The sequence below is a fragment of the Dyadobacter sp. CY345 genome (assembly GCF_021502725.1).
Lineage (GTDB): Bacteria > Bacteroidota > Bacteroidia > Cytophagales > Spirosomataceae > Dyadobacter.
In genome coordinates this window covers 1-57,671 of sequence record NZ_JAKFFS010000003.1, presented here as the reverse complement: position 1 = coordinate 57,671, position 57,671 = coordinate 1, and the positions used below count along the sequence as shown (strand labels likewise).

General features: G+C 41.2%; 46 protein-coding genes and 1 rRNA gene. 31 read left to right on the top strand and 16 right to left on the bottom strand.

What is annotated here, in order from left to right; translation table 11 throughout:
* Window positions 1-93: 93 nt before the first annotated feature.
* Together L0657_RS14050 and L0657_RS14045 are read right to left on the bottom strand one after the other, a co-directional pair.
* Window positions 94-1,311 (bottom strand): NADH-quinone oxidoreductase subunit D, encoded by a 1,218-nt coding sequence (locus tag L0657_RS14050; protein ID WP_235151448.1) that lies wholly within the window; start codon window positions 1,309-1,311, stop codon window positions 94-96.
* A 120-nt stretch (window positions 1,312-1,431) separates the two neighbouring features.
* Window positions 1,432-3,012: a glycoside hydrolase family 10 protein gene (locus tag L0657_RS14045; RefSeq protein ID WP_235151447.1), complete on the bottom strand. Its 1,581-nt coding sequence runs from the start codon at window positions 3,010-3,012 to the stop codon at window positions 1,432-1,434.
* A 215-nt stretch (window positions 3,013-3,227) separates the two neighbouring features.
* Between L0657_RS14045 and L0657_RS14040 the strand changes: the two genes are divergently transcribed.
* From L0657_RS14040 to L0657_RS14020, 5 genes are all read left to right on the top strand, one after another.
* Window positions 3,228-5,042: a glycosyltransferase gene (locus L0657_RS14040; RefSeq protein ID WP_235151446.1), complete on the top strand. Its 1,815-nt coding sequence runs from the start codon at window positions 3,228-3,230 to the stop codon at window positions 5,040-5,042.
* 144 nt (window positions 5,043-5,186) lie between these two features.
* Window positions 5,187-6,023, top strand: a complete 837-nt coding sequence (gene prmA / locus L0657_RS14035; protein WP_235151445.1) for a 50S ribosomal protein L11 methyltransferase — start codon at window positions 5,187-5,189, stop codon at window positions 6,021-6,023.
* A gap of 87 nt (window positions 6,024-6,110) precedes the next feature.
* Complete coding sequence (locus L0657_RS14030) at window positions 6,111-10,775, top strand: hypothetical protein (RefSeq protein ID WP_235151444.1); 4,665 nt, start codon at window positions 6,111-6,113, stop codon at window positions 10,773-10,775.
* Between the two features lie 153 nt (window positions 10,776-10,928).
* The gene (gene plsY / locus L0657_RS14025; RefSeq protein WP_235151443.1) at window positions 10,929-11,585 is read left to right on the top strand and encodes a glycerol-3-phosphate 1-O-acyltransferase PlsY; all 657 of its coding nucleotides are present in this window, start codon (window positions 10,929-10,931) and stop codon (window positions 11,583-11,585) included.
* Window positions 11,586-11,729: 144 nt separating this feature from the next.
* Complete coding sequence (locus L0657_RS14020) at window positions 11,730-13,097, top strand: dipeptidase (protein ID WP_235151442.1); 1,368 nt, start codon at window positions 11,730-11,732, stop codon at window positions 13,095-13,097.
* 187 nt (window positions 13,098-13,284) lie between these two features.
* Here the strand turns inward: L0657_RS14020 and L0657_RS14015 are convergent, their stop codons facing one another.
* Window positions 13,285-14,517 carry a tetratricopeptide repeat protein gene (locus tag L0657_RS14015; RefSeq protein ID WP_235151441.1) on the bottom strand — a complete coding sequence of 411 codons (1,233 nt, stop codon included), beginning with the start codon at window positions 14,515-14,517 and terminating at the stop codon, window positions 13,285-13,287.
* Between the two features lie 108 nt (window positions 14,518-14,625).
* Between L0657_RS14015 and hpt the strand changes: the two genes are divergently transcribed.
* Both hpt and L0657_RS14005 read left to right on the top strand, forming a co-directional pair.
* Window positions 14,626-15,156 carry a hypoxanthine phosphoribosyltransferase gene (gene hpt / locus L0657_RS14010; protein WP_235151440.1) on the top strand — a complete coding sequence of 177 codons (531 nt, stop codon included), beginning with the start codon at window positions 14,626-14,628 and terminating at the stop codon, window positions 15,154-15,156.
* 119 nt (window positions 15,157-15,275) lie between these two features.
* On the top strand, window positions 15,276-16,676 hold the full coding sequence (locus tag L0657_RS14005) for an MBL fold metallo-hydrolase RNA specificity domain-containing protein (protein ID WP_235151439.1): 1,401 nt from the start codon (window positions 15,276-15,278) through the stop codon (window positions 16,674-16,676).
* Window positions 16,677-17,055: 379 nt separating this feature from the next.
* Here L0657_RS14005 and L0657_RS14000 read toward each other — a convergent pair whose 3' ends face one another.
* A complete protein-coding gene (locus L0657_RS14000) occupies window positions 17,056-17,592 on the bottom strand; it encodes a CopD family protein (protein WP_235151438.1) in 537 nt (178 codons plus the stop codon).
* Between the two features lie 240 nt (window positions 17,593-17,832).
* Here L0657_RS14000 and msrA point away from each other — a divergent pair, with 240 nt between their 5' ends.
* A complete protein-coding gene (gene msrA / locus L0657_RS13995; protein ID WP_409015060.1) occupies window positions 17,833-18,507 on the top strand; it encodes a peptide-methionine (S)-S-oxide reductase MsrA in 675 nt (224 codons plus the stop codon).
* Between the two features lie 140 nt (window positions 18,508-18,647).
* Window positions 18,648-19,166, top strand: coding sequence for a hypothetical protein (locus L0657_RS13990; RefSeq protein ID WP_235151437.1), 519 nt, complete (start codon window positions 18,648-18,650; stop codon window positions 19,164-19,166).
* Between the two features lie 66 nt (window positions 19,167-19,232).
* Here the strand turns inward: L0657_RS13990 and L0657_RS13985 are convergent, their stop codons facing one another.
* The 5 genes from L0657_RS13985 to L0657_RS13965 all read right to left on the bottom strand — a co-directional run bounded on the left by L0657_RS13985 (window position 19,233) and on the right by L0657_RS13965 (window position 24,937).
* A complete protein-coding gene (locus L0657_RS13985; RefSeq protein WP_235151436.1) occupies window positions 19,233-20,000 on the bottom strand; it encodes a hypothetical protein in 768 nt (255 codons plus the stop codon).
* Window positions 20,001-20,072: 72 nt separating this feature from the next.
* A complete protein-coding gene (locus L0657_RS13980) occupies window positions 20,073-20,795 on the bottom strand; it encodes an RluA family pseudouridine synthase (protein WP_235151435.1) in 723 nt (240 codons plus the stop codon).
* A 177-nt stretch (window positions 20,796-20,972) separates the two neighbouring features.
* The gene (locus L0657_RS13975) at window positions 20,973-21,683 is read right to left on the bottom strand and encodes an ABC transporter ATP-binding protein (protein WP_235151434.1); all 711 of its coding nucleotides are present in this window, start codon (window positions 21,681-21,683) and stop codon (window positions 20,973-20,975) included.
* A 34-nt stretch (window positions 21,684-21,717) separates the two neighbouring features.
* The gene (locus tag L0657_RS13970; RefSeq protein ID WP_235151433.1) at window positions 21,718-22,182 is read right to left on the bottom strand and encodes a hypothetical protein; all 465 of its coding nucleotides are present in this window, start codon (window positions 22,180-22,182) and stop codon (window positions 21,718-21,720) included.
* A gap of 91 nt (window positions 22,183-22,273) precedes the next feature.
* Entirely contained in the window at window positions 22,274-24,937 is a 2,664-nt protein-coding gene (locus tag L0657_RS13965) for a hypothetical protein (RefSeq protein WP_235151432.1), read from the bottom strand.
* A 528-nt stretch (window positions 24,938-25,465) separates the two neighbouring features.
* Here L0657_RS13965 and atpD point away from each other — a divergent pair.
* The 13 genes from atpD (at window position 25,466) to L0657_RS13900 (ending at window position 39,839) form a co-directional block, all read left to right on the top strand.
* On the top strand, window positions 25,466-26,986 hold the full coding sequence (atpD, locus tag L0657_RS13960) for a F0F1 ATP synthase subunit beta (RefSeq protein WP_235151431.1): 1,521 nt from the start codon (window positions 25,466-25,468) through the stop codon (window positions 26,984-26,986).
* 84 nt (window positions 26,987-27,070) lie between these two features.
* Window positions 27,071-27,313, top strand: coding sequence for an ATP synthase F1 subunit epsilon (gene atpC / locus L0657_RS13955; protein WP_090340768.1), 243 nt, complete (start codon window positions 27,071-27,073; stop codon window positions 27,311-27,313).
* Window positions 27,314-27,475: 162 nt separating this feature from the next.
* Window positions 27,476-28,816 carry an APC family permease gene (locus tag L0657_RS13950; protein ID WP_235151430.1) on the top strand — a complete coding sequence of 447 codons (1,341 nt, stop codon included), beginning with the start codon at window positions 27,476-27,478 and terminating at the stop codon, window positions 28,814-28,816.
* A 38-nt stretch (window positions 28,817-28,854) separates the two neighbouring features.
* Entirely contained in the window at window positions 28,855-29,316 is a 462-nt protein-coding gene (gene tnpA, locus L0657_RS13945; protein WP_235151429.1) for an IS200/IS605 family transposase, read from the top strand.
* A gap of 1,243 nt (window positions 29,317-30,559) precedes the next feature.
* Window positions 30,560-32,989, top strand: coding sequence for a TonB-dependent receptor (locus tag L0657_RS13940; RefSeq protein ID WP_235151428.1), 2,430 nt, complete (start codon window positions 30,560-30,562; stop codon window positions 32,987-32,989).
* Window positions 32,990-33,141: 152 nt separating this feature from the next.
* A complete protein-coding gene (locus L0657_RS13935) occupies window positions 33,142-34,881 on the top strand; it encodes a tetratricopeptide repeat protein (RefSeq protein ID WP_235151427.1) in 1,740 nt (579 codons plus the stop codon).
* Window positions 34,871-35,707, top strand: a complete 837-nt coding sequence (locus L0657_RS13930) for a DUF4292 domain-containing protein (protein WP_235151426.1) — start codon at window positions 34,871-34,873, stop codon at window positions 35,705-35,707. Before L0657_RS13935 ends, L0657_RS13930 begins: the two co-directional genes overlap by 11 nt.
* 91 nt (window positions 35,708-35,798) lie before the next feature.
* A complete protein-coding gene (locus tag L0657_RS13925) occupies window positions 35,799-37,139 on the top strand; it encodes a murein hydrolase activator EnvC (protein ID WP_235151425.1) in 1,341 nt (446 codons plus the stop codon).
* Between the two features lie 89 nt (window positions 37,140-37,228).
* Complete coding sequence (gene panB, locus L0657_RS13920) at window positions 37,229-38,047, top strand: 3-methyl-2-oxobutanoate hydroxymethyltransferase (RefSeq protein WP_235151424.1); 819 nt, start codon at window positions 37,229-37,231, stop codon at window positions 38,045-38,047.
* 48 nt (window positions 38,048-38,095) lie between these two features.
* Complete coding sequence (locus L0657_RS13915; protein ID WP_235151423.1) at window positions 38,096-38,827, top strand: RluA family pseudouridine synthase; 732 nt, start codon at window positions 38,096-38,098, stop codon at window positions 38,825-38,827.
* Window positions 38,828-38,832: 5 nt separating this feature from the next.
* Window positions 38,833-39,141, top strand: coding sequence for a DUF6787 family protein (locus L0657_RS13910; protein WP_235151422.1), 309 nt, complete (start codon window positions 38,833-38,835; stop codon window positions 39,139-39,141).
* Between the two features lie 108 nt (window positions 39,142-39,249).
* The gene (locus L0657_RS13905; RefSeq protein WP_235151421.1) at window positions 39,250-39,531 is read left to right on the top strand and encodes a type II toxin-antitoxin system RelE/ParE family toxin; all 282 of its coding nucleotides are present in this window, start codon (window positions 39,250-39,252) and stop codon (window positions 39,529-39,531) included.
* A 23-nt stretch (window positions 39,532-39,554) separates the two neighbouring features.
* On the top strand, window positions 39,555-39,839 hold the full coding sequence (locus L0657_RS13900) for a HigA family addiction module antitoxin (protein WP_235151420.1): 285 nt from the start codon (window positions 39,555-39,557) through the stop codon (window positions 39,837-39,839).
* A 266-nt stretch (window positions 39,840-40,105) separates the two neighbouring features.
* Here the strand turns inward: L0657_RS13900 and L0657_RS13895 are convergent, their stop codons facing one another.
* Together L0657_RS13895 and L0657_RS13890 are read right to left on the bottom strand one after the other, a co-directional pair.
* Window positions 40,106-41,530, bottom strand: a complete 1,425-nt coding sequence (locus L0657_RS13895; RefSeq protein WP_235151419.1) for a DUF5723 family protein — start codon at window positions 41,528-41,530, stop codon at window positions 40,106-40,108.
* On the bottom strand, window positions 41,527-43,452 hold the full coding sequence (locus tag L0657_RS13890) for an ATP-dependent DNA helicase RecQ (RefSeq protein ID WP_235151981.1): 1,926 nt from the start codon (window positions 43,450-43,452) through the stop codon (window positions 41,527-41,529). The genes L0657_RS13895 and L0657_RS13890 overlap by 4 nt, the downstream gene beginning before the upstream one ends.
* A 149-nt stretch (window positions 43,453-43,601) precedes the next feature.
* Here L0657_RS13890 and L0657_RS13885 point away from each other — a divergent pair, with 149 nt between their 5' ends.
* From L0657_RS13885 to uraH, 4 genes are all read left to right on the top strand, one after another.
* Window positions 43,602-44,876, top strand: coding sequence for a D-alanyl-D-alanine carboxypeptidase/D-alanyl-D-alanine-endopeptidase (locus L0657_RS13885; protein WP_235151418.1), 1,275 nt, complete (start codon window positions 43,602-43,604; stop codon window positions 44,874-44,876).
* A 96-nt stretch (window positions 44,877-44,972) separates the two neighbouring features.
* The gene (locus tag L0657_RS13880; RefSeq protein WP_235151417.1) at window positions 44,973-45,578 is read left to right on the top strand and encodes a Crp/Fnr family transcriptional regulator; all 606 of its coding nucleotides are present in this window, start codon (window positions 44,973-44,975) and stop codon (window positions 45,576-45,578) included.
* Between the two features lie 65 nt (window positions 45,579-45,643).
* Complete coding sequence (locus tag L0657_RS13875; RefSeq protein ID WP_235151416.1) at window positions 45,644-46,177, top strand: heme-binding protein; 534 nt, start codon at window positions 45,644-45,646, stop codon at window positions 46,175-46,177.
* A gap of 12 nt (window positions 46,178-46,189) precedes the next feature.
* Window positions 46,190-46,597 (top strand): hydroxyisourate hydrolase, encoded by a 408-nt coding sequence (gene uraH, locus L0657_RS13870; protein WP_235151415.1) that lies wholly within the window; start codon window positions 46,190-46,192, stop codon window positions 46,595-46,597.
* Window positions 46,598-46,633: 36 nt separating this feature from the next.
* On the opposite strand, the gene L0657_RS13865 is transcribed toward uraH, so the two are convergent.
* Together L0657_RS13865 and L0657_RS13860 are read right to left on the bottom strand one after the other, a co-directional pair.
* Window positions 46,634-48,331, bottom strand: a complete 1,698-nt coding sequence (locus L0657_RS13865) for a hypothetical protein (protein WP_235151414.1) — start codon at window positions 48,329-48,331, stop codon at window positions 46,634-46,636.
* Between the two features lie 73 nt (window positions 48,332-48,404).
* Window positions 48,405-49,427 (bottom strand): toxin-antitoxin system YwqK family antitoxin, encoded by a 1,023-nt coding sequence (locus tag L0657_RS13860; RefSeq protein WP_235151413.1) that lies wholly within the window; start codon window positions 49,425-49,427, stop codon window positions 48,405-48,407.
* A 96-nt stretch (window positions 49,428-49,523) separates the two neighbouring features.
* Between L0657_RS13860 and L0657_RS13855 the strand changes: the two genes are divergently transcribed.
* Together L0657_RS13855 and L0657_RS13850 are read left to right on the top strand one after the other, a co-directional pair.
* The gene (locus tag L0657_RS13855; RefSeq protein WP_255717857.1) at window positions 49,524-50,465 is read left to right on the top strand and encodes a GDP-L-fucose synthase; all 942 of its coding nucleotides are present in this window, start codon (window positions 49,524-49,526) and stop codon (window positions 50,463-50,465) included.
* Window positions 50,466-50,650: 185 nt separating this feature from the next.
* A complete protein-coding gene (locus L0657_RS13850; RefSeq protein ID WP_090340796.1) occupies window positions 50,651-51,124 on the top strand; it encodes an Lrp/AsnC family transcriptional regulator in 474 nt (157 codons plus the stop codon).
* Between the two features lie 103 nt (window positions 51,125-51,227).
* Here L0657_RS13850 and L0657_RS13845 read toward each other — a convergent pair whose 3' ends face one another.
* Entirely contained in the window at window positions 51,228-52,724 is a 1,497-nt protein-coding gene (locus L0657_RS13845) for a DUF4301 family protein (RefSeq protein WP_235151412.1), read from the bottom strand.
* Window positions 52,725-52,854: 130 nt separating this feature from the next.
* Window positions 52,855-55,170, bottom strand: a complete 2,316-nt coding sequence (locus L0657_RS13840) for an ATP-dependent helicase (RefSeq protein ID WP_235151411.1) — start codon at window positions 55,168-55,170, stop codon at window positions 52,855-52,857.
* Between the two features lie 291 nt (window positions 55,171-55,461).
* Between L0657_RS13840 and L0657_RS13835 the strand changes: the two genes are divergently transcribed.
* Window positions 55,462-55,815 (top strand): hypothetical protein, encoded by a 354-nt coding sequence (locus tag L0657_RS13835; protein ID WP_235151410.1) that lies wholly within the window; start codon window positions 55,462-55,464, stop codon window positions 55,813-55,815.
* 126 nt (window positions 55,816-55,941) lie between these two features.
* A complete protein-coding gene (locus L0657_RS13830; protein WP_235151409.1) occupies window positions 55,942-57,249 on the top strand; it encodes a hypothetical protein in 1,308 nt (435 codons plus the stop codon).
* Between the two features lie 102 nt (window positions 57,250-57,351).
* On the opposite strand, the gene L0657_RS13825 is transcribed toward L0657_RS13830, so the two are convergent.
* A complete protein-coding gene (locus tag L0657_RS13825; protein WP_235151408.1) occupies window positions 57,352-57,489 on the bottom strand; it encodes a hypothetical protein in 138 nt (45 codons plus the stop codon).
* Between the two features lie 75 nt (window positions 57,490-57,564).
* Here L0657_RS13825 and L0657_RS13820 point away from each other — a divergent pair.
* Window positions 57,565-57,671, top strand: a 16S ribosomal RNA gene (locus L0657_RS13820); the annotation flags it as partial.

The following is a 57,671-nucleotide window of genomic DNA, read 5'->3' as shown; positions in this document are numbered from 1 at the left end:
CAAGCCTTACCGCATTTTTCTATAAACAGGTAGCTCCCAAGGAGCCATTTCTAAATAACCAAAGTCCGAATTTTGGCAATTACATATATCTTATTAACGATCAACCTCACCCATAACTACATCAATTGTACCAATAATCGCCACCAGATCTGCCAACAAGGCTCCTTTAGCCATTTCTCCGATTACAGACAAATTATGGAAACAACATGATCGGGCTCTGCATCGTACCGGAATATCTGAACGACCGTCGGTACGGAAGAAAAATCCTAATTCCCCTTTCGGACTTTCTCCACGCGTATAAAAATCCATTGCTTTCGGACGGATCTTTTTCGGAACCATTGCCTGTGGATCAAATGAAGGTGTCCGCTTATGATCTCCTTGCAACTGTTCAAGGCTTTGCTCAATAATTTTTACTGATTCCCAGCACTCAACAACACGAACCCAGGTACGATCCCAACAGTCACCGACAGTTCCCATTTTACCCTCTCCGATTGGTATATCAAAATCAAGTTCTGGATATACTGAGTATCCATCAACACGACGAAGATCGTAGCGCAAACCGGAGCCACGCATCATTGGGCCTGTGCAGCCATAGTTTATCGCAACTGGCAACGGAAGTACGCCAACATTTGCAGTCCTTTGAATAAAAATTTTATTATCGACAACGAGCTGCTGGAGCTCAATTAGTTTAGGTTTCAGGTATTTTACAAACTCCGCACACCGTTCTTCAAAGCCAACCGGAAGATCATAAAACAAACCGCCGATCCAGATATAATTATAAAGCATTCTAGCTCCGCTCACCCATTCTAACAGGCGCAAGATCTGTTCACGATCACGCATCATCCAGAGAAAAGGAGTGTAAGCGCCAATATCCATGGCATAGGTCCCTAATGCAACAAAGTGAGAAGCAAGCCTGTTTAGTTCTGCTACAACAACCCGGATATATTCAATTCTTTTAGGAATGTCATTTTCAATACCCAGCATTCTTTCAACACCCATGACATAAGCATGTTCAGAATTCATGGAAGCTACATAATCCAGACGATCTACATATGGAATAATCTGGTTGAAAGGCAAAGCTTCTGCATGTTTTTCAAAACAGCGGTGCAGATAACCGAGATGCGGAACTACATCAACTATTACTTCACCGTCCGTAACCACTTCCAACCGCAATACACCATGCGTAGAGGGATGTTGAGGCCCCATATTCAACACCATTTCCTCAGTCCGAAGCGTTTCGGAGTTGTATTTATTTGGTGCTGAGATAGAAAGATATTCCGGACGATATTTGTACTGTATTTCGTTACTCATGCGGTCTGTATGTAATTTTTTTTAGAAAGCTGTATCATTTGAAATAACAAAAACCTTTCTAAATTGATTGCCTCGGAATCTTCAAATTGGAAAATTGTAACTCAGCTAAATTTTGAAAATCTAAAACCGCTGTAATTTCTGGTCAAGCACTTCAACTTTTAATGGTCCAATAGGGCGGCCTTCATTGTGCAGCCTATCAACAGCTGTAATGTAATAAACATATCTTTCCCCAACCTGAATAGTCATATCGACAAATTTTTCACCTTCAAATGCCATACCTATTATCTTTCTCGGATCATGGGCAGTAGGCTTTTCGTCAGGCTCGAAACGATAAATCACATAGTACGTAGCCGTCTCACCATCCGTTGCGGGATCCGGTTTTTCCCAAAATAATTCAAGTCCGTTGTTCAGCAAGGTTGCTTTCAGGCTTTTGGGCGTTAGCGGCGGGATAGCATCTTTCCAGGACATTGTAGGCACCAGCGCAGGATAACGGAACAGATTATTTCTTAATGTATCAACAAAACCAAGATTATTATTTTTCAGAGAACGAGAGCTGAAAAAAATCGTCCCTTCGGCTTCATTTTCCCGGGAATATCTTATCTGATTAGGCAGTTCATTAGGATTAGCCCATTGCGTATCTTTCTCTTTTCCACCCACCCGGTATGCGCCAAGTCCAACATAAAAGTGACGCCCATAACAGTTTTCGGTCCACCAATCAACCAGATTTTTGTACGGTACCTTTCCAAATTTCGAAGAGAAATATACTTGTGGCGCGATATAGTCGACCCAGCCTTCACGAACCCATTTCCTGCTGTCAGCATAAAGGTCGTCATACGAAGCAAGTGCACCATACGTTTTGGAGCCTTCGGAATCTGTTCCTTTATTTCTCCAGACGCCGCAAGGACTGATCCCAAACTTAATTTTCGGGTTAACCTCCATCAAGGCATCATGGATCTGTTTAACGAGCAAATCCACATTATTCCGGCGCCAATCATTTTTATTAGTAAATCCGCGTCCATATTGTCTGAAAGTCGCATCATCGTAGATCACCTGGCCAGCAACGGCATAGGGGTAGAAATAATCGTCAAAATGAATTCCGTCAACATCGTAGTTTTTAGCAACATTTACGGCAATTTCAGTAATGAACTGGCGAACTTCCGGAATACCAAAATTAAATAATTTATATCCGTCATAACTTAAAATCCAATCAGGATGCAGTCGGCTTATGTTTTCAGAAGAAACACTTTTAGAAGACTTGTGAACCAGGCGGTTTAAATTTAACCAGGCATGAAATTCCAATCCGCGTCGATGCGATTCCTTGATCATAAATTCCATAGGATCCCACATCGGCTCTGGTTTCCGGCCTTGTTGCCCGGTTAACCACTCCGACCATGGCTCCGAACTTTTCGCATAAAAGGCATCTCCTGCCGCCCTGACCTGCACAAAAACTGCGTTCATCCCGGTCCGCTTATGAAAATCAAGCAGTGCAGAAAACTCATTACGTTGCTCATCGGGCACAAGATTTTTACTGCTAGGCCAGTCGATGTTATCGACCGTGGCGATCCAGACAGCTCTAAATTCCCGTTTTGGCGGATAAATTGCCTCAAAATCTGTGCTTTGTGCCTTACATCCCTGAAGCAAAATAATGGTCAGCAATACAGAAAACGCAATAAATGGAATTTTTTTCACTATTAAACGCATGCAAAATGTTAATCCGATCAAAGTAACGTATTTTAGACCAAAGTTAGCCGAGAACTTGCTTAATTTGTCGTAGCGGCAAATAAACATGTCCATTATATTGTTATTGTGAATTATTTTTCTGGATATTTATTGTGTAATTACAAGGATTTTTTGTGACAAATCCTCAGTAAATTACCTTTATTAGTCAGCTATAACGTTTTAACCCATATCCCATATTGGAACCATTTGTAAAAACAACTAAAAAAAACGTCCTTTTTGAAATAGCCTGGGAGGTTTGCAATCAGGTCGGTGGGATTTACACTGTTATCAGAACCAAAGTACCAGCAATGGTCGAAAAGTGGGAAGATAATTACTACCTGTTGGGCCCATATTTTGAGAAAAAAGCTTCTGCTGAATTTGAAGAAATCACTGATCTGGATGACTGCAATGTTGGAAGAACAGTCCGCAGAATGCGTGAAATGGGCTACACTGTTCATTATGGCTTTTGGCTGGTGACCGGAAAACCCCGTGTCGTTCTTTTTGATCTGGAAAGTATTGCGCATGAACTGGATGTAGTAAAATATAATCTCTGGGAAAAAAACCGTATTTCTACAATCAATGCTGAGCCGTTGGTTAACCAAACCTTGTGTTTTGGTGAAATGGTACGGATTTATCTTAAAGAGTATGCAGAAGAAAATGCGCGAAGGGAGGATATTTCTGCACAGTTCCATGAGTGGATGGCCAGCAGCGGACTTCCGGACCTGAAAAGAGAAAATGTAAAAGTCGCGACGACATTTACGACGCATGCGACGATGCTTGGACGTTATCTTGCGCAGAATGTTGAAGGATTTTACAGCAAACTTCCATTTTTTGACTGGGAGCAGGAAGCTAAAAATTACGGGATCTTAACCCAGGCTTCCATCGAAAGACAAGCCGCGCTAGGTGCACACGTATTGACGACAGTAAGTGACGTTACTGCCCGCGAGTGTGAAGTTTTCCTGGGCAGAATGCCTGATCTGGTAACGCCTAATGGACTTAATGTTGTTCGTTTCCAGGCTGTTCATGAATTCCAGAATTTGCATTTAAAATACAAAGAGCGTATTCACGAGTTTGTGCTTGGTCATTTTTTCCCGAGTTATTCTTTTGATCTGGACAAAACGTTATATTTCTTCACTTCCGGGCGTTATGAGTACAGCAACAAAGGTTATGATTTAACGCTTGAAGCACTGGCAAGACTGAACTGGAAAATGGTCCAGGCCAATATGGATATGACTGTGGTGATGTTTATCGTTACCAAACAGCCATACTATTCAGTGAATCCGGATGTGCTTCAATCTCGGGCCGTTTTGAATGAGTTGCAGGAAACGTGTACAGCCATTGAGAAAGAAGTTGGAGAAAAACTATTTCTTGCAGCAGCTTCCGGCGCAGATCATAAAATGCCGGATTTGAATAACTTCGTTGATGAATACTGGCGCCTTCGCTTACGCCGTACTATTCAGACGTGGAAAACGGATAAATTACCTGCCTTTGTTACACACGATTTGAAGGCAGAGGACGGCATTACCGATTTCTGTAGAAAAGCAAATCTTGTCAATAACGAGCGCGACCGCGTTAAAATCGTTTATCACCCCGATTTTATCTCATCAACTAATCCATTGTTTGGTTTGGATTATGGTCAGTTTGTTCGTGGATGTCACCTTGGCGTTTTCCCAAGTTATTATGAACCATGGGGTTATACTCCATTGGAATGTGTAGTACGCGGAGTTCCAACGGTTACGAGTGACTTGTCCGGGTTCGGCGACTATATTATGCAGATTATGCGCGATTATGAAAATCGTGGTATTTACGTGATCAACCGCAAGTCGCAGACTTACGCTCAGGCAGCAGACCAAATGGCTGATATTCTTTTCAAATTTGTTAAAATGCAGCGCCGCGACCGTATCATGCAGCGAAACCGTGTAGAAAATATTTCGGATGTTTTCGACTGGATGAATTTAAGATCGTATTATGATACTGCGCACGATCTGGCAACAAAGCGGAGAAAACCTTGATCTAAATAATCGAAGCTAATTTAAAATATTGATTTGGCCCACAATGCAAATTCATGCATATGTGGGCCTTTTTAATGTTCTCTCTCTCCTTGAATTTCTAAAAAAATTCAAGACCTTCACCATAGCATATCCATAACAAATCGCATGAATTACGTAGAAGTACAACTCGAACTCGATTCTGACTTTACAGAAATATTAATGGCCGAACTGGCCGAGGCTGGATTTGAATCATTCGTCGAAACCGACGAAGGGTTATCCGCTTATATCCCGGAGGAAGATTTTAATGAAACAGTCTTACAAGAGCTAATCGCCAAATACAGTGAGACTACCGCAATAGCAAGTTCATGGAAATCGTTAGAAAGGAAGAATTGGAATGAGGAGTGGGAAAGAAGTTATGAGCCTATTGAAGTAGGAAAAGAAATACGTGTTCGCGCTACATTTCACGAGCCGGATCCAAGTTTCACTTTCGATCTGCTGATCCAGCCAAAAATGTCTTTTGGAACCGGTCATCATGAAACAACATGGCTTGTGATGAATGAGCAACTTAATCTCCCTCACAAGGGTCTTTCGATTATGGATGTTGGTTGTGGGACAGGCATTTTAGCCATTCTGGCTTCAAAACTGGGTGCAGAAAGTTTACTGGGTTTTGATATTGACGAATGGGCTGTCGAAAATACAGCAGAAAATTTTGCAATGAACGGATTGGGAGAGGAGGCGGAAGTCTTTAAAGGGACGATTAACGAAGTGCCTGCCGATAAGCAATTCGGTGGAATTCTGGCAAATATTAACCGAAACATTCTGCTCGACGAGATCCCAAAATATGTTTCTCATTTATTGCCAGGCGGATGGCTTGTTACCAGCGGATTTTATGAAATGGATCAGGCTGATATCGAAAATTGCGGAGCAGAAAATGGACTTGCCAAATTAAGATCCAATACACGCAACCAATGGGCGACGGTCATTTTTGAAAAGAATAAATAGATAAATGTTTAAGATACTGAATTTCTAATTGCTGATTTTCAGTATCTTAAATTCAAAACACTAAGATCAAACTCTGCTAAATACTACATGAAGATCTTTCGTTACTTCCTGTTATCTTGTATTATTTTACTCGGAGGAAAAAATCTCTCCGCTCAAAACCTCAAAGCCTCCGACGATCCTGGTCAGTTTATGGTGCAACTCAGGAAACTGATAGACGGCAGCAAAAACCCGGTTTACATCCGGTCGACAGCCCAGCTGGACAGTCTCTGGATGAGCTCCGTAAGTTCGCCGCAGCAAAGTAAATTTATCGGGGTTGTAAAAACGCAATTTTCAAAAGGACAGAAAGCAGGTCCGATCCTTCATTTGCTGATTAAAAATACAACCACATTGTTAAAAGGACAGGGAGACGTTGACGGGTTTCTCGACCTGGCCGCTAAATCTGGCGAAAAATATGATGCAAAGACCATGCAGCGGATCCTTGAAACAGTCAAAAATACAATAGAAACCAACAAGCTATACACATCAAATTTTAACTCACTTTATCTGCTTAGCGGTACTTATAAGTTCCGTTTTGATACCACCAGCGCCGCAGTTGTTGAAGCGCAAAAAATTCAGGCGGCTGATAATTGGGATACTCCCGTTGATTCCAACTTGGTAATTGCTCCAAAATCAAAACCTTTGCCGCCGGTTTCAGGAGCTGTAATTGATCTTCAAAATGCTGTTCTGGGCATGGTTGCTACTGGCGATTCTGTTGCCTTTGGACCAACTACGGGAAGTGTGTCCCTGAAAGACGGAATTTTTGCGGGAAAGGGTGGAAAATTCAACTGGCAGACGGCAGGCGACTCATCAATCTATGCTGATTTTGATACCTATTCTTTTAATATAACCCAGCCAAAAATAGTCGCTGAAAATGTGACATTGCACAATGAAAGCCAGCTAGCCAATCCAATCAAAGGCACTCTGGAATATCGAAGTGTTAAAAGATCCAGAAGCCAGCCGGCGCAATACCCGCGTTTTGTTTCCAATAAAAATGATGCGCAGTTAAAAGCATCCAGGAAAAACATCGCTTATAAAGGAGGTTTTGCATTAATCGGAACAACCATGTTCAGTACGTCGCTCAGTGATGAACCATCTAAAATAACCGTCTCTTTTCAGGATAAACCTGCATTTTCTGCAACCAGTAAAAAATTCTCACTTAAAGATTCTGTAATTTCTGCCCCGCTGGCTTCCTTTACAATGCCGATGGGAAATGATTCATTATATCATCCGGGCGTCACTTTTATTTACAATGACCTGGAAGGACAAGTGAAACTTGGGCGTGCCGAAAAAACTGATTTTGGACCGTTGCCCTATCAGGATTCTTACCACAAAATGAATATCTGGGCCCAGTTGATGCGCTGGACTTTTCCAAACGAAAAAGTTGAATTTACCCGGATTGACGGTAAGCAGGTTGTACCGGTAAAACTCGAATCTTTTGATTTTTTCAAGAAAGAACGCTTCCGTGGTATCGCTCAGGAATTCGGTTTTCAGCCTCTTCTGATGGCAGCAAATTATACACAGACTGAAAAAAAACCTTCATTTCTGGCCGAAGATCTTGCCAAAAAATTCAAACAGGATCCGGTAATCATTCGTCGGGCTTTACAGAGATTGGCACTGGAAGGTTATTTCAAATATGACAAAACAACGGACGAATATTCCGTATCAAAAAAAGGGATTTTATATGTTCTGGGAAGCCTTGATAAAACGGATTATGACAATTTCCAGGTAAGCTCTCAATTTGCTTCGAATGATGAAACTGCTAATGCGACAATTTCGCTGAAAGATACTTTGCTGACAGTGCTCGGCGTAGGTCGTTTCATCGTGAGTGATTCATTGAAAATATTTGCCATCCCATCTGACAAAAAACTGGTCATTGGCCGTAACAGGGATTTTTCTCTAAACGGACAGTTGGTTGCAAACAATTACCAGTTTCGGGGACAAAATCTTAAATTCAACTACGGACAGTTTTTTGTAAATGTTAGTCCAAACGACTCAATCACATTTACACCAAAGGAAAAATTTGCGAAAGGACAAGGCGGAGAAGTTGGTGGCCACGTGAAATATGAAAAAGGCGGGACTTTCTTTTTAAGTGACCCTGCAAACAAATCAGGTGTTCAAAAGGGCAAAAAGTCGCCGCGGCTTGTTGTGCCTGATGGTATGATCGTATACTTCGATCAACCGGAAAGAGGAACAATCCTATATCCCCGGGAAGTCTTCTTTAAAATTCCTAAAATTGATATGGACGGACTGGATCAGCGCGATGTAATCTTCGACGGTACTTTCAATTCAAACGGAATACTTCCTCCGATTCAGACTATTCTGAAAAGTATGCCCGACAACTCTCTGGGTTTTGAGTATAAGCCGCCAGTGACCGAGTTGAAGTTATATGGAGGAAAAGCGATGGCACGTTTTACAGATACGCTGACTATGGATAACAGCGGCCTAAAATCAAAAGCGGTTATGCGTTACCTGTCTGCTTCGATGACGGCGAAAAATGTATTAATGACAGCCGATTCTTTACTTGCTTCGGGAGAAATTGCCAGCATCAAAGAGGCTACGATCGGCAAAGGATATTTTCCTGCGGTAGAATTAAAAGATTATGCGCTGCGCTGGTTTCCAAATTCTGACAGCATGTTTATCAATACGCAGGGAAAATCTTTTTCATTTTATAAAGGGACAACCAGTCTTGAAGGCGGTTTGCTGCTGAGGTCTTCCGGACTTTACGGAAATGGAAAACTTAAACGTCCGGACTCAGAACTGACTTCGGATGATATTAAATTCAATAAAGATGGTTTTTTGGCAAACAGATCACTCTTCGTAATTAACGGCGGGCAAGCAAAATCTTCCAAAAATATCCTCACAGGCCGAAATGTAAATATCGATTTTAACATCAAAACTTCGGTCGTGAACTTCGTTACCGATTCGACTGGTTTTGATTCTGATTCTTCGGGTATGGAGCTTCCGGCTGCGTCGTATAAAACATTGATTGCTACTGCCAAATGGGATATTTTGAAAAAAACCATTTTGATGAAAGGGTTTGGCGAAACGTCGTCTTACACCTCACTTGCTCCTGAACAGGAAGGATTGACTTTTGAAGCTTCGGAAGGCGTTTACGATGTCGAAAAAGTAACCCTGAACGTGCGCGGCGTTCCCTTTATCCGTACGGCCGACGTCAAAATTATTCCTGACAAAGGCATGGTAAGCATTGGTAGTAACGGACAAATCGCGCCATTGAAAAAGGCCAGAATAGAAATCGATACTTTAAATGCCTCCCACCGTTTGCGTGATGCAGATATTAAAATTGATTCCCGGAACCGGTTTGAAGGCTCTGCAACTTATCAGTATATCACGGCCCGGAAAGATACCTTTAATATCAAAATGCAGAATTTTGAATTAAGGGAAATTGAAACCGCGGCAGAAGGAAAAAAATCAAAAGGAAATACTGAATCCGGACCGATCCGGTATTATACCACAGCAAAAGCAGATATCAAGGAAGCTGAAAATCTGATCCTTTCTCCAAGAATTCAGTATAAAGGTGATATCAACCTGATCGCGTACCAACCGTCGCTTCAGCTTGAAGGATTTGTAAAGCCTGTGATTAAATTCCGCAAAGATTTCCAGAGTTCCTGGATCGTTTACAAAGACACGCCTGGTGAAACTGTTGGTATAAAAATAGACAAAAACCTGCGCAATGAGCATGATCTTCCGCTTTCAGTTGGTTTGCATTTCAATGAAAGCCGGGGAATGTATATGTCATTTTTGTCGCCAAAAGAATCTGACGGTGACCAGGATATTTATCTTGCACAAGGAACCTTGAACTATGACGAAGACAACAAAGCCTTCAAAGTTGCTCCGCCAGCGGGGCCAGACGGGCTTGTGGACGAAGGAAATACGCTTACGTTTGATGATAAAACCGGAATTGCATCTTTCTCTGGCCCCATGAAATTTACGTCTTCGGACTGGCTTCAGTCGGCAGGAATTGCCAATGTGCAGGTTGATAGTTCACGGTTTACTTTCAATTCAATGCTGCTGATGAAGCTGTCAGCACTGGAACCGGTTTTACCTCAGCTGGCTGCAAAAATCGTTGAAACAAATCTTGAAGAACAGAATAGTACGGCTGCGGACGACGATGCTGAAAACCTGAACAGGAAACTTTCAGCGCTTATCGGTTCAAAAGGTGTTGATGCTTATCTCAAACTTTCGGCTGCGGGATATAAGCCATTGTTCGATGCCTCGCCGACACTTGATGCGCCAATTGCCCTGTCCAGCGTTGACTTACACTGGTCGCCGGTTCATAACGCTTATTTTTCACAAGGACCGATTGGTGTTTCCCACTTTGGGAAAAATAACATCAATGCACAGATGGAAGGTGTCCTGGAAATTCGTCGGTCTGAGCTTGGTGACGAATTTAGTATGTATCTGCAAGCCTCACCCGACGTTTGGTATTATTTTGATTACAAAGAAAAAGAACTGGGGATTGTATCGTCACAAATGGATTTTAACGATCTGGTTACTTCAAAAGGTGCCAATTCAAAATCGAAAGATATGTCGCTGGTATCTATTGGCGTGGAAGAGAAAGATTTGTTTGTAAGCCGCTTTGACGACTTCTATCAACCAGCAGTCAAAAAGGCCAAGCTAACCAAGACCGTTAAGAAAAAAGTTGTTCCGGCAGAAGAAAAAAAGAAGAAAGAAGAAAAAGCCGAGGGTTTCTGACAGTCAAATCGTTAGATACGGAATTTTATTTTTTGACTAACAAAACCTATTTTTGCGTTTTGATGTTAAAATACCGTTTACTTGCTTAATTGGCTAAAGAGCCGTATTTTTAAGAAACTTTTAAAGTTCAAATTAACCTACTTATAATACAAAATGAGCATTGCCTTATTCATAATTACGACAATAGCCGCCTATTTATTAGGATCCATCCCTAGTTCGGTATGGTACGGAATTGGTTATTTCGGAATTGATGTACGTAAACACGGAAGTGGAAATGCAGGAGCTACCAACACATTCAGGGTGCTCGGCAAACGTGCTGGAACTATTGTTATGCTTATCGATGTCATGAAAGGCTGGACGGCAACCTGCCTGGCTTCCATGTTGTTTTACATGGGAACAATTGCCGAGGGGGATATCTTGATGTACAAGATCATTTTTGGTATTATCGCCATAGTTGGGCATATTTTCCCGGTCTTCGTTGGATTTAAAGGCGGAAAAGGGATTGCTACATTGCTAGGTATGGTGCTGGCCATTCACCCGGAACTTGCAGCATTAAGTATCGCCATTTTTATATTGACATTGATTGCCTCTCAATATGTTTCTTTAAGTTCAATTCTGGCCACTTTGGCGTTTCCGGTCATGTCCTTACTTGGCGTTTTCGGTCAGCCTGAAACATTGCTCGTGATCTTTGGCTTTGTGATGTTTGTTCTAGTTGTGATTACGCACCAGAAAAACATTGTCAGACTGCTGAACGGTAACGAGAGCCGTGTGAACATTTTCGCAAAGTCAAAATCGAAAGGACATTCCTGAGAAACAAAAAAATTAGAAATACCGACCCCTAAGGTAATTGCCTTAGGGGTTATTTTTTTAAATTCGGCACAACTTAATCTTATAGATTTGCATATTGTAATCGTATCAAAAACGGTTAATATTTTAATTTTAGACTGATAAAAAATGAATGACTACATCGAAAAAAACCGAGATAAATTTTTAAACGAACTTTTAGACCTGATCAGAATTCCCTCGGTAAGTGCTGATTCAAAGTTTAAAAACGATATGATCAAAGCCGCAGAATTTGTGCGTGATAGCATCGCCGGTGCAGGAGCGGATAAGGCAGAAATTTATGAAACGCCGGGACATCCGATTGTTTATGGTGAGAAAATAATTGATCCCGCTCTCGCGACAGTTTTAGTTTACGGACATTATGACGTTCAGCCGGCAGACCCATACGAATTATGGGATTCGCCGCCTTTCGAACCTGTAATTAAAAATGACCGTATCTATGCCCGCGGCGCCTGCGATGACAAAGGTCAGTTCTATATGCACGTAAAAGCACTGGAAACAATGCTGGCAACAGATTCTTTGACCTGTAATATCAAGATTATGATCGAAGGAGAAGAAGAAGTTGGTTCTTCTCATTTGGAAACATTTGTCAAAGAAAATCGCGGGATGCTGAAATGTGATACCATTCTTATTTCAGATACAAGCATGATCGCAAACGATGTACCGTCCATTGAAACAGGACTTCGTGGATTAACCTATCTTGAAGTTGAAGTTGTGGGTGCTAACAGAGACCTTCATTCGGGCGTATATGGAGGCGGTGTGGCAAATCCGATTAATGTGTTGTGTGAGATGATCGCATCGCTTAAAGACGAAAACGGGCATATAACCATCCCAGGGTTTTATGACAATGTGCAGGATTTATCTCAAACGGAAAGAGATGCGCTGAATGCTGCGCCCTTCGATCTTGAAGAATATAAGAAAGATCTTTCAATTGCAGATGTGGCAGGAGAGAAAGGTTATTCGACGATTGAGCGCACTTCTGTCCGTCCTACGCTGGATGTCAATGGAATTTGGGGCGGTTATATTGGTGAGGGAGCAAAAACAGTTCTGCCATCAAAAGCGAACGCCAAGATATCAATGCGCCTCGTACCAAATCAAACGGATCAGGAAATTTGTGATCTTTTCACCAAACATTTTGAAGCCATCGCGCCGTCTTCGGTGAAGGTTAAAGTTGTTCCGCATCACGGCGGCTTGCCTTATGTTACACCAACCGATTCTATGGAATACAAAGCGGCAGAAATGGCAATGGAAGAATCTTTTGGTAAAAAGCCAATTCCAACGCGTGGAGGCGGAAGTATTCCCATCGTAGCATTATTTGAGCAGGAGCTGGGAAGAAAAAGTATTCTGATGGGTTTCGGCCTGGATATTGATGGCCTGCACGGACCGAATGAGAGTTATGGTCTGTTTAATTTTTACAAAGGCATTGAAACGATTCCTTTGTTTTTCAAGCATTATGCCAAATTGAAAAAAGGGGAGTAGGTTTTTTGGTTGTTTATGCGGGGGCGAAAGTGGCTTATGATTAGTCTGCCTTTTATTACCCCTCCGACGGCCAAAGAGGCTTATAATTATTGACGGCTGCTTTTTATTACCCGTCCGACAGCGAAAAAGCCGTCGGACGGGAGGCCCGTCGGATGGTTTTTTCACCATCCGACGGGTAATAAAACATCTATTTTCTCCTATTCCGGCGCTCTTCTCTTTTCAGCTTTTTCAGGCTGTCAATATGTTTTTTAGCCTCTTTGTCCTGGCTTGAATTACGGTCTGCTTTGTCGTCGGCGAGTTTGTAATAACTCAGTGCTTCGTCATAGTTTTTTTGAAGTTCTGCTATTTTTCCCAAACCTAAAAGTGACGACACATAATAACCGGCATTCATCGAATTTGTCTGCGTGGAAAAATCAACTGCTTTTTTGAAATACTGACTGGCCAGATCGTAGTTCCGGTAATACTGCATGTTGTAGAAACCAAGAACATACGCTGCATTTCTGCCACTTACTCCTTCATATCCCGGCATTCCCTGACTTATTTTATTGAGAATATTTTGTGCGGCTTTTTCAGCTTCACCTGTTTTTCCGGTAACGAATGCGGTCCGGCAAAAATATCGTTCGAAGTATGGATTATTCGGATAGGTCTGCCACATGTACTTCGCCATTTCATAGGCTTTTCCATATTCATTTTCCATGCTGTAAATCTGCAAAAGGAAATATCTGGCCTCAACCCTGGTATAAAATGCGTTGTTTCCAACCTTTTCAAGCTGTTGTTCACCCAGTTTTTTATTGCCCTTTGGGAAAAAAGCTAAAATTGGTTTTAGGAGTGGATACTCATTGGGTACCCATTGCGCATAGTAGTTATAGAGTCCATCTCCAAAAAGGAGCTCCGGAGATAAGTCACCATTTCCTTTACAAATCTCCAGATATTTCAGCGCGCTTTTTCCCGCAAATGTCGCCTTTGTCCATTGTTTGCGTTCGGAATACAGACGACCTTTGAATGCGTGCGCTGCTGCGAGAAAAAATGCAGGCTCAATTTTATTTTTTTCGTCTTCATACAAGGTCTCCGCGAGCGTAATGGTAGAGTCCATGTGCGCCAGGAATTTTTTGTCATACGTCTCAATATCTGTATTTGGCACAATCTTCCACCATTCAGCCAGGCCCATCAAAAAATGAGGCATTGGATGTTTGGGGTAGCGATAGCGCAGCCAGCGGAATTCTGCATCAGCTTCGGCAAATTTGTAGTTATACAACATGTTAATTGCCTCTGTCGCTTCAATCTGGACTCCCGGATTCTTAAGAACCATATCATAATTCTTGTCCAGTTCGGCCGAGGAATATAATTGGGCAACAGCAGAAGTGATCGAAAGAAAAATAACAAGAACGTAAGCAATAGGTTTAACCAGCACTTTTTTCATAATTAAGCTTAAAAATCTGTCAATATTAACGTTCGATTCATATTTTACGTTTGCGGGGAAGTGTGTTTTTGAAAAAAGAGTTAATATTACTGTTTAAGAAAATCCGACATGATTACAATTCACGATAAAACATTTACTCCATTCATTTCCCAGGAGGTTATTGAAAAACGTATTGCTGAGCTTGCAGCACAGATTAACACTGATTATCAAGGCCGAAAGCCTTTTTTTCTGGTTGTCCTCAATGGTGCCTTTCTCTTCGCTTCCGAGCTTGTAAAAAAAATTCCACTTTCCTGCGAAATAACTTTTATCCGGTTGTCGTCGTATTCCCAAACAGAATCTACCGGAAAGGTACGGCAAATCATTGGTTTGGAAGAAAAGCTTATCGATCGTGATGTAATAATTATAGAAGATATTGTAGATACCGGCCTCACCATGCACCAATTACTCCTGCAAATCCGGGAGTTAGGTCCAAATTCTGTTGAAATTGCTACGTTGCTCCACAAGCCCGAGGCGATCAAAAAGCCGATTGATCTGCGTTATGTCGGCTTTGAAATCCCGAATCGTTTTGTCGTTGGCTATGGCCTGGATTATGATGGCCTGGGCCGTAATCTGGATGCGCTGTATGTATTGCCTGAATAAACTGCATTTACCAAAATGCAGAATTGTATCTTTTCAGGATAATTTTAAATCAATTTGTGTAATTCTGATTGAATTTCCTCAAATTGAATTTTTAATATTTATCAAAAAGCCACTATATCATGCGAATTCAGTTTTTTGGCGCCGCGCGCACTGTAACGGGCAGCAAGCATTTGGTTACTACTGAAAAAGGTACAAAAATATTACTGGACTGCGGATTATTTCAGGGAATTCAAACGGATGAGTTCAATCAGGAATTTGGATTTAAACCAGCCGAAGTTGATTATCTGGTTCTTTCCCACGCCCATATTGATCACTCAGGCTTAATTCCACGACTGGTCCGAAAAGGTTTTTCCGGACCCATTTTCTGCACTGCGGCAACGGCTGATTTGTGCCGGATCATGTTAATGGATAGCGCACATATCCAGGTGAAAGATCTCGAAAGAATTAATAGAAGACGGGAAAGGCAAGGCAGGCCATTATTAGAAGAATTATATAACGGTGAGGACGCTGAAAAAGCATTGTCTCTGTTACGGGCCGTGCAATATAATCAGACATTTCACCTTGGAACAGACAACGAAGTGGCCGTTTTTTTCACAGATGCGGCGCACATTTTGGGGAGTGCTGCTGTTCATTTGAGTATCCCTGATAAAGGAACTTTCAAAAAACTGACATTTACGGGAGATATCGGTCGCCCGGAAGATCATATTTTGCGAAAACCTGACCGCTTCCCGCAAGCTGACTTTATTATCTGTGAATCAACTTATGGAGATAAACTGCACGAAAAGGAGACGGATATGCAAGCCCATCTACTGCGGGTGGTACACGAAACTTGTGTGGAAAGAAAAGGAAAAGTCATTATTCCCGCCTTTGCCATCGACCGGACGCAGGAATTAATTTATGCCCTCGACCAGCTTTCCAGCTCAGGTAAACTTCCCCGAATCGACGTTTATATTGACAGTCCGCTGGCAATCCGCGCCACTAAAATCATGAAAGAACATGAAGAATGTTTCAATCCTGAAATTTTGGAATATATCGAAAAAGATGGCGACGCTTTTGCTTTTCCTAACCTGCATTATATTTCTGACGTAAGCGAATCCATCGCCTTAAACGATTCAAAAGAACCTTGCATTATCATTTCTGCGTCGGGTATGGCAGAAGCCGGCCGTATTAAACATCATATCAAAAACAACATCAATGACCCCAATTCCACGATTTTGCTCGTAGGATATGCTTCGCCTAATACTTTGGCAGGTGCGTTGAAAAGGGGAGATGATGAGGTAAATATCTTTGGGGAAATGTATCCGGTCAAAGCACAGGTAGAAGTGATGGACTCATTTTCTGCGCATGGTGATTATAACGAAATGTTGCAATTTCTTTCATGCCAAAATCCTGAACATGTTAAAAAAGTATTTTTGGTGCACGGAGAATATGAGACGCAGGTTTCATTTAAGATCAAACTTGAAAGGGCTGGATTTAAGGATATCCACATCCCGGCATTATATGAAAGTGTAGAAATTTAGAAACAAAAAAGGAGCCTCGATGAAGCTCCTTTTTTGTTTCTGATATAAGATTATTAGCTGGTATGTCTATCAGCAATCAATCTTCTGTTCTTTAATAATAACGTAGTTGATCTGGACGGTTTACCATCGATCCATTCAATGATAAAAAATGGCAAAGAAAGGATTGACGTCAAAATCAATGCTAATACCATGATAACTGCAAACCAGATTTTGGCTATGAAATATATCGTTTTATTTAAGTAAGTCATGATCGTCAAGTTTTGTATGTAACAAATAAACAATTATATAAATAAAAGAACCATACCAGAACGTCGTCTTATTTAATATTTATTAAAACGCTTATTATCAAGGAATAATTTATCTTGTTTGAAAAATACTATTATTTACTTTCTCGAAGTTTTTTGACAATTTTCACAGCCGACATAATTATAACTGCAAAGGCGATCAAGCCTAATACACCCCAGATCCAGTCGACAGAATTTTTAAGTACTACTAGAAATACGATTGAGAAAAGGAAAATGGTTGCCACTTCATTCCAAAGCCGAAGCTGAATAGAGCTAAATCGAAATTGTCCTTTTTTTATTTCCAGTATTAGCTTCCTTGTAAAAAAATGATATCCGACCAAGCCGAGTACGAAAGTCAGTTTCATATGCATCCAGCCCTGGCTAAGCCAGTCAGGTGTGATGTAGATCATGATCGATCCGGTAATTAATGTTAGCCACATGGCCGGAACCATGATGGCGTTCCAAAGCAATTTTTCCATTTTTTGAAACTCTGCACTCAAAGCCTCTTTAATGGCATCCGCCTTTCCTTGTGCCTCGGTATGATAAACAAGCAATCTTGGCATATAAAAAAGCCCCGCAAACCAGCTGACGACGAAAATTATATGGAGTGCTTTAAAATGTAAATAGGTCATTTTTACTGGGGTGATGATTATACAAGCCGGTTGTTTGGTGACAACATATTAAATCGATGTAATGATCCATTTCGGAATCCTGCATCGTATATGAATTGTCATAAATTGTAGAAATCGTCTACAATGGTTACAAGTTTAAAGCGTTTGTTTTCTCTCTTCGCTGAAAAAGTTTTAATACAAACTTTATGCTTTGAATAACTGTTAACCTGATACAAGTTTAAAATTAACTATATACTTTCGATGAAACCAATCGTCCCGATTTTCACATTCGTTCTGATGTGCTGTATGGTGGTCATATCTTGCGCACAATCTGATAAAAAGCAGAAGAAAAAAATGAGTAATGAATCTTCCGTATCGACTCCAATTGATACTGCAAATACACAAGTCGCAACTTTCGGAACCGGGTGTTTCTGGTGTTCCGAGGCTTTGTTCGAGACATTGGACGGGGTAAAAGACGTTGTTTCCGGCTATTCAGGAGGTCACGTTAAAAACCCAAGTTATAAAGAGGTTTGTGAAGGGACTACCGGTCATGCCGAGTGTATTCAGGTGATTTACGATCCTAAAAAGATCACTTACACGGCTTTACTCGAAGCATTTTTCAGAGGTCATGATCCGACAAGTTTAAACCGTCAGGGAAATGATGTTGGCCCGCAGTATCGTTCCGTTATATTTTATCATAACGACGAGCAGAAAAAACTTGCCGAAGAAGCAAAAGCTGAGTTGAACAAATCAGGCGCATACGCCAAACCGATTGTGACCGAAATTACGAAGGAACAAACCTTCTATACTGCCGAAGATTATCATCAGGATTATTTTGCCAAAAATCCTGATCAGGGATATTGTGCATTCGTGATCGCGCCAAAACTTGACAAATTCCGTAAGGTATTTCATGATAAATTGAAGAAGAATATTTAGGTATTAAACCGCACAATGCAGCAATGACCCCTTTGATCATTGTGATTTTCCGTATAATAACTATCAATGGCACAAGTTTTGAAGCGATGTATTAAACGCTTTAATTTGTGCCATTATTTCTACTAAATCAGTCTATGAAAATGAAAAACATTCTATCAACGCTATTCGTTATCGCGATTCTCGGAATTTCGTCACAGTCTGCTTCTGCGCAGGAGCAATTTCAAAAAGGAGATAAATTATTAAATGTTGGAATCGGTGGAGGCGGCTACGGTTTCTATGGCGGTGGTTTTGCTGTTGGAGGCTCTTTTGAAGTCGGCGTACACGAGTTCATCAGTGTTGGTGGTCAGGCGGATATAAACTTCTATGATGGTAGCTATGGTTTTAGTCCTAACAGTAGTTATGTATCTGTGCCAATTGCTGCAAGAGGATCTTATCACTACGGAAAGCATTTTCTTACAATTGATGCTTTAGACCTTTACGCTGGCCCGGTATTGGGTTTTAGTATTGATGGTAACGAGTATTATAGTGGAACTTCAATCGTTATCGGGGTACAAGCTGGTGCGAGATATTATTTTAAACCGGCAATGGGTGTTTTTGCAGAGTTTTCAGGCGGAACGAACGTAATTCCTGCGAAAGTGGGGCTTTCATTTAAGTTTTAAAATTTAAGTCATAAAACAAAAATCGGCTGGGATTGATATCTCAGCCGATTTTTTATGCCTTTTAAATTAAAACATCATTCTTAGTGATAAATATCCTGAATTCGTAACCGGATTAAAACCCGGTCCAAACTTCAAAGAGATCGGCTCTCCTCTTCTCAATAGCTCTCTGCGGATTCTCGTAGCTTTTGATCCGTTTCTCCCTGCTTTGACAAAGCCAATTGTTCCGAAAGTTGCACCGCCTATCAGGCCGCCGATTAAAAGTAAGGCTCCGGTACCTTCATTATTGTTATAATTGTAACTGCCATAACCGTTGTAGCTATATCCGCTGTTTGTTATTAAAGCGGTACCAACACCCATAGAAATTGTTCCAAGGACGGTCCAGACAATTCCGGATACTAATCCTTTCTTCGATCTGGATTTATAATATTGATATGACTGCCTGAGCTGGTTGGTTTTTTGCGCAAAAATAGTTTCATCAAATTTGTTTGCTGGGAGTGGTTGCGGTTTCAGTTCTACTGGTTTTGCCCCACCTTCTTCCTTAAAAAATTCGTTACTTGAAGTCTCCGAAAAACTAGCAACATCGCCATTTCCGTAGAGCACTGACGCAATTTCTGTCTTATTCACAGAGAAAACCGGGCCATCCGGATCTGTTAGTTTTTTATATTTAATAACCTTATCCTCAACCTCCTGGATAGAAACCTCGATTTTGGAATTGTTTTTCAGGATAATGATATCCGGTTTGCGAGTAGTCTGTCCATTGCAGATACTGGTTAGGCCAACCAGAAAAATAAAAAGCGTAAGTGTACTTTTAGTCAAGGATAAAATTAACTTCATAAACTATTGAGAAGGATTGAAAGATAGTAACTTATGGACAGATTGTTTATTAGGGCAATTGGATGTTAACAATTAAACTCCGAACTTATTCAGCTGCTTCACCAACACTTCAAAATCCTTCGGATATGGTGCTTCAATTCTCACGCGTTCGCCATTCATCAAGGCAAAAGAAAGTGAAAACGCATGAAGGGCAACACGCTGAATCAGTGGCTGTTCCTCTGTTTCTTTCTTAAGATTAAATTTACGTTTCAGGCTGGAAAGAAAAATTTGCTCGCCGCCATATTGCGGATCGCAAACAATCGGTGCTTTCAGGCACGAAAGGTGGATACGGATCTGGTGCATCCGTCCCGTGACCGGGATACATTCAACCAAAGTGTAACCGCGATATACTTTTAAAGTGTTAAATATAGTTTCAGCAACTTTTCCTTCTGCGCGATCAATCTTCACGGCCGTACCATTTTTCAATGCTAAAATCGGCAGATATACAGAAATACCTTCCAGGTTGTGAATGCCGTTGGTTACGGCGTGATAACGTTTGGTTACTTCTCTATGCTCAAACTGCATGGCCAAATGGCGATAAGCTGCGGGATTTTTAGCAAATGCCAGAACTCCGGAAGTTTCCTTATCCAGTCGGTGCGCTGCTTGTAATTCAGGATTATGTGCTTTTGCAAGGCGTAAAACACTACCGCCACGGTCGGCGGTACGCTCATCCAACGTCGCCAAATGTGGCGGTTTATTAACGAGAAGAAAGTCCTCGTCTTCAAATAAAATTAAGTCTGCGAAATTGATTTTCATAATTTAACTAAGTACTGTATTCCAGTCGGTTTGTGCATTTTAGGACCGGTTCTTACTTATCAGTGAAGTCTCTGACGAGTGAAAAGAACGATAAACGGTTATAACTAATTCCATTACAACAGCATATCTCTTTTTTTATCAAAGTTAACTATTTTGTACTTAGCATTAAAATTCGCATCAAACCAGCTGGCTGACCTTTGTTGGATTTGGATTTATCGTATCGGACTCCACCAAACCGTCACGGAGACGAATAATTCTGTGTGCATAATGCGCAATATCCTCTTCGTGGGTAACCATCACGATCGTATTTCCTTTGCTATATAACTGGTCAAAAAGATCCATAATTTCATAGGAAGTCTTGGAATCAAGATTTCCCGTTGGCTCATCGGCCAATAAAATACTAGGGTCGTTTACAAGCGCTCTCGCAATGGCAACACGTTGGCGCTGACCGCCGGAAAGTTCATTCGGCTTATGCCCGGCGCGGTTTTCCAAACCTACATTTTTCAGAGAAAGCATCGCCTTTTCTGTCCGGTCGGCTTTGTTTAATCCTGCATAGATCAATGGAAGAGCCACGTTATCGAGAGAGGACATTCTGGGTAAAAGGTTGAAAGTCTGAAAAACAAAACCAATTTCCTTGTTGCGGATTTCGGCCAGTTCGCTTTCCGTCATATCACTTACGTCCTTATTATTCAGAATATATTTTCCTGTACTTGGTGTATCCAAACAGCCGATAATATTCATCAAAGTTGATTTCCCGGAACCTGACGGCCCCATGAAAGCGACATATTCTCCTTTGCTAACAGAGATTGTTACTGATTTCAAAGCCTGGATAACCTCACTGCCCATCACATAACGTTTTGAGATATCGGTCGTTTCAATGATTTTCATACAGAAATTATGGTTTGATAGGAAAGTTTAGTTTTCATGTAGACGCCACCGCGGCGGCGGCGGCTTTTTGAAAATACCCATAAACAAAAAGCCCGGCGAGAACCATAACCGGGGACATATTGTCTACTTCAATATCGCCTTTGTTTTTCCAGACACTGGGTTTGGAATAAACCGCCTGATCCTGACCGCCAACAATTTTCCAGCTCTTCCTCATCCACGAGTCGAAAGCCCAGTTGCAAGATCTGTCTTCATAAGTAATCACCGCAGAAGTTTTCCAGAAATTGTATTCAATATGTCCAAGTTGCTTTACTCCTTCAATATCCAGAATCGCGGTTTTTCGATTCCAGAAGCCAGTGGTTTTAAACCGAACCATATATCCGTCCAGTTCGCCATAAGCATCATCTTTCCAAAGGTTACGTTTTAACAGACCGACGATCAGTTTCCCACGAAAAATACGTGTCTCCTTTCCGATCATTGTTGATGTCCACTGTAACGTCATAGCTAATTCGGAATTTTGAGAAATTTCAGCCGGCTTATAAATAAAGAACCTCGGGCGGCTACTTACACATTTCAAATGCTAAAATAAAAAATCACTGAAACTCTGAGCGCTGTTTTTCGATAAGAGCGCGCATGGGCTGATAGCGCGTGACAAATGCCTGATAATCGGCGGGAGACGACAATTCTTTCACCTGCGCTTCGCCTTCATCTGCTTGTCCGGTCAATCCTTGCAGAAGACTTAAAATAGTATATTCTTCCCAAAGAGAGGCTGCCCGGTCATTATATTTTAATGCATCCAGAACAATCCGATATGCTCTTGGGATCTGCTTTTTTTGTCTGAAATAATTTGCCGCTGCTGATACTATTCTCGCGTCAAACGGATTGGCATGAACAGCTGCCATATAATTTTTATCGGATGGTGATTTTTGTGCTGCTGCAAACAATGAATCCGCTTTCGACTTCGGTGCCTTGATTGACATCAAGGAATTCTGAAGTTTTTGCAACGCCGGATTTGGTTCTTTTTCCTGCATTCTTTCCAACAATAATCCTCCGATCGCCTGCTGGCCGGAAAGTGCATATCCAACAGCCTGTCCTAATGTTCCTTCAATGCCATCTACATTTCCGAGATGTTTGATAGCTAATTCGTACAACCCAACCTGCAAAAGCCAGTGACCAAGAATTTTATGGTATAATTTATTATGCTCACCACCTTGCTCTGCCCAAACCGACAGAGCTTCTATGGCTTTCAATTTATTTCCGCTATAAAATTCAGGATACAACGAGGCAAGTAACAAATCCTCAGATAGCAACTGATTTTTGTTGGCGAGTTTTGGTAAAAAAGCAGCCGGAAGACTATCTTCCGCTGCCTGGTTTCTTGCATAATTAACCAGATATGCCAACCCGGAAACGCTCAGAGACGAATCTTCTTTTATGGCGTTATTCTGAAAATCCTGCTTTGAAAAATTCTGACGAAGATTTTGAACCGCCAGCCAGTTTGCCTGCCAGGAAAGATATTTTTGAGAATTAGTGTTATTCGCCAGGGAATCGAGCAAACCGGAATCTGTACTTCTCGCCCAGATTGCCAGTAAATTTGTCGCTGGAACTTCCGGTTTTTCACTCGTTCTTTCAGCTTTGTCAAGATAATAATATGCAGAATCTGCAACATTGGTTTTGGCATAAAGCATACCCAGATTATTCAGCAATTCTCCGCTTTCGGGAAATGTCCGGAGCCCTTCCTGTAAACTAAAAACAGCATCGAAAAACAAACTTTCCTGCATCAAAACACCAGTCAAACCGGCATAAGCTTGTGGGGAAGGATTTTTTAATAACGCCTGACGGAAATAATAGGCTGCAGCAACCTTGTCGCTTTGATTCAGCGCCAGCGAGGCGAGGGCATAATTGGATTTATGGTTTTGAAATTCCTGCTGCAAAGCCATTTTATAATATTGCTCAGCCAGCGGATATTCACGCGTGTTGCTATATAAATCACCCAAACCATTAAAATATCCGGCAATTCCCTGATAAACAGGAAGCAATCGCTGTACTGAAAATAAGATTATCACGCCGGCAAAACCGAACAGCCGAGTTTGCGTTAATCCAAAACGCATCGGTTTGTATAAGACTTTGTGAACTGCGAGCCCTTGCTTGAAAACAGTGAAAAAATTGACAAGAATGTAAAACAAAAAAACAAGGCTCATAGCGAGCTGTCCGTTTACAACTACATCTTCTAATACCTCAATGAGCGGATCATTAGCAGTTCCGCTTGCATATGCGGCAAAAGCGGCGGTGACGATGAACATACCGATGTATAACCAGAATCCGTTTGACCGAAAAGATAATAACCCGTTTGTAGCATCTGCTCTTTTTTTGAATCCCCAAATACCCAGTATCCCCGCAGCAATAGCCAGATAAACCGGGCTTAGAAACGTGAGATCCCAGTCAATTTGTCTTGTATTTTTTAAGTATAAAAGAACAAGTGATAATAAATATAAAATACTGATTACCAAAAAATTAGTCAATCCGGATTTGCCGTTTTTATTTTGTCCGCTGGTACTTAGCCAAACCAGAGCAGCCACGATTTCAGTGGCGGATATTAATAAAAATGCAATAGAAATAAGCAGCCAGACCGGCAAAGAATAGGCTGCGGCTGTGAGCGCAGGAACGGCGACAGGCGAAAGAAATGCAACTAATCCAAAAAGAAATATAGAAACCGCTGATATTCCCAGTATCCTGTTTCCGATGCCGATATCAGGCCGAAACGCATGGAAGTAATAACTTAGCCCGGTGTAAAGTGTTATTGTGATAATGAAAAGCGCCTTGTTTCCTTCTCCAAAAAGACCCAGCGTCTCCAGTCTTGCAGAAGCAAGTAACAGGATAAAAACCACCATTCCGGTCAGATACCAGAATCGCGGCATTGTGGTCAGTGAAGCCAGAATAAAAGAAAGTCCAACAATGATAAATCCCCAAAACATCCTGACGGTCAGGAAATCGGTTTCCATTGTCGATGCGACGAATTGTTCCGTCACAAGGCTTGAAGGCGTGGATACTCCATACTGCCACTGATCAAACTTTAAAATATCAACAACGGTTGAAATTTCAGACAATTCGCTGAGCACGTCCCAGCGGATCACATTGGCGAGAGGATTTATACTTTTAACAATAAAAAAAAGCAAGGCAAGCGAAACGACGATAAGAGCGGTTATCGTGATTTTGCGTTCTGACGAAGACCATACTTTCCAAAAAAAAAGTTCTTTCATAAATATTTTTTAACCCGATATGGAAAGATTACCAACGTCGGTGTATGCTATTTTGATATAATGGGTTAAAACTACATCAACGCCTGGTCATTTCTATTTAATCAGTTGCCTGATGGGTTTGAATATGAGAATAAACTGATTAAGCTTTTATACCATTTGCCAATAAATTTAAATCGTCCGCAACTCGTAGACGCATATTTCAAATTCACGGTTTACCACCGCATTGGCTCGGGTTGAATGTGACACGGTTCAAAAGTCTAGCATCCATATTTAGTATCGATTTGTGCGTGACATAATCAAAATATAACTTAAACTTTAAAAATATTTGTCTGAACAAGAAAGAAAAAGTTCCTTTCCAAATTGAATTTTGCATCAATTCTGATAATTTCTATACACTTTTCGCATATTTTGGATGATTTTCTAAAAAATATCCAATAAATCGCGTGGGACACTATTGGTACTGACCAAATTATCTCCTACTTTTGCGGTTCGAAATAACCTCTCATAGACTATACTAAAATTCTTATAATGGCAAACGCGACAAACATAGGAAAAATTACGCAGGTAATTGGCCCCGTTGTAGACGTATCATTTGAAGACAGCGAACGCATCCCGGCTATTCTTGATGCATTAGAGGTCATCAAATCAAACGGTCAAAGAGTAATCCTTGAGTGTCAACAACATTTAGGCGAAGACAGAGTTCGTACAATTGCGATGGACAGTACAGAAGGTATGCAGCGCGGAATGGCGGTGAAACCTCTGGGCACCCCGATCAGAATGCCAACCGGCGAAGCGATCAAAGGGCGTTTGTTCAACGTAATCGGAGAAGCTATCGACGGCCTTACACCAGTTGATTCTTCTGTAAATGGTGTATCTATTCACCGTTCAGCTCCAAAATTTGAAGATCTGGCAACATCAACTGAGGTACTTTTCACAGGTATCAAAGTGATCGACTTACTTGCTCCTTATGTTAAGGGTGGTAAAATCGGTTTGTTCGGTGGTGCTGGTGTTGGTAAAACTGTATTGATTCAGGAATTGATCAATAACATTGCAAAAGCACACGCGGGTCTTTCCGTATTTGCAGGTGTTGGAGAACGTACTCGTGAAGGAAATGATTTAATGCGCGAGATGATCGAGGCAGGTATCATTAAATACGGTGACGAATTCAAACACAGCATGGAAGAAGGTGGATGGGATATTTCCAAAGTTGATTACAACACTTTGAAAGATTCACAGGCAACTTTCGTTTTCGGTCAAATGAACGAACCTCCTGGAGCTCGTGCGCGTGTGGCCCTTTCAGGTCTGACGGTTGCTGAGTATTTCCGTGATGGAGATGGTGAAGGACAAGGACGTGATATTCTTTTCTTTATTGACAATATCTTCCGTTTTACACAAGCGGGTTCTGAAGTATCGGCTCTTTTGGGTCGTATGCCATCTGCGGTAGGTTACCAGCCTACACTTGCAACAGAGATGGGTGCGATGCAGGAACGTATTACTTCAACAAAACGCGGATCTATTACATCTGTACAGGCGGTTTACGTACCTGCGGATGACTTGACGGATCCGGCACCGGCAACGACATTTAACCACTTGGATGCAACGACTACACTTTCTCGTAAAGTTGCAGAAAAAGGTATCTATCCTGCTGTGGATCCACTAGATTCAGTTTCACGTATCTTGAATGCTGAGACATTGGGTGACGCACATTACGACTGTGCGCAACGCGTTAAAAATATTTTGCAGCATTATAAAGAATTGCAAGATATCATCGCGATTTTGGGTATGGAAGAATTATCTGATGATGATAAACTTGTTGTATCACGTGCTCGTCGTGTAGAGCGTTTCTTGTCACAACCTTTCTTTGTGGCTGAGCAATTTACAGGTTTGAAAGGCGTATTGGTAGATATCAACGATACTATCAAAGGTTTCAACCAGATTATGGACGGTGCATATGACCACCTGCCTGAAATGGCTTTCAACCTTGTTGGTACTATCGAAGATGCTCAGATCAAAGGTGAAAAAATGATGGCAGAAGCTGCTAACAGATAATCACATGATTGATTAACAGCTTGATAGTGAGATATTCATATCAAAACTAACAGCTGATTGCTAACAGCCAAAAGCCAATTAAATATGCATTTAGATATCATTACCCCAGATAAAAAAGTGTTTGCCGGTGAGGCAAATGCTGTAACATTACCTGGTACCGACGGACAGTTTCAGGTATTGAACAACCACGCCCCTCTTGTAAGCTCACTTAAACGTGGAGACGTAGTTGTAGATATCAGCGGCGCCAAAACAACTTACACCATCGATGGTGGTGTGGTTGAGGTACTGAACAATAAAGTTTTGGTTTTGGCTGAGGCGGTTTTGTAGGGTAAAACATAATAAAAATTTGAACAGGGTGCACGCTTTCAGCGTGTACCCTGTTTTTTTATACCCGTTTGAATTACTCATCCAGAACAAATAGGAGTGACCTTTCTTAACTTTCTCGAAAGTTTAACTATTTTCGGAAAAGTACTTTTCCTAATCACTCCTATGACACAACCTTCTCCCAAAAAAGAATTACTGAAAATACTCGGTGTTGGCTTTGGTATTGCCGTAACAATCGGAGGCACTATTGGAACGGGAATTCTTCGAAAACCAGGCCCCATTGCCGCCCAACTTGGAGAACCATGGCTCATCATGGGCGTTTGGATTGCAGTAAGTTTATATGCTTTTCTGGGAACGTTATGCACCATTGAATTGGGAACCTCCGTCCCGAAAGCAGGCGCCTGGTACGTTTATGCACGCCGCGCATTTGGCGATTATGCCGGATTTGTTGTTGGAATTAACAGCTGGATGGGGACCTGCGCTGCATTGGGTTTCGGAGTATATACCATGAGCGAATATCTCGCACTTTTGATTCCATCACTTCTGGGTTATGAACCTTATGTTGCAGCATCCATATTGTTGATCCTGACAGGTATACATTGGATTGGACTGGCCCTGGCAAGTACCTTTCAAAATGTGATGAGTTTTCTTAAAGCCGTTGGACTATTCACTTTTGTAGCAGTTTGTTACATTTATGGAAATGAGATTTCCTCTGCTGATGCCACTTTAACGACAAGTAAAATTATTCAAACGGGAAGTTTTATCGGTCCGGTCATATTTTCTCTTCAGGCAATTTTTTATACTTATGATGGCTGGCACACAGCAGCTTATTTCACAGAAGAAGATGAAAATCCAACAAAAAACCTGCCCAAATCAATGATTGGCGGTGTTTTGTTGATTATTATTATTTACCTGCTCTGCAATCTGGCGATACTTTATATTTTGCCCATGAATGAACTGGCTAATTCGAAACTGGCTGCTGCCGATGCGATCAAACTGATATTTGGGGAAGGATCTGCTAAAATTGTTACGATATTTTTGATGGTTTCCATTCTTGGGATTGTGAATGCGCAAATGTTATTCAACCCCAGAGTTTTGTATTCCATGAGCCGGGATGGATTGTTTATTAATGCTGCAACTTACGTAAACAAAGGTGGAACACCAGCCCTTGCCATGCCAATAACGGCCGCGGTTGCTATTGTTCTGATCCTTGTAGGCAAAGAAGCCTGCGAAAAACTTTCCGATATCGCAACTTTCTTTTTTGTTTTAGGATATGCCTCCGGATTCGCTTCCTTACTTATGTTACGAAAAAAAGAACCGCTCTTGGCGCGTCCATGGAAAGTACCTGCCTATCCGGTTTTGCCAATTCTGATGTTAATTATTTCATTAGCATTTTTAGTTTCGGCTGTCGTGCAGGATATTTCAAGCAGTAAGTATTCAATTTTATTTCTGGTATTAAGTTATCCTATTTTTCTGGCAGTTCAACGGTTGAACCGGAAGGATTAAATTTCAACTATTTTAACACACGCTAACTTAATATTACCATGGCTGGCACTTTTTCACAATTGTATGTTCAGGTCGTTTTTGCCGTGCAGGACAGAGAAAATTTAATCAGAAAGGAATTTCGAACTGAGATTTTTGAGTACATCGCAGGAATTATTAAAGGAAAAAATCAAAAACCAATTATTGTTAATGGCGTTGGTGATCACATACATGTCTTCGTTGGGATCCGACCATCGATGTCTGTATCTGATTTGGTAAGAGATATCAAAAACAATTCCTCCAATTTCATAAATTCCAAAAAATTTGTGAAAGGAAAGTTTTCCTGGCAAGAAGGATATGGTGCTTTTTCGTATGGTCAATCGCAAATTGAGTCGGTTTTTAATTATATCAAAAATCAAGAAAGTCATCATCAAAAACAAACATTTCGAGAGGAATATCTTGATATGCTAGTGAAATTTCAGGTTCAATATGATGATAAGTATTTGTTTGATTGGATTGAGTAACTGGTGATTTTCTATTTTTAAAAATATTTCTGATTTGATGATATTTGGTTGATTTAATTATTCCACCCGTGCCGGGTTTTGCCGTAGGCCGACTCCTGCTGTTTTTATAATAATGTCATCCCTTCGGGATTTTGGAAGGGTATAATATAAGACTGTTTTGAAATTGAACATTTTTCAAGTTTACTGGAAAATTTTTCGGAAATAATCGATTTGTTATATCACCCGTTCCGGGTTTTCACCCGCATTAGAATCCTGCTATCTCTATAATACTTTCATCCCTTCGGGATTTTGAAGAGTATCCTATAAGACCGTTTAGAAATTGAACATTTTTCAAGTTTACAGGAAAATTTTTTGGTAACAATCCGTTTATTCTGTCACCCGTTCCGGGTTTCCGTCGTAATCCGATTCCTGCTATTTCTATAAAACTTTAATCCCTTCGGGATTTCGGAATGGCATAACATTAGACCAGTTTGAAACACATTTTTCAAGTTTACAGGAAAATTTTTTGGTAACAATCCGTTTATTCTGTCACCCGTTCCGGGTTTCCGTCGTAATCCGATTCCTGCTATTTCTATAAAACTTTAATCCCTTCGGGATTTCGGAATGGCATAACATTAGACCAGTTTGAAACACATTTTTCAAGTTTACAGGAAAATTTTTTGGTAACAATCCGTTTATTCTGTCACCCGTTCCGGGTTTCCGTCGTAATCCGATTCCTGCTATTTCTATAAAACTATCATCCCTTCGGGATTATTATGAACGGATATAGACAAAATTTTTATAATCCCGAAGGGATGAAAGTATTGTAGAAAATGGCATCAGGTCATATCCTAAAACCCTGAAAGGGTGACAGAAGAGTCATCAAATACAGGTTTCCAAAATTTTAATTATACCACTTCCAGAAAACCATTATCCTACGGAATTGACGGATGGGACAAGCATTACGATTTCCGAAAATCCCCAAAGGGATGATAGTATTGTAGAAAATTCTGACACCAACTATCCCCAACCCTGAAACGATGACAGAAGAGTCACCATATACAACTTCCTAAGAGTCTTGATTCCGCGATTGCCGAAAATCCCGAAGGGATGATAGTATTGTAGAAAATTCTGACACCAACAATCCCCAACCCAGAATGGGTGACAGAAGAACTATTAACCAACCTTCAATAATTATTGATAAATTACCCATGATAAAATCTAAATTGTAGCCTTTGAGTAACAAATCGATTAATCAACAGCCATGCCCTTAAAAACAACACTCTTTAAAATTTGCCTTTTCACACTAGCGCTCGCGCTGGTTTCATATAAATGGGCAGAAGACGATTTTTCAAAACTGATCGTTAGCAGGCTACAGGAGTACCGCAAGATATTTCCTCAGGAAAAAGCATTCCTACATATTGATAAACCATACTATGTTGCAGGAGATACACTTTGGTTTGGTGCCTACCTGGCGGAAGGCTCGGTCCATTTTGCGGACAGTGCAAGCCGTGTTTTATATGTTGATCTGATTGAGAAAAGAACCGGAAAAAATATTTCGCTGAAGCGGGTAAAACTAGATGGAGGTTATGGAAGTGGCGAAATCAAACTGGATGACGCACTGCCGGTCGGAGCGTATACCATTCGCGCTTATACCAACTGGATGCGAAACTTTCCCGAAGACTATTTCTTCCATAAGGATGTATATGTTTTTAACAATGAAACAAACAATCCGGAGACTTCAACGTCGGCTCTTGATGTGCAGTTTTTCCCCGAAGGAGGACAGTTAGTTACCGGCTTGAGTACGCGGGTTGGATTTAAGGCTATTGATGAATCAGGGCTGGGAGCAGATGTCACTGGCTTTGTCTTGGATCAGAAAAATGACACCATTGTGGCGCTTAAAAGTGAACATTTAGGAATGGGTAGATTTCCTCTGCAACCGGTAGCCGGCCAAATATATACTGCATATTTACGAAAAAAATCAGGTCCTTACCAACGTTTTGTATTTCCGGTAGTTAAGCCAGAGGGTTTTACGATGATGGTAAATAACCTGACAACCACCGATAAAATGCGCATCCTGGTATATGCCAATTTTCCCGACAATGTAGAAAAAGATGTTAATATCGTTGCGCATACCCGTGGTTTGGTAGCCTTTGCAGCCAAGGGAAAAGTATCAAAAAAAGGATTACAGATTAATATTCCAACATCTAGTTTACCGGATGGCATCACCCAGCTTACTCTTTTTGACAGCCAGAACAAACCCGTCAGCGAACGTCTTATTTTTGTAGATCATGGTGAAAGACTTCACTTGAAGATCAACAAAAATCAGGATTCTTATAATCCGCGAGAAAAAACGGAGATTGAAATTATGGCTACCGATACGGCAGGCAAGCCAGTTGAAACCATACTTTCCGTTGCAGTTACCGACGGCGGCCAGATCGCGCAACAGCCTTACGACCAGAACATTATTTCTTACCTGCTGTTGTCATCAGATCTAAAAGGCCATATTGAACAACCCGCATATTATTTTGACACAACAAAAACGGATCGTAAAATAAAGCTGGATATATTAATGATGACACAGGGCTGGCGACGTTTCGACTGGGCCGATGTTTTACAGGAAAATCATAGTGCACCTACCAGATTTGTTGAGCAGGGATTTTCAGTTCAGGGTGAAGTTAAAAAGGGAAATAAAAAATTAGCCGAAAAAGTGATATTATCTGTCTTTCTAACGAATGATAGTATCAATACTTTTCTGACCACAGAAACAGGGGAGTCCGGCCGTTTTTCGCTTGATAACCTGATTTTTGATGATTCGTTGAACGTTCGCCTGCAAGGAATGAATACAAAAAACAGTGCTGGTCTGAATATCATTTTAGCGCCGTTCGATCCACCAAAGTTTACTGTTTTGAAAATTCCATTTTACCCAATAACCGTAGACGCGGTGAGAATGTCGGAATATTTAAAACGGGCAGAAGAATATTTGGAAATAGAAAGAAAAATCAGGGCAAGCAGGGAAAAACTGCTGAGAGAAGTAACGATCAGAGGAAAAAGAGCAGAAGAACGTGATTCAAGAAAATTATACAGCCGTGCCGATGCTTCTATCAAAGTCACGCCACAAATGACCGGCGGTGCGAATACGGTTTTGGATATGTTACAAGGCAGAGTGGCGGGGGTTTCAGTGATGGGCTCGGGCCCCAATGCAAGAGTATCCATTCGCGGAGGTAGAAATGAGCCCACTTTTTTGTTGGATGGAATGCCTGTTGACAAAGAATTAATCACTTCTCTGTCTGTTTTTGACGTTGAATCGATTGATGTTTTGAAAGGGGCGTCTGCTGCTATTTATGGAAGTCGGGGAGGAGGAGGCGTGATCTCTATTTTGACAAAAAGAGGGAATTCAAATTACGATTATTCGAAGGATGTTACGCTTGGTGTTACCGTAGCAAAAATTGCAGGATTCGATACGCCTAAAAAGTTTTACGAACCGCGTTACGACCTTAAACGGCCTGAGGATGCCAGACCGGATTACCGGACAACAATTCATTGGGCTCCTATGCTCCGAACGGGCAAAGATGGAAAAGTAAAATTCAGCTATTTCAATACCGACGCGAGTACAAATGTCAATATTCGCGTTGAAGCCCTAACCACTTGGGGAGTTCCTGGTTCGGCGGAAACAGTATATTCGGTACGATAACTAACCCGGTTATAAGATTACTCTATAAAATGCGTTAGTAATCAAAGGCAGGTCGGAATTTGATCTGCCCATCCCCAAAAAAAGTGATACCTTTGCTATTTATATTGAAATGGCCGATCTGTCTCGATTTCTGATTGGCAACAAGATAAGATATGAGGACAGAATTTTTCAAAATATGCTTATTGGCAGGCCTATTGGTGGCTTCCGAAATCACGCCGGCAGATGCGCAACGTAAGCCAAAAACCCGTGAGAAGGAAAAAACCGCGCCTATCGGATTTCGTCTCGAAGAAGAGACGCTTACATCCGATGGAATGAAATACATGATGACGGATCAACCGGCACGGGCACTTCCCATATTTGAACAAATCACTCAAAAAAGTCCTCAGGACCCTGCCGGATATTATTTGGTTGCGACCGCTTTATTGAAACTGGATCGCCAGGACGACGCGCTGATTCCATCGAAAAAAGCCTATGATCTTGATAAAACAAATCTCTTTTATGCGCAGCAGCTGGCAGAACTTTATGCCAAAAAGAAAAAATACGCTGAAGCCGCAATAATTTATGAATCGCTTGTAACGCAAAGTCCTGAAAATATTCAATATGGGATTGAACTGGCTGCTATTTATGTTTTTAATGAACAGTTTGACAAGGCGATCCAGACGTATGACGGACTTGAAAAATCCATAGGTATTACAGAAGAAATAACCCACCAGAAGGAACAGCTTTATTTAAGACAAAATAAGCTCGACAAAGCGCTGGCAGAGGCAAACAAACTCATTGCAAACGAGCCAAGTGAAGTAAGTTACAGGATTGAACTTGCGGAAATGCTTATCGCAAATGACAAAATTTCAGACGCCGTCGCTCCTTTGGAGGAGGCTTTAAAAATTAATCCTGACGAGGCACAGGCGCATGTGCTGCTGGCTGATATTTATCGCAGAAATGGTGATATTGAAAAATGTAACCAGGAATTAAAGCTTGTTTTTGCTAATCCGAATCTGGATGCCGAGCCAAAAATTCGAGTACTTTCCGGATATCTAACGATGCTGAAAACGGATCAGGAATCGGGGGAAGCTTTGGCTCTTGCGAAACAACTTGTGGATACGCATCCGAACGATGCCAGAACTAATGTCATTTATGGAGATTTGTTAATGCGCAACGGTAAAAAAGCCGAAGCACGTGACAGGTATGTAAAATCTACCACGATCGACGGATCTGACTATAAGGTTTGGGGCGCTATAATCCAGCTGGATGGAGAATTAAATCAGGTTGACAGTTTACTGGTTCACTCAGAAAAAGCTCTGGAAATATTTCCTAATCAGGGATTACTCTGGTATTCAAACGGAACGGCGCATCTGATGAAGAAGGATTATAAAAAAGCCATTTCTTCATTTGAAGAAAGTTTGAAATTGCTTACTGAGAAAGACATGCTTCCATACATCCATGCACAGCTTGGAGATGCTTACAACGGTTTGGGAGAGAATGCCAAATCCGACGCGGCCTACGATCTTGCGTTGATGGAGAATCCTGATAACGACCACGTCCTTAATAATTACAGTTATTTTCTTTCGCTGCGTAAAGAAAAACTCGACCTTGCTTTGAAGATGTCGGAGCGGTTGGTACAGCAGCATCAGAATAACCCGACGTATCTGGACACACACGCCTGGGTACTTTATATCAGAAAAGATTACAAAAAAGCCAAGGAGTCTCTTGAAAAAGCGATGCGCGATTCTACCAATGTCAGTGGCACGATTGTTGAACATTATGGGGATGTGCTGTTTAAGCTGGGAGAGCGCGAGAATGCGGTTTTACAGTGGAAAAAGGCGAAAAAAATGGGTGAGACAACAGAACTTCTTGACAAAAAAATAGCAACCGGAACATTACATGAGCAATAAGATTACGGTATGGTTTCTGGCCATCGGGTGTATTTGGTTAACTTCATGCCACAAAAAACATCTTTCAAAAGGCACAACCAAGCCTAGTTTAGATTCTGGTTTTGTATCCATTGATTCTTCTAAAACCGATTCAGTAGCAGAGAACAGAGAAGCAGTTCCGGTAAAAGTGCAGGAAATTGCGTTTGATTACCTTGTTGCCAAATCTAAATTTTCACTTCGCAGCAGCACACAGGATTTTGAAAATACGAACGTAAATATTCGTATCAAAAAAGACAGTCTGATTTGGCTTTCAGTAACAGGCGTGGGTTTTGAAGTAGGACGCGGATTGATCACGCCGGATTCTATCGTTTTTCTTGATAAATTCCATAAGGAGTACTTTGTCATTACCTACGAACAGCTGAGTAAGCAATATAATTTTGAACTCAATTTCAAATTGTTGCAGTCAATCATTATCGGAAATTTGCCTATTCAGCAAACTTCTGACGCCAAGTTTTATAAGGAAAACGAATTTTTTACACTTCGTCAAAACAGTGGAAAAATTGTCGTTGACAATTATATTGGTGAAAAAAATCAAAAACTTGAACGTTTGAAGGCTGTCGAAATGCCTACAAATAACACGATTACACTGGATTATGAGGATTTTAAGGAAGTGAACAGTATGTTGTTCCCATTCAGCAGCCTTATCAATCTGGACGTGCAATCCAAAAAGGATAACCAGTTCTATCAGACCACCATGCGTATCAAACACAGCAAAGTGGAATTGGTATCCCAAAGTCCCGGATTCCCATTTAGCATACCTTCAAGTTATGCCAGAAAAGGTAAATAACAGATTGTCCACTCATTTATAGGCGCAAAAACGTGAAGTCTGCTTAACTTTGCCTGACCTTTAAGGTATTTTGGCAGCAAGAAAAATTAATATGCCCTTTCACAAACCGTATTATCGACGAATATTTCTGGTACTGACTCTTCTGTGTTGTACGTCACTTAGCGTATTTGCGCAGAAAACCCGTGAGCAACTGGAACGGGAAAAAAGTGAAAACCAGAGCAAGATGAATGAAATTCAGGGAATTCTGAAACAGACATCTTCCCAGAAAAAAGTAAACTTAGGTCAGCTGCGCGCACTTAGTCAGCAAATTAACACGCTTAAGAAAAAGATAGACCTATTGTCTGACGACTTAAAATTGCTGGATGGTGAACTTAAAACGCTTGAAAAAAAGCAACAGATTCTGGCGAACGATCTTGGCAAATTAAAGGCAGAATATGGCGACATGATCTACGAAGCCTCCAAGCGGAACGTTTATATGAACCAGTTGATCTTTTTATTTTCAGCCGGAACATTTAATCAATTCGTACTTCGATATAAATATTTGAAGCAATATACGGATGCGCGTCAGGGACAGGTAAAACAAATGGAAGTACTTGAAAATGAACTACTTGCAGAGCGGCGGCGTATTACTTCTAAAAAGCAACAGCAACAAACTGTACTGACGACGCAGGTTTCTGAAAATACAAAACTGGAAGGTTTAAAAACCAAACAGGATCAGGTTGTTCAGGAATTATCTCAGAAAGAAGTTGAATTACGGAATCAGTTAGCCGAAAACAGAAAAGCAACTAATTTATTAGAAGCAAATATCCGTAGGATTGCCGAGCGTGAAAAGAAAGAGCGGGAGAGAAGGGAAAGGGAGGAACGTGCTGCCAGAGAAGCCAGAAGAAAAGCAGAACGCGAGCGCATAGCCCGCGAAAATGCTGAAAGAGAGAAAAAAGGTGAGGCAAAAGTTGTTGAAGAAGAGCCAAAAGAAGAACCTGCCATATCATCAAGTGGTATGAGTGATGAAGAAGTTACACTTGCATCCTCGTTTGCAGCTTCCCAATCACGTTTGTCATGGCCAACCAGAGGATTTATCTCCGGGCATTTCGGACAACGTCCACATGCTGTTTTAAAAGGTGTAATGGTTGATAATCTCGGCGTTGATATTCAAACAAATGCAGGAGAAATTGTACGCTCGGTGTATGATGGTGTTGTTTTAGACGTAACACAAATGCCGGGAATGGGTAATGTTGTCGCGATTCAACACGGGAATTATATGACGGTATACGCGAAAATGTCTGGTGTCACGGTATCGGCGGGGCAAAAAATAAAAGCCCGGGAGACAATAGGCCGCGTAGCGACTGACAGCGACGGCACTTCGGAACTTCAATTCCAGATATGGAAAAGTACATCACGCCTGAATCCGGAAAGCTGGCTGATCAGAAGGTAATTTTTAATGGTTAATTGTTAATGGTAAATTGTTAATGTCTAACTATCTACCATTAACAATTAACCCTTAACCATTAATCATTAAAAAAAATGTCTATACATAGTTCTGATATAAAAAGAGTTACGACCCACATCATTCAGGAAATGAAGACGCGGGGCGAAAAAATTTCCTGTCTAACCGCTTATGATTATTCAATGGCCGGTATCGTCGATGCTGCCGGCGTTGAACTAATTCTGGTTGGAGATTCCGCGTCCAATGTGATGGCTGGCCATGAAACTACTTTGCCCATTACGATCGATCAGATGATTTATCATGCCTCATCGGTCGTCCGGGCTGTGAAACGTGCATTGGTTGTCGTTGATCTTCCTTTTGGTTCCTATCAGGGAAACTCTGGCGAGGCACTTCGTTCTGCCATTCGCATTATGAAAGAGTCTGGCGCACATGCGGTGAAGCTGGAAGGCGGATTAGAAATTAAAGAATCTGTGATGCGGATTTTGAGTGCTGGTGTGCCGGTTATGGGCCACCTGGGACTTACGCCGCAATCCATTTATAAATTTGGTACTTATACCGTCCGTGCCAAAGAAGAAGTTGAAGCAAAAAAACTTTTGGAAGATGCTAAAATGCTGGATGAAATAGGCTGTTTTTCTGTTGTCTTGGAAAAAATCCCGTCGGCCCTTACCAAACAGGTTTCGGAAAGCATAGCCATTCCAACAGTCGGCATCGGAGCCGGTCCACATGCGGACGGACAGATACTCGTTCTGCATGACGTGTTAGGAATCAACAAAGGTTTTAAACCACGTTTTCTTCGTCAGTATGCCAATTTGAATGACATAATGAACGAGGCAATCACCAATTATATTAAAGACGTTAAAGGCAAATCTTTCCCTAACGAGAAAGAATCTTATTGATCACCTCTTTTCCTGATTTTTTAAAGGGAAAAATTAACACTGAATATTATGGCGAAGCGTCCATTTCAAATTATATACGAAGACAATCATCTGCTGATTGTCAACAAAGAGCCAGGCATACTTGTGCAGGGAGATTCCACGCGTGACAAGCCTTTGCTTGACATGCTGAAAGAATATATCAAGGAAGAATACAACAAACCCGGTGCTGTTTTTCTGGGTACTGTCCACCGTTTGGATCGTCCCGTTAGCGGTTTGGTTGTTTTTGCAAAAACATCAAAAGCGCTTGAAAGGATGAATGAAATTTTCCGTAAGCGCGATGTTCAGAAAACATACTGGGCTGTTGTTAAAAACCGTCCGCCGGAAAAGAAAGGCAAACTCGTGCATTGGCTTATCAAAGATGAGCAGAGAAATGTGACAACGGCTTATGACTACGAGGTACCTGGTTCGCAGCGTGCCGAGCTTAGTTACCGGCTCCTGGGAGATGTTAATAAATTTAATTTGCTTGAAATAACGCCCGTTACCGGTCGTCCTCATCAGATTCGTGTGCAACTGGCTTCCATGGGCTGCCCGATCCGCGGCGATTTGAAATATGGCTACCCAAAAGCAAATCCGGATGCAAGTATTAATTTGCATGCACGTCGTCTTTTCTTTGAACATCCTGTAAAAAAAGAACCTATTATTTGCAAAGCCGGTGTGCCGAATGATCCTTTCTGGGAAGAATTCCTGCCATTGGATACTGAGCCGATCAAAGCGGAACATTTAGGATTTTTATACGAATAACCTTTATGATTGAAAAGTTAAAGCAGCGCTGGAATGTTAAAAATGGATGGGATGTACTAATCATTTTGTTGGTTTTTGCCTGCACAGGATTTTCTATTCTGTATATCAAACGCGCGCTTTTTGATCTGGTTGGGCTCTCGAAAGAATCAACGCCTTCCTGGATGCTTTGGGCTGTAAATATCATTATTATCCTTCCACTCTATCAGGTTGTCTTATTAGCCTGGGGCTGGGTTTGGGGAAAATTTACTTTTTTCTGGGAATTTGAAAAGAGGATGTTTCGGAGGATTGGAGGGTTGTTTGGCCGGAAAAGGTAGACTCCTTCGATACAATTTACAGACACTTTACTTTTCAATTGATTAACTTCTAAATTAAAATATTTGTAAAAATTGTAACCTCTGGGGTTTCACTGTATATTTGTAAAAATGATTGAAACCATTGCGCATAAGGGGCTTAGGTTACTTTGGGAAAAGAATAATCCTTCCAAACTACCTGCGGAACAAATAGAAAAAATCAGTCGCATTTTGTCGGTTTTAAACGCCGCAAAAACACTCGATCCGATCAAAGCAATTCCAGGTTATCGGTTACATCAATTAAGCGGTGATTTGAAAGGATACTGGGGAATTTGGGTTACAGGCCATTATCGGATTGTATTCCGCTTCGAAGAACAGAATGTATTTGATATCAACTATATTGATTATCACTAAAATATACAATAATGGTAAGTGAAATGAAACCGGTACACCCTGGTGCCATTCTGCGGGAAGATGTTTTAAAAGAAATGAAAATATCGATCACAAAAGCAGCCCGGGAATTAAACGTTAGCAGGAAACAGTTATCAGAAATTGTTAATGAAACATCTTCTATATCTGCTGAAATGGCGGTACGGCTTGAAAGTGGATTTGGAATCAACGCAGAATTTTGGCTTGACATGCAGAAAAACTTTGATATCTGGAAAGTTAAAAGCAGCGGCCGTGTCCAGGGAATTCATCGTATTCTGCCACAGGCAGTTTAAATAGGCACAAATCTCCTCTAAATTCTCTAATTTCACCAGAACCAACTTTGCCTTTATATCTTACATTGAAAAATAATATGGAAGCTTAATATTCCATTTTTTTGCCAAATATTCTGAAGGAAAAGTATGGAGAAAGAATACGAAAAACTCATTAGAAGTTTCTACTATACCTTCGGATAATATCAATGAAGGAACGTATTTTTAAGTTAACTTTCTGACAATAAAAGAGGAATTAGGAAATTTATCAACTTTGAAATGAGACATAATTACCCCTTCTTCCACCCCTTCAATTTCCAGACTGAAAAGCCTACATAAGCCATACTGCCTCTCGCTCCGCCCTTTTTTACCAGCCCGTTGATATTACTGAAACCAACAAAGAATGGCCCGAAGTGAGCCATTGCGCCCAGGGAAACACGTTTATTTCCTTTTATAAATGAAATCGGAAAGGCAAAGTCTGAATCCTCATCTTCAAATCTTGGTGTGATTGTAAACACATTTGGCTGCGTCAAATCAAGCGGGTTATCAGTTCTTGGTTTATACCTTTTCGTTTGCGCCAGTGTTACAAAAAATCCTTTTACAAGTTGAATATCCGCTTCCAGATGCATGGCCTGCGGAAGCTTTACATTCCTGTTAAACGTGGTATCAGAAGTTTCAGGATATAAATTCATTAGTCCGTCTGCTCCTTCGTTTCCTATTATTTCCAGTTCCTTTTGCCCTATAACAGCCTGCTCCTGAAATCCGCTAACGACTCTGCTGTTTTGTGTTTTATATTTTATTGAACCAACATCTGTTAAGGAAGCAGCCAAACGGAGCAGATAAGTTGGACTTTGATCAAATGCTTCGTCTTCATTATGCCAATAATCGCCCAACTCGTAAGTCGCACCCAGATCGTAGGCCCAGCCTGCTGCATACTTATCTGAATTGAAAATATTGCCAAGTTTCATTTTTTGATTTGACTGGCTATAACCACTTTCATAAGAAAAATCATTCAGAATTAATTGATTTTCATCTGTGCCTCCGGCAACCCGGCTTACCTGAAAATCATTCACAGATCCCGTGACATAACCAATCCTGGCTCCGAAAATTCTCTTCACAGTGGTACCAATCCGTAGTTTGTGCGCTTCCAGATCTAAAATCTGAACGCCGTAAGATGCGCTTAATTCCGAAAAACTCTGCTGAACAAGATTAAAATTTCCCCATTCCTGACGTGCAACTTCATCCATCCCGGTATCCAGTCTTTTGAAATATAAATCCCTGATATCATCCGGGACATTATTTCCCTGTACAAAACCACGGGTACGCAATTGAAACGCCACACCCTGATATTTACCAATTGAAAACATGGCAGAAGGCCAGCGAATTTCACTCGCGAGATAAATAGGATTTTTGTCTGTCAACGATCCCATGGTGCGCGACCGACCATAAAGTTCATCTTTGGAATGCGGCGCCAACAGGGGATAAAACAGCGAGTTTTTTCCAAGGAACACGAAATACCGATGGTTGATACTGCTCCCAATCGTTCCCAGATTTACCTGAAACTTGTATCGAGAACCTGCAATAGCCGAAGGATTTTCAGTAGCCCTGTAAAGTCCGCCGTAATTGCTGGTTACCAGTCCGGGAATTTGTTGGGAATAGGCGGATTTTGCCAAAAATCCTATTAATAATGTAAGGTTTAAAAGTCGCTTTTTCAAGAATTGTATCTGCTGTTTAAATTTAGTTTTCCAACGTTATCGTATTGGATTATTTCTTCTTCGATCAAATATTTCAAAGTTTGCAAAAAGAGCGGCTCGGGCACATGATCAAAAATCTGGCTCAAAAACCTGGGTGTTACCGAGCCGGTATCTTTGAGATAAAGCAGTATTTTGTTACCTAATTCTTCATCGATCCCGGAATTCGCCTCATTCTTTTTTTCCCTTATGCAAACATCGCAAACTCCGCATTCATGGCCATCCATTTCATTGAAATATTCCAATAAAAGTAGTGTGCGGCAACGGTTTTTATTGGATGCATATTGAATCACCGCTCTTGCTTTCTGTCTGTCGCGCTCTCGTCTTCTTTCAATTTCAAAAACATTTAGCGGTAACTGAGCAGCATCAAATCGCGGTGTCAGAAATGTTAGCTGCGGTTTGTCTCTTCGTGGTTCATAATCGATAATTCCGCGTTCCTTCAAAAATGACAGCTTTTTTATAATTTCTGCCTCCGGAGCGAAGTAAATCTGCCCGAGCTCGGTTTCAGAAATCCTGATGTATTCAGTAAAAAGTTCTCCACCATACAGCCGCAACAACAATTTGATAAACGAATCAAACTCCGGATACCGTATCTGGAAATCGTATAATTGGCGGTTGTCCACTTCAAAATGAATTCTGGCCGGATCGTTGAAATTTTCGCTTAGCTGGATAAAACCTTCCTCTTCCAGCAACTTTAAAGCGAAATGTGTTTCATTAACAATCAGGCCAAATATTCCGGTAAAATTTTGTATATCAAAACTGTAACCTGAAAACTCGCCACCCCCAACTGGGATTTTATAATAATTCGCCAGCGACTGATAGACCTTCCTTAAAACATTCGTAGGGGGGTATTTCCTTTCTACGTTTTCGGCCAGTTCGTCGAGGTCGATTTTGTTATAAAGCGCAACTGCAAAAGATTTTTTTTCATCACGGCCAGCTCTTCCAGCTTCCTGATAATAAGCTTCGAGATTGTCCGGCAAGTCAAAATGAACCACGGCGCGCACATCCGGCTTGTCAATCCCCATACCAAAAGCGTTCGTGGCGACAACCACGCGGACCTGATTTTTAATCCAAGCCGTTTGCCTGTCAGACCGCTCTTTGAATGGCAAACCCGCGTTATATCCCGAAGCGCGGACACCTTGTTTGGTGAGCCAGTCTGCTAATTCTTTTGTGCGCTTTCTCGTTCGCACATAAACGATCGCTGTCCCCGGCACATTTTTAAGGATCTGAAGCAGCTTTCTTTCTTTATTCTCCTCCAAAAATGTTGAGTAAGACAAATTGGCCCGCGCAAAAGACTGCCGGAACACTCTGACTGGCTTCATTTCCAGCCTTTCAATAATATCAATCTGAACCTGCTCTGTGGCTGTGGCGGTTAAAGCAATGACCGGAACTTTCGGAATTAATAATCTGAATTCTGCAATCAGTAAATAGGAGGGCCTGAAATCATAACCCCAGGCTGATATGCAATGCGCTTCATCGATGGCCAGCAGACAAACCTTCATTTGTTTGGTTCGCGCAATCATGATCTCTGTCCGCAACCGCTCCGGAGAAACGTAAAGAAACTTCGTCTGCCCGTGAATGCAATTATCCAGCGTGATATCAATTTCATGGCGGTTCATACCCGAATGAATGGCAGCAGCAGGAATATTTCTTCGTTTAAGCTGCTCGACCTGATCCTTCATCAATGCGATAAGCGGCGTTACGACAATGCAAACACCTTCCATTGTAAGCACAGGAACCTGAAAACAGATTGATTTTCCACCGCCTGTTGGCAGCAGTAAAAGTGTGTCATTTCCTTCCAGCACCGACCGGATTGCTTCTTCCTGCACAGGTCGAAACTGGTCGTAGCCCCAGTATTGTTTCAGGACAGCATGAAGGTCACTCATCGTATGTGTTTTGTCAAAAGATTCGCAAATTACTAAATTCGGAGCCATAATTCTTTCTAAAAAATTTGTGGCTGATCAAACTATGAACCTGCTTTCTTCGTTTTTTAGCCGAAAATATTAACTTTACAGACTGGTACTAACCGATTTCTATGCGCACGCTCCTTTCTCTGTTAACGATTTTTTCATTATCTGGCTGCTCGGTTTCCCATTATTTAAAACGCGAAATAAAAAATTCTCCGGTTTTAAGCCAGCAGCATACCGGTATTTCGATCAATAATCTGACGAGCAGCAAAGCCGTTGCGTCTTATCAATCTGACAAATATTTCAATCCGGCTTCCAATACAAAATTATTCAGTTTCTACGCAGGGCTTTGTGCGCTGGGTGACTCTTTACCTGGTTTGGAATATCTGGAATGGGGCGAACTTTTGATTATCCGTGGTACCGGCGATCCGTCATTATTTCATCCTGATCTGCCGAAAAGTGCTGTCATCGACTTTTTACAAAGCAGAAAAGAGCAGATATTTTTTTCACCCGTAAATTTCCAGGATGAGCGCTACGGTCCGGGATGGGCATGGAGCGACTATAATGACGACTATCAGCCAGAAATATCACCAATGCCTGTTTATGGCAATATTGCCCGATTCACAGGCCTGACAGACAGACAATTTCGTGTAAAACCGAAAATCTGGGAAAAATCACTTCAACCGGACACTTCGGTTGTTGGCATAAAAAGAGAGGAATTTCAAAATACTTTTCATTATTCCCCGAAAGCTTTGGCAGCCGGAAAAACAAGAGATATTCCGGTCCATATGTCGGATGCTATGACTGTTCAACTGCTGAGTCATGCGCTGAAAAAGGAAATAAAACTTATTCACGTTCCGCTTACTATTGAATTGCAAACGGTTAAAAGTATACCTTCGGATTCTTTATATATGCGTATGATGCAGGTGAGCGACAATATGCTGGCTGAGCAGCTGATGTTACTTTATGCTTCTGCAAATGGATTGCCGTTAAATACGGAGAAGGCGATTGAACATGCCAAGAAGAATTATTTAAGCGATATGCCTGACAGTCTGGTTTGGAAGGATGGCTCGGGATTAAGCCGCTACAATCTTTTTACGCCAAGATCTATTACGTCTTTGTTGCAGAAAATTTATGTGAAAGTTCCTCAGGAGCGTTTGTTTAAAATACTGCCCAACGGCGGTGCCACCGGAAGTTTAAAAAATATGTTCAAAGGGCGGGAGCCGTTCATTTTTGCGAAAACGGGCAGTTTCAGTAATAATTTTAACCTTAGCGGTTATCTTGTCACAAAGAAAGGAAAAACACTTGTTTTCAGCTTCATGAACAATAATTTCACCAAGCCAAGCTCAGAAGTACGGAAAGAAGTGGAACGAATCCTGACCGGGATTCATAATAAATATTAGGCTTTTATGTGATTTTGCAGATCATTATTTATTTTGGTGGTATTCAGGCACCAGTGTCGTATCAGTTGAAACGTTCATTATCAATATACTAGTTATATGGCTGATATAGAGTCAATAAACGAACTACCGCAGGTATATCAGCCTTTGGCATCTTACATATTGCACCGACATAAAATTGGTCATGAAAAACTTCGGGATATATGTTCTTATTTTCAACCCTTAAAAGCTCACCGCAAAGAGTTACTGATAGATTACGATGAGACTTGCAAAGTCTACTACTTCATTAATTCCGGATGTCTCCGTCTCTTTACCGTGAGCAGCGCAGGCGTTGAAACGTCCCGTTATTTTGCCTTTGACGGCATGTTTGTAACTGCCCTTCCCAGCTTTATTGACCAGAGACCAGCACTAGAGTATTTACAGGCCATTGAAAAGTCCGAACTTCTTGTAATTTCCCGGAAAGACTTTTTTCAACTCGTAGATACCGTGCCTGAGTTCAGTCAAATCTACAGAGAAATTCTTGAACTTGGTTTTGTTAATGCTCAAAAACGCATTTATGGATTTCAGGGATTTAATGCGCTGGAAAAAGTAAAGTGGGTTATCGAATCACAGCCAAACTTTTTGCTTCGGGTATCCAATAAGATGGCCGCTTCCTACCTGGGCATTTCTCCATCCACATTAAGCAGGACAAAATCTAGGCTTTAAAACGTTGACATAGGTCAACACTTCCGGCAAACTGAAATTGTAATTTTGCAAAAAAACAATTTACAATGAAAGCCAAACTGCTCATATTAGTTTACTTATTCCCAGGTATTTTGCTTGCGCAAACAGTCAATCCCGGCAAAGAGGTTTCTACTCAGTCAAACAGCTATATAAGCCCTTCATATCAGTTAACACTTGATGCAGCAGTTGAACTTGTAAAGCAGGCGAGAGCTTGTGCCAGCGATTTAGGGAAAGCAGTCACCATTTCGATTTTAGATGCGGCAGGTCAAGTCATTCTTATCAGTCGCCAGGAAAATGTTGGACCACACAATACGGAAGCAGCCCGAAGGAAAGCCTATACGTCGGTTTCAACCAGGACCCCTACCTTGCTTCTGTCAAGAAATGCCAGGTCAAATCCTGACACAGAAAATCTGGCAAATCTACCCGAGCTGCTGCTACTTGGTGGTGGCTGTCCTCTTTGGTTTGATGGTAAGCTGGTCGGTGCTATTGGCGTTGCTGGTGGAGGAAGCCCTGAGAACGACGATTTAATTGCAAAATCGGCTGCTATTTCGGCAGCGGGAATATTTACACAAATTAATTAAACTTAAAAACACATGAAAAACTTAATTCTCACGCTGGGTTTAGCTTTGAGTACTACGCTCGCCTTCGCACAGACTAAAACGTTTCAGTTATCAAGTCATATCCTTGATATTTCAAAAGGTATGCCCGCATCAGGCGTTCCGATCCGACTTGAAAAGATGGACACAGATAAAAAAACATGGTCAGTAATTGACGAAAAAATCACGGATGCGAATGGTCGCATCTCCAACTTTCTTAGTTCTGAAAATACTAATAAAGGTATTTTCAAATTGACCTTCTTGACAGCAGATTATTTTAAAAGCCAGAAAATACAGAGTTTTTACCCCTTTATCGAAGTGGTCTTTGAAATTAAAGACAGCAAACATTATCACGTACCAATTACACTTTCTGCATACGGTTATTCAACATATAGGGGAAACTGACATAAGGGATGCAAACTATTGTTGCAACTCAAACTTTTAATCTTCCTTCCAGGTTTTGTTCGTGCAGTAAATAGTATTTTCTCCGTTTTTTCGCACCAATAAATAAATCCGGTACAAGCCCGGTTCTACGGTTGCCGAGTGAAAATTTACATAGGCTCCCTTATTAAAATACATAAACCTGCGAAGCGTGGTTTTCAGCGGAACCGGATATTGCGTTTGTGCAGATGTGTAGGTATGCTCCGCCGATTTGAGTATCACATAAGCGCCATCGGAATAATTTTTTTCTGCCGGGAAGAAGTCTCTTTCGAAATTTACAACAATATAACTACCGTCTTTTTTAACCGTATCAGGCTCATAAACCTTCGGACATGGTATCGAATCTGTTGCTAAACGAGGACTCCAGCCTTCCGCCAACGGATCTTCTGAATTATAATAGGCTCGTATTTTTTCAAAACGTGCCTGATCCATCGAAAACATTTTTACGCCTAACCAGTCTGCATTGTACCGTGCGTTGAATTCCTGAACAATGGCCATGCGACGGTTATTAATTGCCAAAGCAAAATTGCTATGAAGGATGATCAGGTTTAGAAAAATGACAAAGGGCACGATAGCGACAACTGAAAAACGTAGCGAAGGCCTTGACGTCAGGGATAGTAACCCAAAATAAAGAGCAATACACCAAAGTGCCGAATACATCCGGTAACGGCCCTTAAACATCCCTTCAAAAGTATCAGTGGGGATACGTTTATATACCAACGCGAGTGTGGTAATGGCTACAAAAGCTGCGATTCCCAATGAAAATAATGCTCCTGAATTTAAATATGGCGTTTTTCCCCAGGCTGCATTCCATAGCAAAATCCACTGTTTCCTGAACAAATAGATAAGAGCGGCAATCATAATAAATCCTGCCGCAACAGCCGTCATCAAAACTGAATTTGCCGCATCATAAGCAGAAATCGTCGCAATGGAGCCAATAAATCCGAAGTATCCCAGAAAACCTTCTTTGACTTGCTGCGGGTTAGAAAAATCAAGGTTTTGCGTGATTGGCGTAAAGTCTATAAAATAAATAACCGCAACAATTCCCATTACCAGCACAGTGATGACAAAATCTCTTTTGCGGCCCATAAGCCAGGCAATTAATCCGATAACCGGAAAAACCATAAGTCCGTTTCCGTAAGTAAAAGTCGCCAGAACTGCGAAAACAATAGCGATATAGTGTTTTTTCGGATGGTGTGTAGCAAAATAAAGTGAGCTCAAAACAAACAGCAGAACGCCGAAATTACAAAGTGAACTTACACCCCAAAAAATATTTTCAAATGACTGGATTGAGAACCAAAGCCACATCACTGGCACAAAGTACCATACTGAAAGACGGAAATATCGAAATGCCTTGTAAAAAACGAATGCGCAGGCCGTCCAGCAAATATTGGCCACGATCATCGGCCAAACCATATTAATCTTTCCAAAAATCGAATGGAGCAAAAGAATAATGGAACGGGAAAAAACGAGCCTGTGTTCCGGAAAAAGTTCGGTAAGCCGTTTCCAGCGGTCAGGCCAGGAGGCGTCTTCAAAACCCGGGATAATACCTAAAATCAGGATGTCATCGAAAGCTATATAATTGATATTCAAAGCAATTACTTTAAATACCAAAAAATAAATAAGTACAGGAATTATGCAAAAAATTACTGCCAGCCAGGTTTTTGTCCTGGCAAAGTTTAGGAAAGCTTGAAACATAAAATGATTAGGCTCGTGTTAATCCAACACACGAATAAAGTAGATGGACAGCAATTTCCACCCATTCGAACGATTAATTTTCAACTTCTTCCTCAACCGAAGCGCGTGGATCTTTGGTATAATCGTAAAGAAGTTTTCCTTTTTCATCCCACTCACGCAACACGAAAGGTTCAAATTCTTCGTCCCAACTTGTTTTCGGATACTGAATTTCCTTTTTGCGCTGACGGCGATACTGGAAGTATTCAACCCAGCGGCCAACTTTTTTTCCATGATCAAGTTTTCCGCTTGCCATTAACTGGCCTTCGTCATAAAATTGAAGAAATTCCCCCGTCGTCTCGCCAAACATTACAGGAATTACTTCCTTCACTTTTGTATGTGCAGAGTCATAATATGTTATACGGGACTCGGCAGGAAAACCTTTATCCCAAACCGCTTTATCAACTAAATTAAACTTGGTATCATATTTGACCCAGCGGCCATCCTTCACGCCCATATAGTAAAAACCTTCCTCAATCAGATTTTCCCCAACATACTTTTTATAGGAGCCATGCAGCAATAGCGATTTTTCTTTATCCTTAATAACAGCAGAGCTTAGCTTTTTTCCCTTAGTGTCATACCAGCGTGTTTCGGTAGCACGCGCATAATTATTTAATGGCTTCGGCTCTTTCAGGACGTGAAAAGTTTCAAGCGTAGTTCTGTCGCCACTGCCATATCGAATGTCCATCGCCACCATCGGCACACCCTTATACATCACTTTTGCAAGCCGCGCTTTTTCTTTTTTTATTTTGCGATCCGCTTTCTGGCTTTTGTATTCTTTTACTTTAAGTCCAAGATCCGGAATTGTTTCGCCGAAAAGGGAAGTGAGAGACGCCGACTTGCTATTACCTCCCGGAAGTGTAGCAGTTGCCGCCGGATCCAGGCCGGAAACGAAAGATTTCAAATCCTTCGAGCCTGCTTTTTTTGCTTTCGCAGAATCCGGATCAGCTGCTTTTGGAAGCCATGACGGCGGTGTAGACTCTTTTGTTTCAGTCTGCGCCCAAGTTCCCTTCATAAGGAAAATGGTTAGGAAACACCAGACCAGAATAACTCTTTGCATGTGTATTGAATTTTTCTTCAGGGTAAGATTGTTACTTTTGTAACGAATTGGGTATTAAAGATATTGATTTTTCATCCTACAAATTTACATAACACATTGGAAAAAAGCGCTAAAATTTATATCGCAGGACATCGCGGTATGGTCGGCTCGGCGATTCACCGTAAACTCACTGCTGAAGGTTTTAACAATTTTGTATTCCGCACCTCCTCAGAACTTGATTTGCGTGACCAGGCATCCGTAAAAGATTTCTTTGAAACAGAACGTCCGGAATACGTTTTTCTGGCCGCTGCGAAGGTAGGAGGGATTATGGCCAACAATATTTATCGTGCAGAATTCTTGTTCGATAACCTGCAAATCCAGAATAATATCATCGACAGCGCTTACCGGGTTAATGTAAAAAAGCTGCTCTTTTTAGGCTCATCCTGCATTTATCCAAAATTAGCACCTCAGCCACTTCATGAGGATTCTCTGCTTACCGGAACGCTGGAACCGACCAATGAACCTTACGCAATCGCTAAAATTGCTGGTATAAAAATGTGCGAGGCATACAGAAGTCAGTATGGCTGCGATTTCATTTCGGTAATGCCAACAAATCTTTATGGCCCAAATGATAATTATGACCTGAACAAATCACACGTCCTTCCTGCCATGATACGTAAATTTCATGAAGCAAAGGAGGAAAATAAACCTGTTGTGGAGCTCTGGGGCACGGGTTCGCCTTTGCGCGAATTTTTACATGCCGACGATCTGGCTGATGCGTGTTACTTTCTGATGCAAAATTATAGCGAGCCGGGTTTCCTGAATGTTGGTGTCGGAAGCGATGTGACTATTAAAGAATTAGCTGAGCTCATCCAAAAAACGGTTGGTTATGAAGGTGAAGTTCATTGGAATACGGACAAGCCAGATGGTACGCCCCGCAAATTGATGGATGTCAGCAAGCTTCATGCGTTAGGTTGGAAACACAAGACGGATCTGACAGAAGGAATACGTATAACGTATCAGGATTTTTTACAGAAAATAGAGGCTTATTCCGTTTAATAAAATAGATATTAATGGGTTTTATAAAAGTATCACCCAACAATTCAGCACTAAAAGGCCGTTTTACCTATTAAAATTCTTTTTTTTGACAAATTTTCAGTATAAAGTTACAATTATCTTCGGGAAACTAATTAGTTTTGCAGCGTCCTGAAAAGTGGGGCTAACTATAAACCATGTTATAAGCAATGTCTGCTATCATTAAATTAGACCAGATAGACCGTAAAGTACTGGAGATCTTACAAACGAATGCCAAGATAACGAACGCACAGCTTTCAAAGGAAATTGGGCTTTCACCGGCTCCTACACTTGAACGTGTAAAGAAACTTGAGCAATCAGGAATTATTAAAAGTTATCACGCACAGTTAGAACCAGAAAGAGTTGGTTTAGGTGTAAGTACATTCGTACAGATTTCTTTGGTTGGCCATAGAAAAGCTGTTACTGAATCATTTGTTGAAAAAATACATGCAATTCCGGAAGTAATCGAATGTCACCATATTACCGGTACAGGCGATTTCTTGCTAAGAGTAATTTCAAAGGATATCAGTACTTACCAAAAACTGATGTTGGAAAAAATAAATGAAATTGAAGAAGTGGCAAGCACGCAAACGATGGTGATTTTGTCAACTTTCAAAGAAAGTAAGGTTTTACCAATTCCTTGAAATATTGCCCCTGACAGCATGATATTAGGAAAATTGTTCCAATAAAAAACGTCGGACCCGTTACGGATTCGACGTTTTTACTTTTATAGCTGTGCTGTTGACACTATTGGTGTTGTTCGCGCAACAGATCGTTTACTGTTTTCACCGGATTGAACGTTAGCAATGGAACTTCAACAAAAAGTGTGTTCCAGTTGGCCATCGATCCGTTCCATAGACCTGGCAATTCCTGCGCTTTCAACTCTTTTCCGTCTTTTGATTTGTAGGTTATAAAGCCGGTAAGCGGATCGCGGAATTTTTTGAGGTCGTACAACTCTCCATCTTTATTCTTGATCGCACAAACCAGATCAACCGGATTGAAATGGGTCGAGTTTTTGAAAATACCATTTTGCTGTTCGTTGTCAACGTCAACCTGCGCCGATTCCACGATTTGCAACGAAGAAGATCCGTCTGCGTTTTCTGCCCAGAAAGGCCCGCCACCAGGTTCTCCCTGATTTTTTACCATACCGCAGGCACGTAAAGGACGATCAAGCTTCGCAACGAAATATTCCTTTTTCTGATCATCAGACCAGCTGTCGTAAGTTGCCGGAGGCACGACACATAGTTCCTCACGGAAAAAAGTATCAAGTTCTGAGAACAAGGAAGAATCTGCTCCTGCACTCAGTTTATCAAGATAACCAAATATTCTTTTCTGGAATTCAAGTACAATACCCGCCAGTGCTTTTTTGTAAGTTACGGTATCTCCTTTGATTCTGTCAGGAACGACGTTATCAATATTTTTAATAAAAATAATGTCTGCATCAAGCTGACTTAAATTTTCCAGCAAAGCGCCATGTCCAGCCGGACGGAACAATAAACCGCCGTCTTTTTCGCGATAGGGCGAATTATCCATGTTCACAGCAATCGTGTCTGTTGAGCTTTTTTGCTCCGAAAATGACACCATGTACTTCACACCAAACTCACTTTGATAGGTCGGCAACACTTCAACAACCAACTTTTCAAATTTATCACGGTGTTCCGGTGACACTGTAAAATGGATCTGAACATTGCTTCCGGCATTCGCATAATGCGCACCTTCCACCAGATGTTCTTCTAGCGGCGTGCGGGAACGGTTATCATAATTATGGAATTTCAATAATCCCTTCGGCAATTCTCCATATCCTAAACCCTTGTTTAATAGGAAATAAGAGACTGTTGTCTTTTCATCAGCAGAAGAAATATCGATTCCATCTGACGCCATGCTAGCTTTTAAGTCTTCATAAAAAGCAAATTCTGTGAGCCTCGCAAAAAATTCGTCAACAGATTTGTCCTTTTTATCTTCCTGTAAAAAGCTGAATAAAGACTTAAACATACGCGTTGCAGCTCCGGAAGCAGGAACAAACTTCAATAACGCCACTTCGCCGTCAGCCGAGCTTTTGTCAAACGCCTTAATTACCAGTTCAATCTGTGCATCTGACAGACGAATAATTCCATCTCCAACCGTTGCCGCTTTTGACAAATGAAGAAACGGAAACCCATTTACAAAGTAATGAACCTGTTCCTCTACTACTGTGGCATCGCTTCCGCGTTCCTGAATCTGTTGAAGGTCTTTTTCGATGAACATAATTTAATCGGTTAAAAAATAATCATTAGTACACCGCCATAAGAGTATTAAATTAATGAGTCTCGTGGCGGTGCGTGGTTTTACATTATGTAAAGTCCTGTATCATCGTACTATAACTATGTAATACGATTTATTTCACTATTCTTAATTTGGCGAAACTGAGCAATAAAGTTTTGTCACCCACTTTATCAAATTTTACGGTTGCCTTGCGGTCGGTTCCGTTCACATCCATCTTAACAACCGTGCCAAAACCAAATTTGGAATGTTCTACCTTATCGCCTTCTACAAGATCGTGGGTATCACTAGGCACAAAATCGGAAGAAGGTGTATGAGATGATGCGGCAGTAGCCGGCCTTGGCTCCGTCGGTCTTCTCGGACTCAGGTTTTTGACAAAGGACATGGGCGACGAAGACGAGCCTTCACGGCCAATTTCTCTTTGGAAAGACTGAGAAATATTCAAATATTTTGCATCAACTTCCAGCAAAAACCGGCTTGGTTCGCACATTTTCAGGCGTCCCCACTGGTAACGGCTTTCCGCATAGGAGAAAGTAAGTTTCTGTTCCGCCCGGGTAATCGCTACATAAAACAAACGGCGTTCTTCTTCCAGATCCTGCCGACTTTCCAGCATCATCTGACTTGGGAAAAGATCTTCTTCCAAACCAACAATGAAGACATTTCGGAATTCCAGCCCTTTTGCCGAGTGTATCGTCATCATCGTAACGCGGTCATTATCTTCGTTTTCATCCGGTTCATCAGCATTTGTCAAAAGTGAAACCGATTGAAGAAAAGCGCTTAGTGTTTTGTCTTCATTTTCTTCACTATCAACAAATTCCTTGATCGCATTCAGCAATTCCTGGACGTTTTCATAACGCGAAAGTCCTTCGACGGTTTTATCTTCATACAATTCACGAAGAAGTCCGGATGTTTTTGCGATATGTGATGCCACCTCAAAAGCATCTTTCCCAGCCTCGAGCATCAACATAAAACTTTTGATCAAAGTACTGAATTGCTCAATCGGTGTAATTGTCCGGCCGGTTGCATAGTTTCCAATGTTACTGACAACCTCCCAGATCGGAACATTATTTTCAGCAGCTGTTACCGTAATTCTGGCAACAGTAGTATCACCAATCCCACGTTTTGGAAGATTAATAATTCTTTTGAAAGCTTCTTCGTCACGCTGGTTGACCGTAAAACGCAGGTAACCCAAAATATCTTTAATCTCTTTTCTTTGATAAAAAGATTGTCCGCCGATAATTCTATACTTAATCCCGAGCTTACGCAGGGCTTCTTCAAAAGAACGTGACTGCGCATTGGTACGATAAAGAATTGCAAAATTTTCGTTTTTAAGCGCTTTCTGCATTTTTTCTTCAAAAATGGCTCCCGCAACCAATCGGCCTTCTTCGTTATCCGAACCCGCTTTGATGACATCAATCATCGAACCTTCCTCATTAACCGTGAAGGTTTCTTTTTTTAACTGGGATTTATTTCGGGCAATTACTGAATTTGCAGCGTTGACAATCGTGCTCGTTGAACGGTAATTTTGTTCAAGTTTAATGGTCTGAACATCCGGGAAGTCCTTTTCGAAATTAAGAATATTCTCAATATTGGCTCCGCGGAAAGCATAAATACTTTGGGCATCGTCACCTACGACAACAATATTCCGGTTAACGGCAGATAGCTTTCTGGTAATGAGGTACTGCGAAACGTTTGTATCCTGAAACTCATCCACCATCACATGCTGGAATTTGTGCTGATATTTGTACAAAACATCAGGAAAATCACGGAACAGGACATTTGTATTAAAAAGCAGATCATCAAAATCCATCGCATTCGCCTGAAAACATCGCGTTACGTAGGTTTTGTAAATCCGCCCGATCTCTTTCATTTTTGCAGCTTCATCATCTGCCTGAATTACGGCATTGTTGATATAATCGTCCGCAGAAACCAGCCTGTTTTTCGCTCCGGAAATCCGGTTATAGACCACATTGGCTTTATAAACCTTATCGTCCAGATTGTATTCCTTTATAATACTCCGCAGTAACGACTTTGAATCGTCCGTATCATAAATCGAAAAATCGCTGGTATAACCCAGATATCTCGCTTCGATCCTTAGTATTTTTGCAAAGACAGAGTGAAAAGTACCCATCCAGATATTTCTCGCTTCTGTCCCAACAGCACCTTCGATACGTTTCCGCATTTCTCCGGATGCTTTATTGGTAAAAGTCAGGGATAAAATACGAAACGGATCTACGCCATTTTCTATCAAATGGGCAATCCTGTAAGTAAGTACTCGTGTTTTTCCTGAACCGGCACCGGCAATAATCATTAACGGACCATTCCCATAAACCACGGCTTGTCGTTGCGGTTCGTTCAGTGTATCTAAATATTCTGGCTTGCTCAATCTATCTCCCTCCTTATGTATATTATTCGTATCAGTATTCTTCATTCGTATCGCACAAAACCCAAAGTTAGGAAAAACCGGCAAATGCACTCTTTTCTATTCTATATATGATCAAGAGTTTACAATCATTTTACAGGAAAATTAAAACATCATGACAAATAGAACGTCCGCCTTCTGTTATTGGTTTTGATAAAACGGAAACAAACCGGAGATTTGATTAATCGTCAGCAATTTGCTGTGATTTCCTTTCCTATATAGAGATGTAAATTATTGTATCGGTTTAACATGTCCTCGGGCTGGATTTGACTGATACGCATTAATAGAACAAGAACTTATATGAGCACATTAAATATAGAAGACCAACCCCTGGAAGCGCAGTGGGAACATTTACTTCAAACATTGGAAGAATTGCTAGGCAAACGACCGAGTGATCTCAATGGCGTATTATTTCTGATAGGCGTGCAGGAGTTGGGACAAGGTGCCAAAAGATTTACAAAAGAACAAAAACAGGATCTGATGCATATAGGTATATGTAAGGTATTAAGTCTGTCGTCTTATTATCTGTTTGAAAAAAGGGATAAGGACGGCTGGCCGCATTATATATTAAACCGTGCCTTGCCGCAGGGAAGTATCGACAAGCAGGAAGCATTGTTGAAGATGCATGTGATTGAGTATTTTAAAAATATTTAAGCTGCTTTAGGTTTTACGGTTAGTATTACTTGTAATTATTAATCCTGAATTATTTTTGTAGACCCGGAATATTATTTAAATATTGCATCTTCTTTTTCACACACAATATCTTGCAATATTTATATCATGAATAATTCCTCTGTATTCCGCTGGGTCTGCATTTCACTGGTGCTTGCTTTTTCTGATGGATGCTCTCCCCGGAAGGGCGAGGTAAAGCAACCACAGTTCAAGCTGCTTTCTTCCGAAAAAATAGTATTCAATTCTTTTGTGGATTGTAATATGGCCGAAGCCTGGATTGGCGATACCTTCAGAATCTTCCCTGGGAAATACGGCGAAGATCCTCTTTGGGGCAATGCAAAGGATCTTAAATTTGCCAATGGAAGTAATGCTGATGAAGCATTTAAGAGTAATCCCAGCCAATTTTCAGATCCTGTGCTACCAAAAAATGCTCCGGTTGGCAAACCCGGTTTGCATGGGGCAATATGGTTTGAAACCGTTTATCAGGAACCGCACGATAAATCAGGCAATACCCTTTACGCTGTTTATCATAATGAAAATTATCCTTCGACACTTCCCTATGATTCATTAACCAAAGAAGGATACAAAAATGAAAAATGGCCTCAGGGGTTGAGAGGGCCAGAAAGCCCCGCCGCAGTTTGTAGGATCGGGATTATGAAATCAACAAATGGAGGAAAAAGCTGGTACAACAAAGGTATTTTCATCGAAGATCTTAATCCCCGGATGATTTTAAAACCTAACAACATCTCCAACACATTTGGAGGGGGCGTTGGTGACCCGTCCGCAGTGGCGAGCGGAGAATATCTTTACCTTTTCTATGGTGAGTACGGCTATCCCGGTATTTATGATCAACATACCTATAAAAAGGAAACGGAATGGGGAGGGCAGTGCATAAGCGTAGCCCGTATTGCATTAAAAGATTTGGATAACCCTCAGGGTAAAGCAAAACGATGGGATGGGACCGGCTTTGGAGCAGCTTACAATAGTTTTGGTAAACCCATAAGCAGTTTGCAAGTACCGTTAAAAGCCGGAGGAGGACCGGCATCATCAGCAACAGGAGGGTTTTATTGGGGTCCATCTGTCAGCTGGAACACCTATCTGAATTGCTGGGTAATGTTAATGGCAAAGGTAGTTGGAAAATCATGGCAGGGCAGTCAGGTGTACATTTCCTTTAATAAAAACCCTGATCTGGGGATTGACGCAAACAGCCAAAACTGGTCAGAACCACAGCTTCTGTTTGAGAAACCAGGTTATATCCTTTGGTATCCTTCTTTACAGCCGCTTGGTACACAGGAGCACGTCCTGGCGAAATACACAAGCCTCAGGCTCGGGAAAAAGGCTCGTTTTTTCGTTAAGAGAATAAAGCCAGGCGACGACCAATATGCTTCGGAACACACAGTCGAGTTTTTCCGGTAGAATCAAACATATAAATACTCGCTTTCTAAGCATGCTAATAGTTGTCAAAAAAATTTGACAACTAAACTTATGACGATTAGGTAGTTATAAAAAAAGATAAAATTATTTTGATTTTTTTTCTTCCAAGACTTGCATCTTAAAATAAAATGGAGGACTTTTGCACTCCCAATCGGGAAGTACGGCGCTGAGAACGATCAGCGCAGCGAGTTCTGGAAGACGCGGAGCACAGTTCTTTGACATGATGAAGAGAGTAACAAGATAGTTCGTTTAAGAAGATAACGTGGAATTTTTCGGAATTACCACAAAACAAAATTTACAATGGAGAGTTTGATCCTGGCTCAGGATGAACGCTAGCGGCAGGCTTAATACATGCAAGGCGAGGGGGCAGCAATGTCACCGTCGTACGGGTGCGTAACGCGTAT

Excerpts from the sequence above, each read along its gene's own strand:
- L0657_RS14050 (WP_235151448.1), bottom strand. The coding sequence starts at position 1,311 with ATGAGTAACGAAATACAGTACAAATATCGTCCGGAATATCTTTCTATC.
- L0657_RS14045 (WP_235151447.1), bottom strand. The coding sequence starts at position 3,012 with ATGCGTTTAATAGTGAAAAAAATTCCATTTATTGCGTTTTCTGTATTG.
- prmA (WP_235151445.1), top strand. The coding sequence starts at position 5,187 with ATGAATTACGTAGAAGTACAACTCGAACTCGATTCTGACTTTACAGAA.
- L0657_RS14030 (WP_235151444.1), top strand. The coding sequence starts at position 6,111 with ATGAAGATCTTTCGTTACTTCCTGTTATCTTGTATTATTTTACTCGGA.
- plsY (WP_235151443.1), top strand. The coding sequence starts at position 10,929 with ATGAGCATTGCCTTATTCATAATTACGACAATAGCCGCCTATTTATTA.
- L0657_RS14020 (WP_235151442.1), top strand. The coding sequence starts at position 11,730 with ATGAATGACTACATCGAAAAAAACCGAGATAAATTTTTAAACGAACTT.
- L0657_RS14015 (WP_235151441.1), bottom strand. The coding sequence starts at position 14,517 with ATGAAAAAAGTGCTGGTTAAACCTATTGCTTACGTTCTTGTTATTTTT.
- hpt (WP_235151440.1), top strand. The coding sequence starts at position 14,626 with ATGATTACAATTCACGATAAAACATTTACTCCATTCATTTCCCAGGAG.
- L0657_RS14005 (WP_235151439.1), top strand. The coding sequence starts at position 15,276 with ATGCGAATTCAGTTTTTTGGCGCCGCGCGCACTGTAACGGGCAGCAAG.
- L0657_RS14000 (WP_235151438.1), bottom strand. The coding sequence starts at position 17,592 with ATGACCTATTTACATTTTAAAGCACTCCATATAATTTTCGTCGTCAGC.
- msrA (WP_409015060.1), top strand. The coding sequence starts at position 17,833 with ATGAAACCAATCGTCCCGATTTTCACATTCGTTCTGATGTGCTGTATG.
- L0657_RS13990 (WP_235151437.1), top strand. The coding sequence starts at position 18,648 with ATGAAAAACATTCTATCAACGCTATTCGTTATCGCGATTCTCGGAATT.
- L0657_RS13985 (WP_235151436.1), bottom strand. The coding sequence starts at position 20,000 with ATGAAGTTAATTTTATCCTTGACTAAAAGTACACTTACGCTTTTTATT.
- L0657_RS13980 (WP_235151435.1), bottom strand. The coding sequence starts at position 20,795 with ATGAAAATCAATTTCGCAGACTTAATTTTATTTGAAGACGAGGACTTT.
- L0657_RS13975 (WP_235151434.1), bottom strand. The coding sequence starts at position 21,683 with ATGAAAATCATTGAAACGACCGATATCTCAAAACGTTATGTGATGGGC.
- L0657_RS13970 (WP_235151433.1), bottom strand. The coding sequence starts at position 22,182 with ATGACGTTACAGTGGACATCAACAATGATCGGAAAGGAGACACGTATT.
- L0657_RS13965 (WP_235151432.1), bottom strand. The coding sequence starts at position 24,937 with ATGAAAGAACTTTTTTTTTGGAAAGTATGGTCTTCGTCAGAACGCAAA.
- atpD (WP_235151431.1), top strand. The coding sequence starts at position 25,466 with ATGGCAAACGCGACAAACATAGGAAAAATTACGCAGGTAATTGGCCCC.
- atpC (WP_090340768.1), top strand. The coding sequence starts at position 27,071 with ATGCATTTAGATATCATTACCCCAGATAAAAAAGTGTTTGCCGGTGAG.
- L0657_RS13950 (WP_235151430.1), top strand. The coding sequence starts at position 27,476 with ATGACACAACCTTCTCCCAAAAAAGAATTACTGAAAATACTCGGTGTT.
- tnpA (WP_235151429.1), top strand. The coding sequence starts at position 28,855 with ATGGCTGGCACTTTTTCACAATTGTATGTTCAGGTCGTTTTTGCCGTG.
- L0657_RS13940 (WP_235151428.1), top strand. The coding sequence starts at position 30,560 with ATGCCCTTAAAAACAACACTCTTTAAAATTTGCCTTTTCACACTAGCG.
- L0657_RS13935 (WP_235151427.1), top strand. The coding sequence starts at position 33,142 with ATGAGGACAGAATTTTTCAAAATATGCTTATTGGCAGGCCTATTGGTG.
- L0657_RS13930 (WP_235151426.1), top strand. The coding sequence starts at position 34,871 with ATGAGCAATAAGATTACGGTATGGTTTCTGGCCATCGGGTGTATTTGG.
- L0657_RS13925 (WP_235151425.1), top strand. The coding sequence starts at position 35,799 with ATGCCCTTTCACAAACCGTATTATCGACGAATATTTCTGGTACTGACT.
- panB (WP_235151424.1), top strand. The coding sequence starts at position 37,229 with ATGTCTATACATAGTTCTGATATAAAAAGAGTTACGACCCACATCATT.
- L0657_RS13915 (WP_235151423.1), top strand. The coding sequence starts at position 38,096 with ATGGCGAAGCGTCCATTTCAAATTATATACGAAGACAATCATCTGCTG.
- L0657_RS13910 (WP_235151422.1), top strand. The coding sequence starts at position 38,833 with ATGATTGAAAAGTTAAAGCAGCGCTGGAATGTTAAAAATGGATGGGAT.
- L0657_RS13905 (WP_235151421.1), top strand. The coding sequence starts at position 39,250 with ATGATTGAAACCATTGCGCATAAGGGGCTTAGGTTACTTTGGGAAAAG.
- L0657_RS13900 (WP_235151420.1), top strand. The coding sequence starts at position 39,555 with ATGAAACCGGTACACCCTGGTGCCATTCTGCGGGAAGATGTTTTAAAA.
- L0657_RS13890 (WP_235151981.1), bottom strand. The coding sequence starts at position 43,452 with ATGAGTGACCTTCATGCTGTCCTGAAACAATACTGGGGCTACGACCAG.
- L0657_RS13885 (WP_235151418.1), top strand. The coding sequence starts at position 43,602 with ATGCGCACGCTCCTTTCTCTGTTAACGATTTTTTCATTATCTGGCTGC.
- L0657_RS13880 (WP_235151417.1), top strand. The coding sequence starts at position 44,973 with ATGGCTGATATAGAGTCAATAAACGAACTACCGCAGGTATATCAGCCT.
- L0657_RS13875 (WP_235151416.1), top strand. The coding sequence starts at position 45,644 with ATGAAAGCCAAACTGCTCATATTAGTTTACTTATTCCCAGGTATTTTG.
- uraH (WP_235151415.1), top strand. The coding sequence starts at position 46,190 with ATGAAAAACTTAATTCTCACGCTGGGTTTAGCTTTGAGTACTACGCTC.
- L0657_RS13865 (WP_235151414.1), bottom strand. The coding sequence starts at position 48,331 with ATGTTTCAAGCTTTCCTAAACTTTGCCAGGACAAAAACCTGGCTGGCA.
- L0657_RS13860 (WP_235151413.1), bottom strand. The coding sequence starts at position 49,427 with ATGCAAAGAGTTATTCTGGTCTGGTGTTTCCTAACCATTTTCCTTATG.
- L0657_RS13850 (WP_090340796.1), top strand. The coding sequence starts at position 50,651 with ATGTCTGCTATCATTAAATTAGACCAGATAGACCGTAAAGTACTGGAG.
- L0657_RS13845 (WP_235151412.1), bottom strand. The coding sequence starts at position 52,724 with ATGTTCATCGAAAAAGACCTTCAACAGATTCAGGAACGCGGAAGCGAT.
- L0657_RS13840 (WP_235151411.1), bottom strand. The coding sequence starts at position 55,170 with ATGAAGAATACTGATACGAATAATATACATAAGGAGGGAGATAGATTG.
- L0657_RS13835 (WP_235151410.1), top strand. The coding sequence starts at position 55,462 with ATGAGCACATTAAATATAGAAGACCAACCCCTGGAAGCGCAGTGGGAA.
- L0657_RS13830 (WP_235151409.1), top strand. The coding sequence starts at position 55,942 with ATGAATAATTCCTCTGTATTCCGCTGGGTCTGCATTTCACTGGTGCTT.
- L0657_RS13825 (WP_235151408.1), bottom strand. The coding sequence starts at position 57,489 with ATGTCAAAGAACTGTGCTCCGCGTCTTCCAGAACTCGCTGCGCTGATC.